This window comes from Tranquillimonas alkanivorans, from assembly GCF_900115595.1.
Taxonomy (GTDB): Bacteria; Pseudomonadota; Alphaproteobacteria; order Rhodobacterales; family Rhodobacteraceae; genus Tranquillimonas; species Tranquillimonas alkanivorans.
The window spans coordinates 1-57371 of record NZ_FOXA01000005.1 but is presented as its reverse complement, the minus strand read 5'-3'; the positions used below and the strand labels follow the sequence as shown (position 1 = coordinate 57371).

At 65.6% G+C, this 57371-nt stretch carries 49 protein-coding genes and 3 tRNA genes (1 of these 52 running past the window's edge); 29 read left to right on the top strand and 23 right to left on the bottom strand.

Annotated features, from left to right (window positions below; translation table 11 throughout):
• Window positions 1-21, top strand: partial view of a hypothetical protein gene (locus BM162_RS07990; protein WP_093420184.1) — the 3' portion only. It extends 366 nt beyond the left edge of the window; only the last 21 of its 387 coding nucleotides appear in the window; the start codon falls outside the window, past its left edge; its stop codon occupies window positions 19-21.
• A gap of 51 nt (window positions 22-72) precedes the next feature.
• Here the strand turns inward: BM162_RS07990 and BM162_RS07985 are convergent, their stop codons facing one another.
• The gene (locus BM162_RS07985) at window positions 73-891 is read right to left on the bottom strand and encodes a response regulator (protein ID WP_439332823.1); all 819 of its coding nucleotides are present in this window, start codon (window positions 889-891) and stop codon (window positions 73-75) included.
• 5 nt (window positions 892-896) lie between these two features.
• On the opposite strand from BM162_RS07985, the gene BM162_RS23220 reads away from it, so the two are divergent.
• Genes BM162_RS23220 through BM162_RS07965 form a run of 5 tightly spaced genes read left to right on the top strand, consistent with a single transcriptional unit; the run spans window position 897 to window position 5150 of the window.
• On the top strand, window positions 897-1160 hold the full coding sequence (locus BM162_RS23220) for a NepR family anti-sigma factor (protein ID WP_245759204.1): 264 nt from the start codon (window positions 897-899) through the stop codon (window positions 1158-1160).
• Window positions 1150-1707 carry an RNA polymerase sigma factor gene (locus BM162_RS07980; RefSeq protein ID WP_093420181.1) on the top strand — a complete coding sequence of 186 codons (558 nt, stop codon included), beginning with the start codon at window positions 1150-1152 and terminating at the stop codon, window positions 1705-1707. Before BM162_RS23220 ends, BM162_RS07980 begins: the two co-directional genes overlap by 11 nt.
• The gene (locus BM162_RS07975) at window positions 1707-3434 is read left to right on the top strand and encodes a sensor histidine kinase (protein WP_093420180.1); all 1728 of its coding nucleotides are present in this window, start codon (window positions 1707-1709) and stop codon (window positions 3432-3434) included. Before BM162_RS07980 ends, BM162_RS07975 begins: the two co-directional genes overlap by 1 nt.
• 37 nt (window positions 3435-3471) lie before the next feature.
• Entirely contained in the window at window positions 3472-4440 is a 969-nt protein-coding gene (locus BM162_RS07970) for an amidoligase family protein (protein WP_093420178.1), read from the top strand.
• The gene (locus BM162_RS07965) at window positions 4437-5150 is read left to right on the top strand and encodes a gamma-glutamyl-gamma-aminobutyrate hydrolase family protein (protein ID WP_093420176.1); all 714 of its coding nucleotides are present in this window, start codon (window positions 4437-4439) and stop codon (window positions 5148-5150) included. Before BM162_RS07970 ends, BM162_RS07965 begins: the two co-directional genes overlap by 4 nt.
• Before the next feature lie 3 nt (window positions 5151-5153).
• On the opposite strand, the gene BM162_RS07960 is transcribed toward BM162_RS07965, so the two are convergent.
• The 4 genes from BM162_RS07960 to BM162_RS07945 all read right to left on the bottom strand — a co-directional run bounded on the left by BM162_RS07960 (window position 5154) and on the right by BM162_RS07945 (window position 13356).
• Window positions 5154-5810, bottom strand: coding sequence for a hypothetical protein (locus BM162_RS07960; protein ID WP_093420174.1), 657 nt, complete (start codon window positions 5808-5810; stop codon window positions 5154-5156).
• Window positions 5811-5860: 50 nt separating this feature from the next.
• A complete protein-coding gene (locus BM162_RS07955) occupies window positions 5861-10648 on the bottom strand; it encodes a translocation/assembly module TamB domain-containing protein (RefSeq protein WP_093420172.1) in 4788 nt (1595 codons plus the stop codon).
• A complete protein-coding gene (locus tag BM162_RS07950) occupies window positions 10645-12450 on the bottom strand; it encodes an autotransporter assembly complex protein TamA (RefSeq protein WP_093420170.1) in 1806 nt (601 codons plus the stop codon). The genes BM162_RS07955 and BM162_RS07950 overlap by 4 nt, the downstream gene beginning before the upstream one ends.
• 63 nt (window positions 12451-12513) lie before the next feature.
• Window positions 12514-13356, bottom strand: a complete 843-nt coding sequence (locus tag BM162_RS07945; RefSeq protein WP_245759203.1) for a formate/nitrite transporter family protein — start codon at window positions 13354-13356, stop codon at window positions 12514-12516.
• 95 nt (window positions 13357-13451) lie between these two features.
• On the opposite strand from BM162_RS07945, the gene BM162_RS07940 reads away from it, so the two are divergent.
• Entirely contained in the window at window positions 13452-13715 is a 264-nt protein-coding gene (locus tag BM162_RS07940; RefSeq protein WP_093420168.1) for a DUF7218 family protein, read from the top strand.
• Between the two features lie 9 nt (window positions 13716-13724).
• Here the strand turns inward: BM162_RS07940 and BM162_RS07935 are convergent, their stop codons facing one another.
• Complete coding sequence (locus BM162_RS07935) at window positions 13725-15065, bottom strand: mechanosensitive ion channel family protein (RefSeq protein ID WP_093420166.1); 1341 nt, start codon at window positions 15063-15065, stop codon at window positions 13725-13727.
• Between the two features lie 308 nt (window positions 15066-15373).
• Here BM162_RS07935 and leuC point away from each other — a divergent pair, with 308 nt between their 5' ends.
• From leuC to BM162_RS07890, 8 genes are all read left to right on the top strand, one after another.
• Window positions 15374-16777, top strand: coding sequence for a 3-isopropylmalate dehydratase large subunit (leuC, locus tag BM162_RS07925; protein ID WP_093420161.1), 1404 nt, complete (start codon window positions 15374-15376; stop codon window positions 16775-16777).
• A gap of 81 nt (window positions 16778-16858) precedes the next feature.
• The gene (leuD, locus tag BM162_RS07920; protein ID WP_093420158.1) at window positions 16859-17464 is read left to right on the top strand and encodes a 3-isopropylmalate dehydratase small subunit; all 606 of its coding nucleotides are present in this window, start codon (window positions 16859-16861) and stop codon (window positions 17462-17464) included.
• 278 nt (window positions 17465-17742) lie between these two features.
• The gene (locus BM162_RS23215; protein ID WP_143096120.1) at window positions 17743-18576 is read left to right on the top strand and encodes a hypothetical protein; all 834 of its coding nucleotides are present in this window, start codon (window positions 17743-17745) and stop codon (window positions 18574-18576) included.
• On the top strand, window positions 18474-19688 hold the full coding sequence (locus tag BM162_RS07910; RefSeq protein WP_342741155.1) for an endonuclease/exonuclease/phosphatase family protein: 1215 nt from the start codon (window positions 18474-18476) through the stop codon (window positions 19686-19688). The genes BM162_RS23215 and BM162_RS07910 overlap by 103 nt, the downstream gene beginning before the upstream one ends.
• An 81-nt stretch (window positions 19689-19769) precedes the next feature.
• A complete protein-coding gene (leuB, locus tag BM162_RS07905; RefSeq protein WP_093420153.1) occupies window positions 19770-20879 on the top strand; it encodes a 3-isopropylmalate dehydrogenase in 1110 nt (369 codons plus the stop codon).
• A 28-nt stretch (window positions 20880-20907) separates the two neighbouring features.
• On the top strand, window positions 20908-21924 hold the full coding sequence (locus BM162_RS07900) for a DMT family transporter (RefSeq protein WP_245759202.1): 1017 nt from the start codon (window positions 20908-20910) through the stop codon (window positions 21922-21924).
• 23 nt (window positions 21925-21947) lie between these two features.
• Window positions 21948-22024: transfer RNA gene (locus tag BM162_RS07895), tRNA-Pro, on the top strand.
• Between the two features lie 254 nt (window positions 22025-22278).
• On the top strand, window positions 22279-22845 hold the full coding sequence (locus BM162_RS07890) for a Panacea domain-containing protein (protein ID WP_093420151.1): 567 nt from the start codon (window positions 22279-22281) through the stop codon (window positions 22843-22845).
• A 478-nt stretch (window positions 22846-23323) separates the two neighbouring features.
• On the opposite strand, the gene BM162_RS07880 is transcribed toward BM162_RS07890, so the two are convergent.
• From BM162_RS07880 to BM162_RS07870, 3 genes are all read right to left on the bottom strand, one after another.
• Window positions 23324-24475, bottom strand: a complete 1152-nt coding sequence (locus BM162_RS07880; RefSeq protein ID WP_093420146.1) for an LPD23 domain-containing protein — start codon at window positions 24473-24475, stop codon at window positions 23324-23326.
• Window positions 24472-25017 carry a hypothetical protein gene (locus BM162_RS07875; RefSeq protein WP_093420143.1) on the bottom strand — a complete coding sequence of 182 codons (546 nt, stop codon included), beginning with the start codon at window positions 25015-25017 and terminating at the stop codon, window positions 24472-24474. The genes BM162_RS07880 and BM162_RS07875 overlap by 4 nt, the downstream gene beginning before the upstream one ends.
• A gap of 242 nt (window positions 25018-25259) precedes the next feature.
• Window positions 25260-25505, bottom strand: a complete 246-nt coding sequence (locus BM162_RS07870) for a hypothetical protein (RefSeq protein WP_093420141.1) — start codon at window positions 25503-25505, stop codon at window positions 25260-25262.
• 262 nt (window positions 25506-25767) lie between these two features.
• On the opposite strand from BM162_RS07870, the gene BM162_RS07865 reads away from it, so the two are divergent.
• Complete coding sequence (locus tag BM162_RS07865; RefSeq protein WP_093420138.1) at window positions 25768-26328, top strand: recombinase family protein; 561 nt, start codon at window positions 25768-25770, stop codon at window positions 26326-26328.
• Here the strand turns inward: BM162_RS07865 and BM162_RS07860 are convergent.
• From BM162_RS07860 to BM162_RS07825, 8 genes are all read right to left on the bottom strand, one after another.
• Entirely contained in the window at window positions 26312-26845 is a 534-nt protein-coding gene (locus tag BM162_RS07860; protein WP_093420136.1) for a hypothetical protein, read from the bottom strand. The genes BM162_RS07865 and BM162_RS07860 overlap by 17 nt on opposite strands.
• 81 nt (window positions 26846-26926) lie before the next feature.
• Window positions 26927-27238 carry a hypothetical protein gene (locus BM162_RS07855; protein ID WP_093420133.1) on the bottom strand — a complete coding sequence of 104 codons (312 nt, stop codon included), beginning with the start codon at window positions 27236-27238 and terminating at the stop codon, window positions 26927-26929.
• Window positions 27235-27804: a hypothetical protein gene (locus BM162_RS07850; RefSeq protein ID WP_218153080.1), complete on the bottom strand. Its 570-nt coding sequence runs from the start codon at window positions 27802-27804 to the stop codon at window positions 27235-27237. The genes BM162_RS07855 and BM162_RS07850 overlap by 4 nt, the downstream gene beginning before the upstream one ends.
• A gap of 283 nt (window positions 27805-28087) precedes the next feature.
• Window positions 28088-30328 (bottom strand): AAA family ATPase, encoded by a 2241-nt coding sequence (locus BM162_RS07845; protein WP_093420128.1) that lies wholly within the window; start codon window positions 30326-30328, stop codon window positions 28088-28090.
• A gap of 54 nt (window positions 30329-30382) precedes the next feature.
• The gene (locus BM162_RS07840; protein ID WP_093420126.1) at window positions 30383-30652 is read right to left on the bottom strand and encodes a hypothetical protein; all 270 of its coding nucleotides are present in this window, start codon (window positions 30650-30652) and stop codon (window positions 30383-30385) included.
• Window positions 30640-31236: a hypothetical protein gene (locus tag BM162_RS07835; protein ID WP_143096119.1), complete on the bottom strand. Its 597-nt coding sequence runs from the start codon at window positions 31234-31236 to the stop codon at window positions 30640-30642. The genes BM162_RS07840 and BM162_RS07835 overlap by 13 nt, the downstream gene beginning before the upstream one ends.
• 124 nt (window positions 31237-31360) lie before the next feature.
• Window positions 31361-31591 (bottom strand): helix-turn-helix transcriptional regulator, encoded by a 231-nt coding sequence (locus BM162_RS07830; protein WP_093420121.1) that lies wholly within the window; start codon window positions 31589-31591, stop codon window positions 31361-31363.
• Between the two features lie 186 nt (window positions 31592-31777).
• The gene (locus BM162_RS07825; RefSeq protein ID WP_093420118.1) at window positions 31778-33043 is read right to left on the bottom strand and encodes a tyrosine-type recombinase/integrase; all 1266 of its coding nucleotides are present in this window, start codon (window positions 33041-33043) and stop codon (window positions 31778-31780) included.
• 94 nt (window positions 33044-33137) lie between these two features.
• Here BM162_RS07825 and BM162_RS22740 point away from each other — a divergent pair.
• From BM162_RS22740 to BM162_RS07800, 6 genes are all read left to right on the top strand, one after another.
• Window positions 33138-33235, top strand: a tRNA-Pro gene (locus BM162_RS22740).
• 327 nt (window positions 33236-33562) lie between these two features.
• Window positions 33563-34561 (top strand): TRAP transporter substrate-binding protein, encoded by a 999-nt coding sequence (locus BM162_RS07820; RefSeq protein WP_093420116.1) that lies wholly within the window; start codon window positions 33563-33565, stop codon window positions 34559-34561.
• A 1-nt stretch (window position 34562) separates the two neighbouring features.
• Window positions 34563-35066 carry a TRAP transporter small permease gene (locus BM162_RS07815; protein WP_093420113.1) on the top strand — a complete coding sequence of 168 codons (504 nt, stop codon included), beginning with the start codon at window positions 34563-34565 and terminating at the stop codon, window positions 35064-35066.
• Window positions 35063-36310 (top strand): TRAP transporter large permease, encoded by a 1248-nt coding sequence (locus BM162_RS07810; RefSeq protein WP_093420111.1) that lies wholly within the window; start codon window positions 35063-35065, stop codon window positions 36308-36310. Before BM162_RS07815 ends, BM162_RS07810 begins: the two co-directional genes overlap by 4 nt.
• Before the next feature lie 372 nt (window positions 36311-36682).
• Window positions 36683-37084 (top strand): carboxymuconolactone decarboxylase family protein, encoded by a 402-nt coding sequence (locus BM162_RS07805; protein ID WP_093420108.1) that lies wholly within the window; start codon window positions 36683-36685, stop codon window positions 37082-37084.
• Between the two features lie 260 nt (window positions 37085-37344).
• Window positions 37345-37418, top strand: a tRNA-Cys gene (locus tag BM162_RS07800).
• 104 nt (window positions 37419-37522) lie between these two features.
• Here BM162_RS07800 and BM162_RS07795 read toward each other — a convergent pair.
• From BM162_RS07795 to BM162_RS07775, 4 genes are all read right to left on the bottom strand, one after another.
• Window positions 37523-38536, bottom strand: a complete 1014-nt coding sequence (locus BM162_RS07795; RefSeq protein ID WP_093420106.1) for a DUF4097 family beta strand repeat-containing protein — start codon at window positions 38534-38536, stop codon at window positions 37523-37525.
• Window positions 38537-38589: 53 nt separating this feature from the next.
• A complete protein-coding gene (locus tag BM162_RS07790) occupies window positions 38590-39504 on the bottom strand; it encodes an ankyrin repeat domain-containing protein (RefSeq protein WP_093420102.1) in 915 nt (304 codons plus the stop codon).
• Between the two features lie 206 nt (window positions 39505-39710).
• Complete coding sequence (locus BM162_RS07785; protein ID WP_177215095.1) at window positions 39711-40778, bottom strand: tyrosine-type recombinase/integrase; 1068 nt, start codon at window positions 40776-40778, stop codon at window positions 39711-39713.
• A gap of 492 nt (window positions 40779-41270) precedes the next feature.
• Complete coding sequence (locus BM162_RS07775) at window positions 41271-41702, bottom strand: substrate-binding domain-containing protein (protein WP_093420094.1); 432 nt, start codon at window positions 41700-41702, stop codon at window positions 41271-41273.
• Between BM162_RS07775 and BM162_RS07770 the strand changes: the two genes are divergently transcribed.
• Window positions 41701-42150 carry a hypothetical protein gene (locus tag BM162_RS07770; protein WP_093420092.1) on the top strand — a complete coding sequence of 150 codons (450 nt, stop codon included), beginning with the start codon at window positions 41701-41703 and terminating at the stop codon, window positions 42148-42150. The two genes, BM162_RS07775 and BM162_RS07770, sit on opposite strands and share 2 nt — an antisense overlap.
• 488 nt (window positions 42151-42638) lie before the next feature.
• Entirely contained in the window at window positions 42639-44330 is a 1692-nt protein-coding gene (locus BM162_RS07765) for a plasmid recombination protein (protein ID WP_093420089.1), read from the top strand.
• Window positions 44331-44334: 4 nt separating this feature from the next.
• Here BM162_RS07765 and BM162_RS07760 read toward each other — a convergent pair whose 3' ends face one another.
• The gene (locus BM162_RS07760) at window positions 44335-44976 is read right to left on the bottom strand and encodes a DNA-binding protein (RefSeq protein WP_093420087.1); all 642 of its coding nucleotides are present in this window, start codon (window positions 44974-44976) and stop codon (window positions 44335-44337) included.
• A 577-nt stretch (window positions 44977-45553) separates the two neighbouring features.
• On the opposite strand from BM162_RS07760, the gene BM162_RS07755 reads away from it, so the two are divergent.
• The 5 genes from BM162_RS07755 to BM162_RS07735 all read left to right on the top strand — a co-directional run bounded on the left by BM162_RS07755 (window position 45554) and on the right by BM162_RS07735 (window position 55630).
• Window positions 45554-46333: a hypothetical protein gene (locus BM162_RS07755; protein WP_143096118.1), complete on the top strand. Its 780-nt coding sequence runs from the start codon at window positions 45554-45556 to the stop codon at window positions 46331-46333.
• A gap of 688 nt (window positions 46334-47021) precedes the next feature.
• On the top strand, window positions 47022-48896 hold the full coding sequence (locus BM162_RS07750; RefSeq protein ID WP_093420083.1) for a UvrD-helicase domain-containing protein: 1875 nt from the start codon (window positions 47022-47024) through the stop codon (window positions 48894-48896).
• 5 nt (window positions 48897-48901) lie between these two features.
• Complete coding sequence (locus BM162_RS07745; RefSeq protein WP_093420080.1) at window positions 48902-52096, top strand: helicase-related protein; 3195 nt, start codon at window positions 48902-48904, stop codon at window positions 52094-52096.
• Entirely contained in the window at window positions 52086-53945 is a 1860-nt protein-coding gene (gene drmB / locus BM162_RS07740; protein WP_093420078.1) for a DUF1998 domain-containing protein, read from the top strand. The genes BM162_RS07745 and drmB overlap by 11 nt, the downstream gene beginning before the upstream one ends.
• The gene (locus BM162_RS07735) at window positions 53945-55630 is read left to right on the top strand and encodes a nuclease-related domain-containing DEAD/DEAH box helicase (RefSeq protein ID WP_093420075.1); all 1686 of its coding nucleotides are present in this window, start codon (window positions 53945-53947) and stop codon (window positions 55628-55630) included. Before drmB ends, BM162_RS07735 begins: the two co-directional genes overlap by 1 nt.
• An 11-nt stretch (window positions 55631-55641) precedes the next feature.
• Here the strand turns inward: BM162_RS07735 and BM162_RS07730 are convergent, their stop codons facing one another.
• Window positions 55642-57174, bottom strand: a complete 1533-nt coding sequence (locus tag BM162_RS07730) for a DNA cytosine methyltransferase (protein ID WP_093420599.1) — start codon at window positions 57172-57174, stop codon at window positions 55642-55644.
• Between the last annotated feature and the right edge of the window lie 197 nt (window positions 57175-57371).

The following is a 57371-nucleotide window of genomic DNA, read 5'->3' as shown; positions in this document are numbered from 1 at the left end:
GGACCGCAGCCCGCTGGCTAAGCGCCGCTTTGGCGGGCGCGGCCGTGGCCGCCGCCCGCAGGGCCGCCCGCCTCAGGCGGGGGACTTCAGCGTTTCGGTGCTGGCGAAGAACATCGCCTGACTGACGGCCGACCGCACCTGCTCTTCGCTGTAGGGCTTGGAGATCAGGAAGGCCGGCTCCGGCCGCTCACCGGTCAGCAGGCGCTCCGGGAAGGCCGTGATGAAGATCACCGGGATGTCCCCGAACTGCCGCAGCAGGTCGTTCACCGCATCGATGCCCGACGAGTTGTCGGCCAGCTGAATGTCGGCGAGGATCAGGTCGGGGCGCGAGGCGCTGCCCATTTCGACCGCCGCACTGCGCGTGCGGGCGACGCCGATGATCTCGTGCCCCATTTCGGAGACGATGGAGTGGATATCCATCGCGATGATCGCCTCGTCCTCGATGATCATCACGCGGCCGGCCATCGAACGCTGCATCTCGTCCACCGCGATATCGACCAGCTTCGACGCCTCGCTGGTGTCGATGTTCATGATCGTGGCGATGTCGTCGTAGCCGAAGCCCTCGACCGTGTGCAGCAACAGCGCCTCGCGCGTGTTCTTGGTCAGGTTGGCCATGTGATCCCGCGCCCGCGCCTCCAGCGGCGCCACGTCGGTGTCGTCCGACACGCCTGCCGGCGCGCCGGCGGTAGACCAGATCATGTGGAAGGCGCGGAATAGCGCCACCTTCGGCGTCGCGCTCGCGTCGAAGATACTGCGATCCTGCAGGATTGCCTCGAGCGTGGCTGCGGCGTAGTTGTCCCCGGTCGTCTGGTTGCCGGTCAGAGCCCTTGCATAGCGGCGCAGGTAAGGAAGTTCACTCGCGATCCGGGCCGACAGATCGGCACTCGTCATTTCCGATGGCATTGACGGTTATTCCCCAAAAGTCTCATGCTTTGCAGGAACCGAACGCTCACCCGGCGCGTTGGTTCCCGCTTTCGGTGGCAAAACAAGGGAAAGCATGCCGTCTTATGGGTAACAAGAATGATACGTCGAATGTCACAAGGCAGATCGACGAAAGTTTGCGTCATGTCTATCGCGAGATGGCGGAGGAGGACGTTCCCGACCGCTTCAAGCAGCTTCTGGAGCGTCTGAAGGAGCAGGAAAAACAGAATGCAAAGTGATAAGCATCCGCGGGACGAACTCGTGGAGCATCTTCCTGCGCTGCGTGCCTTCGCGATGAGTTTGACCCGCAACTCTGCCGCGGCCGACGATCTTGTGCAGGACACGATCGAAAAGGCCTGGAAGAACATCGAGTCTTTCCAGGCCGGCACGAACCTGCGCGCGTGGTTGTTCACCATCCAGCGCAATGCCTTCTACTCGTCCCGCCGCAAGGCGAAGCGCGAGGTCGCGGATGTCGACGGCGTAATGGCCGCGGCCTTGGCCGAACGGCCCGCCCATGACGGGCGGCTGGCGATGAAAGACTTCCGCACCGCGTTCGAACAGCTTCCCGACGAACAGCGCGAGGCGCTGATCCTGGTTGGGGCCGAGGGTTTTTCGTACGAGGACGCGGCAATGATGTGCGGTTGTGCGGTCGGCACCATCAAGAGCCGGGCCAATCGTGGTCGGCGGCGGCTGGCCGAGTTGCTGAGCCTGGGTGACGACGAGGATCCCACCATATCGGATACCACGAACGCATCCGTCATGGCCGGCAGCCCTTCGAGTCACTGATGGCATCGGGCCAGCGCGGCCTCGGCTGGTTCGACCGGCTTGGCGTTCGCCTCGTCCTCATGTTGGGCGTGGCGCTGCTGCCGCTCGGCCTGATCGCGATCTCGCAGACGTACCGCATGATCGAGGAGGTCAACGCGCGCACGCGCTCGGCCTTGATCGGTGAGACGCTGGACGCGGCGGCAAGCGAGCGGCAACTGATCGCCGGTACGCTGACGACCGCCCGCGCCTTGGCCACGTTGTCGGGCACCCTGACCGAGGACCTGGAACTGTGTTCGCAGATGATGCGTGCGCTGGTATCCGAGACGCCGGCGGTGGCCTTCGCAGGCGTCGCGGCCATGGATGGCGAGGTCATCTGCGGGTCGCAAGGGGTGGGCGAGACGCTGGCCGGCACAGAAGGGTTCGAGAGGTTCGCCGAAACCGGGAGTGAGTACGTCAATTCCGTCGCGAAGGGTCGCATCACCGGGCTGCCGGTGGTTGTCGTGCGCGAACCGATCCTCGAGAATGGCGAGGTCGTCGGTTTCCTTGCCATCTCGGTGCTGCACTCCGCGCTCGATGTCGAGGCGACCCTGTTTTCGCGCTCGCCGCCCCGCGACATCCTGACGTTCAACGCGCGCGGCGAAGTCCTGACCTCGGACGTCGGCCTCGATACTGCGACCGAGCGGCTGCCCGCCAACCGGGCGCTTGAACTTCTCGCGACGCCGGAGCCGAAGTTCTTCCGCGGCACCGATGCATCGGGCGAAGAGCGAATATACACGGTGGCGCCGCTTTTGCACGACAGCGCCTACATCATGGCGGTCTGGCCGCCCGAGCGTCCGGGTATCGCGCTGGCGAACGCGAGCACCGCCATCGCCTTCCCGCTGCTGATGTGGCTCGCCAGCCTCGGCGTGGCCTATTTCGCGGTGCACACGCTCGTCATCCGGTACATCCGCGACCTGCGCCGCCGCATCCGGGCATTCTCATCCACGCGCCGCCTGATGTCCGAGCCGAACTTCCGCGGGATGCCCTCCGAGATGCGCGAGGTGACCGAGGCGTTCCTGTCGATGACCGAGCAGATCGTGCGGGACGAAGCGGACCTGCAGAATTCGCTGCACGAGAAGGACGTGCTGCTGAAAGAGGTCTATCACCGGGTGAAGAACAACCTTCAGCTCATCGCGTCGATCACCAACATGCAGATCCGCAAGTCGAAGTCGCCCGAGACGCGCTTCATCCTGCGCCGGTTGCAGGACCGGGTCATGGGCCTCGCCGCGATCCACCGCAGCCTGTACCAGGCGACGGCGCTCAGCGAGGTCAGCGCCGACCGCCTGCTCAAGGACATCGCGGACCATCTGTCGGTCAGCGTGATCTCGTCGAGGTCCGACATCCAGTTCGACGTCGAGCTTGAGCCGGTGACGCTTTACCCCGACCAAGCGGTACCGCTGGCGCTTCTGCTGACCGAAGCCATGACCAACGCGATGAAGTACATTGGCCGCCCCGACGACGGCGGTCCATGGATCAAGCTTCAGTTTCGGAGGCTGACTGACGGCGTGGTGGAACTGCGGGTCAGCAACTCCACCGGCACTCCCCTGAAGGACGCGCACAACGAATCCACTGGGCTGGGCGGGCAGCTCATGGCCGCATTCACGATGCAGCTCGGCGCGACGCTGCAATCCGATACCTCGGACGGCGCCTACGTCGTCTCGGCCCGGTTCCAGCCCAGCGATTTCTCGCAAGCCGAGGACGCGGCGTGAGACCGAGCCGTCGTCGCCGCCGGGAGGATCCCGCCCCATGACGGAAATCGACCGGCTTCCCCAGGTCGCGACCGTCGACAGTACGCCCCGGCGCGTGGGCATCGAGGTCGAGTGCGGCGGACTGACGGAAGCGGAGGTGGCGCAGGTCGCCGCCGCGACACTAGGCGGAACACCACGGCGGGTGGCCGAGTACGACTTCAAGGTCGAGGGCACCGAGCTCGGCGAGCTTCAGGTCATGCTAGACACCGTCTACCGCGAGCAGAGCGGCTCGGCCCTGGCGCGCCTGGGGCTGGATCTTAGCCGCGCCGTCGTGCCCGTCGAATTCGTGACCGAGCCGATCCTGCCCCAGCAGATCCCGCAGATCGACCGCCTGTGCGCCGCGCTGCGCGACGCCGGCGCAACCGGCACCCGCGACGGCATCCTTCTGGGCTTCGGCGTGCACCTGAACGTCGCCGTGCGCGGCGAAACGGGCGGCGACATCATGCCAACGGTCCGCGCCTATGGCCTGCTCGAGGACTGGCTGAGGGTGGTGGCAGAGATCGACGTCTCGCGCCGGGCGTTGCCCTTCGTGCACACTTGGCCACACGCCTTCGTGGACCTTCTGGCCGAGGATGCAGCCGCCGGATGGAGCGTCCGAGACCTGATCGATGCCTATCTCACCCACACGCCGTCGCGGAACCGGGGGCTAGATCTTCTGCCGCTGCTGCGCCACCTTGACGAGCCGCGTGTGGTCGCCGGGCTGCGCGATGCCCACGCATTGAACCCACGCCCGGCCTTTCACTACCGCCTGCCGGACAGCCGCATCGACGATCCGGCATGGTCCGTCGCAGAGGAGTGGAACCGCTGGTGCATGATAGAGCGGACGGGCGACGACGCCGAGCTTCTTGCCGCTCTGGCCGCGGCTTGGCGCGCGCGCCGGGCCCGGCCGCGGCCCATGGGCCGAAGCTGGGCGGAAGAGGTCGACGCTCTATTGTCCGAGCGGATGAAGGAGCACCGCATCGCATGACGAAGCCGCTGATCGCTGTCACCACCTCGCGCCGGTCGGGGTGGCGCATCTTTCCCCTGGTGAACTTGAACCTGTGGTTGGCTGGCGCGCGCGGCGTGCGCTGGGTCGCCGGGAAGCCGTCGGACGTGCGCGGCGTGGACGGGATCATCATCGGCGGCGGCGACGATATCTCGCCCGACCTCTACGGCGGCGAGTTCATCACCAGCGCCCGGCTTGACCCCGACCGGGACGCGATGGAGCGGCGCCTGGTCGAGGAAGCCATCGCCGAGGGCAAGCCGGTGCTGGGCATCTGCCGCGGTGCGCAGATGCTGAACGTCGCGCTCGGCGGTACGCTGCACGAGAACGCGTACGGCGTGTACACCGCAAGCGACCGCTACTGGACGATCCTTCCGAAGAAGCGTGTCCGGATCTGCGAAGGCACCCGCCTGGCGCACCTGTCGGGCACCGAGACGATGAAGGTGAACGCCCTGCACAGTCAGGCGGTCGACCGGCTGGGGTCGGGCCTTTGCGTCGCGGCAAGGGACGGCGGCGGCATGATCCAAGCGATCGAGCGCGACGTGGAGCCCTTTGCGCTCGGCGTGCAGTGGCACCCCGAGCACCTGCCCTATGCCCGCCGCCAGCGCGCGATCTTTCGCGCCCTCGTTGCCGCGGCACGCGCGCAGCGCGAACACCGCGGGCAACTTCACTCGGTCGACATGGCCGCCGAGTGAGGCTTAGGCGTAATCGGCGACGGTCCCGTTGAAGACGGCGCGGTTCTGCTCGTCCACCCGGCGCAGCTTCGCCGCGGGGACCGAGACGATGGCGCCGCTCTCACGCTCGACCAGAAGGTTCAGCAGGGTGCGTGGCGGGTCGTCGAACTCAACATCGTGCACGCGGCCGAGGTAGCCGTCGTCCTGCGTCCGCGCCTCGCGGCCCAGCCAGTCCTCGGTCTGCTCGAGCTGGTGCATGCGCCCCTGCTCGTCCCGCAGCGCCTCCTCGGGCAGGCCTTCCGGGTTCTCGCGCTCGGCGTCGTGGCTTTCGGCCGCCAGCTGCGCCTGCATCAAAAGCGGCGAGTAGGTGCCCCCGAACGGCCCAACGATCAGCGGCGGCCAGGCGGTGAAGGCCATGGCGGGATCGACGTGATCCCAGTGCGGCGCGCCTTCCAGCTCGTCCTTCGCCAGCCGCACGTTCCACGTCTTGGCCGACGGGTCGACCTGGCCCATCCGCTCGGCCTCGACCAGCACTTCGTTCCGCTGAAGCCAGCCACCGATGTCGAGCGCCACGTAGCGTAGCTTTTGCGTCGCCGGTTCGTGGAACAGCGCCGTCACCGGGAACGTGTCGCCGTCGGCCTTGCCGCCATAGCTCAGAAGATCGCTCAGCTTGTGTGTCATGTCATCCCTCCGGCAGGATCAACCCGGCGCCCGCCGGCGCGGTTCCTGCCTCAGTAGTCCCTCTCATAGAAGATACCGAGGCTGGTCTCGCCACTGTTGGCTGCACCGCCCTTGACCGTGACCTCGGGCGTGATGTCGAGGTTGAGGTTGATCTCGGCCTCGCCCTCGGCGTCCACGGTCACGTCGGTATAGATGTTCTCCGAGATATAGGCGCCGGCCCGCAGCGCGGCGTTGCCCTCTTCGTCCGTCGTCACGTCCAGGTCGTCCAAGCCGAACTCGTTTCGGATCTGGCTCACCAACCCGTCGCCCCCGCGCCCGGACAGTGTCGCCACGGCCGAGGCGAGTTGCGCCGCCTGGAGCGGGGAGATGTCGGTGATCGACCGCCCGAAGAGCAGCCGCGCCAAAACCTCGTCCTGCGGCAGTTCCGGCTGCGACCGGAAATCGATGTCGGGAGAGTTCACCGGCCCCTCGAGCACGATGAATACGTCTACGTCTTCGGCCTCGGTACTTGCGACCAGCCGCACGAAGGGCGTGAAGTCGCCCTCGAGCGTCACGCGTCCCTCGTCGAGCACGAAGCGCTGGCCAAGGATATCCAGCCGGCCGCGGATCAGCTCGAACTGGCCCGACGGAATGACGTTGTTCGTCGTCCCGCTGAGCCTGAGGCTGCCGCCCAACTCGGCATCCAGTCCGCGACCGCGGATGAAGATGCGGTTCTCGGCCACGACGTTCAGGTCCAGGCGGAAGGCCCGACCGCCCCCTCCGCCGGCCCCGTTCGCGGTGGAGCGGCCGTTTTTGTCCAGAAGCCCCGCCCGTTGCAGGGTCTGCCGCACGGCCGGCGGCGTGTTCACGTGCTGGATGTCGAAGTCGGGCCCCGACACGCCCAGCCCGCCGGACGGGATGCGCAGCTCGGTCTCGCCCAGCCGCAGCGTGCCCGAAATCAGGGCGCCGCCGGTCAGCGGCCCGTCGACGTTCACGGTGCCCGAAACGCTGGTGGTGTAGAGCCCGGGCTGGCGCACGTCGAGGCTGGACAGCTCGATGGCGAGGTCCGCCGGAAAGGCGCCCGACAGAGCCACTTGCCCCGCCGCCGAGAGGGTGCCACCGCTCTGCTTCTGCGCGGTAACGTTGAGGGTGGCGCTGCCGTTCGACAGGCGCACGGTGGCGTCGATGTCGTTCAACACCGCGTCGAGTTCGGGCAGCACGGCGCGTGCGCCGTCGGTCGCGACGGTGCCCGAAACCGACGACAATGCCGGGGGGCCCTCGACCGACAGGTCGAAGGTGAGCCGTCCGTCGATGGAGCGGGGCTCGATCACGCGGTTGGCAAGCCCCAGGGGCGCGCCGCCCTGCACGTCGAGGTTCAGCCGCTGCGTCTGCGGGTTCACCGTGCCGTCGACGGCGAGAGTCGTGCCGCCCGGCCCGCCAAGGTCCAGATCCAGCGCCACCGCCGCACCCGGCGCTTCGGAGACGTTGCCCGACAGCGTCACGGGCCCGGTGAAGCCCGGCGCGTAGGGCGCGATGTCGGCCAGCCGGGCCGAGACGTCGAGACTGGTGCTTTCGGCGCCGTAAAGCCCCTCGGCCGCCGCCGTCAGCGCCGGCGTGTCCAGCGCGAACTCCTCCACCTGGATCGGCGCGCCCGCACTGTCCTTCCGGACGGCTAGGTCGATGGTCGTCGTCGCGCCCAGCAGCCGGTCGACATCGGCCTGCCCGATGGACAGCCCGGTGGCATTCACGTCCACCGAGACATCATACGTGTCGAGGCTCGTGCGCGCCTGTCCCGCGATCTCGGCTTGGATCGCACCCGAAAGCAGGCGGTTAGCCAATTGGCTGAAGCGCGACAGCTCGTCCGCCCGCAGCGACGCCTGCCCCGCGATCAGCGGCGCGCCCGAGGGGATGTCGCTGACATCCACATCCGCCTGAAGCGCGACGTCCGGTCCGCTGGCATCCAGCACCACCTGCCAAGTGCCGTCCTCTTCCTGCGCACGCAGGTCGATCTCGGCCGGCCCGTCAAGCTGCGGCAGGATCGCACCCGTCTGCGGCACGTCGATATCGGCGACGATGCGTCCGGCTCCGGGAGCATAGGTGCCTTCGCCGCTGGCGGTGATCTGTGGATTCGAGACGCGGAAGCGGTCCACCTCGATCCGCTCGCCCGAGCGCGCGGCGGCGATGGCAATCTCGGTCGTCCCCTCCAGCAGCCGGTCGGCCTCGGGCTGGCCGACGCCGATGTCGCTGGTCGTGCCGTTGAGCACCACGTCGAGATTCTGCAGGTCGGCGGTGACGAAGCCCTCGGCCTGCAGGTCCACCGCACCCGACAGTTCGCGGTTGGCGAGGGCGCTGAAGCGTGACAGATCGTCGGCCTCGACCGCGACTTCACCCTCGACCCGTGGCGCCTCGGTCTCGAGGCCGGTGATATCCATCAAGCCGTTCACATCGGCGCCCAGACCCTCGGCGTCGAACGCCACGCGCCAACCTTCTTCGACCTCCTCAACCTGCGCGTCGCCCGCGACGGGGCCGCTGAGACCCTGCACGACCAGCCCGGTCTCGGCCAACCGGAACTCGGCCGAACCGGTGCTGACGCCGGGCGCATAAAGTCCCTGCCCCGACAGGGTCAGCTGCGGATTTTCCACCGAAAGGCTGTTCACCCGCACGCCCGCGCCTTCGCGTTCGACGCTGCCGGAAAGCTCCGTCCCGCCGGCCAGCAGGCGGTTCGCGATATCCACGCCAACTTCGAGCGACTGCGATGCGCCGTCGAAAGTTACGTCGTAGTCGCTCAGGTCGGTACGGGCCGAGCCCTGCGCCGTCAGCGACACTGCCCCCGAAAGGGGACGCCCGGCGATTTCCGAGAAGAGCGAAAGGTCCTGCGCCGTCACCGCTGCCTCGGCCCGCACAAGCGGCGCGGGCGCATCCAGCTCCGTCACCCGGCCTTCGGCCGAAACCGCCGCCTGCGCGCCCTCGGCTTCCAAGTCGAACTGCCACGCGCCGTCCTGAAGCTGCGCCGTCACATCCAGAACCGCCGGCCCCTCGATGCGCGGATCCACGCGCGAGGCGTCGGGGATGCGCACATCAAGATCGACCGAGCCGGCCTCGGAGCTCAGGTCGGCGGAGCCGCTGACCTGCACGCCTTCGGCGATCAACTCGAGCGCCTCGACCCGCGTGCCCGTCTCGTCCCGTGTGGCGTTCAACCCCAGCCGCGCGTCGCCGCCCAGAAGGCCGTCGAGCTGCGGCTGCCCGATCTCCAGGTCAGTCGTCGTGCCTTCCAGCGCGACGTCGAAGGTTCCGGCCAGCAGCCCGGCCTCGAGGTCCAGCGCCAGCTCGGCTGAGCCGTCTAGCGGACGTCCGGCGAGGCCGGAGAATGCCGAGAGATCCTGAGCCGACAGCGCCGCTTCGGCCGAGGCGGTGATGCCTTCGCCCGTGGGGTCGATGGTCGCCTCGCCCGCAAGACGATAGCTTTCCCCCTGCAGCGTCAGGCTGTCGAGCACGATCGCCTCGCCCGAGCGCCAGCGCAGCGCGGCATCGCCGGTCACGCTTTCGCCCAGCGCCGCCTGCGCGTCGCCCTGCTCGAGAGTCACGCCCTCGGCCGCGAAATCGAAGTCGGCCGTCACCACCTGCTGATCGTCCTCGGTCGCGATGCGGCCGGTGCCTGTCAGCGCCAGCTGGCCGAAATCGCCGGCTGGGGTTTCAAGCCCGTCTAGCACGATCTCGCCCGTCCAATCCTCGCCCTCGCTGGCATCGAATGACACGTCGAGCCCGGCGCGCTGCACGCGCAGATCGCTGCCCACCGGCAGCAAGACCGGCCCGCCCTCGGGCGAGGCGATCTCGCCTTCGACGTCGATGCGTTGCGGCAGGCGGTCGGCGCCGATGACGACCTCGCCGGCAAGGTTCAGCGACTGCGCGTCGATGCGGATGCGCGGGATCTCTATCCGCCCGTCGGCGAAGATGCTGCCTTCGGCCACCAGGCCGATGTCGTCGCCGAAGAAGGGGCGAAACTCGGGGCTGAAGACCGGGGCCAGATCGCCGCCCAATTCCGCCGAAAACTGCCGCACCTGCGCGTCGCCCTCGCCCTCCGTCTGCAGCGACACCGTGCCGTCCAGCCGCGGCTCGCCGCCGGTGGCCAGCGCAATCTCGGCAGCGTAGTCCGACAGCGGGCCGGTGCCCTCGACCGACAGCGCGACCGAGGGGCGGCCCGGCAGATCCAGCAGCTTGGCCGCGATGCCGTCCGGCCCCTCGTCAAGCGCGAGGTCCAGCGCCAGGACCTGAGTGTCGTTGGAGTACGCGCCCTCCAGCGTCAGAGCACCCTGCTGACCGTCGACCCGTTCGACGGCCAGCTGCGCCTCGCCCTCGCCTCCTGCCAGCTCGGCCGCGCCCGAAACCGAAACCGCCGCCTCTTCACCGAGGATGGGCTGGCCCAGCACGACGCGCTCCAGGTTCAGCAGGTCGACGTCGACCGACACCGGCAGATCGGGCAGCGAGAAGCCTTGCGCCTCGGCCGGCGGCAGGTCGGCCCCGGGCTGCGCGGCGGGCCGCCGTTCCACGATGACCTCGGCCGCCGACAGTTCCTGGACCTCCAGCGCCCCGCGCAGCAATGCACCGCGGTTCCAGTCGAGCACGGCGTCGCGCAGGGTCAGCCAGACCCCCTCGTCGTCGGAGATGGTCAGAAGTTCGAGCGAGGCGCGCGAGCTCAGCGCACCGCGGAAGCCCCGGATTTCAACCTCTCGGCCCGCCGAGGACAGGTTGTCCTCGATTAGCCGCTCGAGGAAGCCGCCGCCGTCGTCCTCGTCCTCCTGCGCCGCGGCGGGAAAGACAAGCGCCGTGGCCAGCGCGATGGAAGTCGCGATACGTCTCAAAATGCCTGTCCTATCCCGACATAGATGCCCACGCCGCTGCCGCCGCCGCTGACCGGGGCGGCGACGTCCAGCCGTATCGGGCCGATGGGGGTGAAGTAGCGCACGCCGAGCCCGGCGCCCGAATGGCTGTCGGCGTCGCTGAAGGGCGTCGCCTCGGGCCCCACCGTCGCCCAATCGGCGAAGGCGACGACGCCGAAGCGGTCGGTCACGCCCACGCGCGCCTCGGCCGAAAGACCCAGAAGGCTCGCGCCGCCCGACTCGACACCGTCGGGTAGCGTCACGCCCAGCGCCTGGTAATCCTGCCCCCGCACGGTGCCGCCGCCGCCCGAGTAGAAGCGGAAGTCGTTGGGCACGCCCTGCAAATCCGCGCCGAAGATCGACCCGCCGAAGGCGCGGCCGGCCAGCACGACGCGGTCATCCTCGCCCAACCCGCGATAGCCGCGGGCGTCGATGGTGAAACGCCCGCCGTTGTCCGCGTCGTTGAAGCCCAGAAACGGCTCGAGCTCGGCGTCGACGAAATAGCCCTCGGTCGGGTCGAGCGGGTCGTCCCGCCGTTCCAGCACCGCCCCGATGGGCAGGCTGAGCAGGCTGTAGTTGCGCGTACCGGCGTCGTCGGTGACACGGCTGAAGCGATAGGCGAGCCCGGCCTCGAGCGTCGTCTCCTCCGAGACGATGCGTTCGAGCGCGAAGCCGACGGTGCCGGACTGCGAGGTGAAGTCGGGCTCGTTGAGCTGTTCCAGCTCGGCCGCAACGCGCAGGTTGACGTCGGGTCCGAAGGTGGCGGGCCGGGTCAGCGCGACGCCGATGGTATAGTCCTCGCCGGTGTCCGAGGCGAGCTGCGCCAGTTCGCCATTGACCTGGAACCTCTCGGCCCCGCCCAGCAGGTTGCGGTGAAGCCAGAAGCCCGAAAGCGTCACCCCGTCGATCGACGAGATCTCGGCCCCGAAGCCGAAACGCCGCGGCTTCTGCTCGGTCACGATGGCGGTGAAGTCGAGCCGGTCGTCCGGGCCCGCGACCTCCGCGGCCTGAAGCGTGACCGAGCCGAAGGCGCCGGTGCGCCGCAGCCGTCCTGCCGCCTGTTCCAGCTCGTCGGGGTCATAGATCTGGCCGGTGGGCAGGCCCGCGATCTCGACGATGCGTTCGAGCCGGACGCGGCTGAACCCCTCGGGCCGCAGCTGCCCGAAGCGCAGGCGCCGCCCTGGATCGAGCCGCACCTGGGCCGACAGCCGCTCGACGGCGTGGTCGGCGACGATGCTTTGCTCGGCCACGTCCACCTGCGCGAAGCCCACCTGCCGCCACGCCGCCGCCGCCGCGTCGACCGCGTCCTCTATGGCGGGGGTGTAGGCCGGTTCGCCCGGCGCGAATTCCTCGGGCAGCTCGGTGCCCTGCACCAGCGGCGCCACGCTCGCGGTGCCGAAGCGGTAAAGCGTTCCCGGCTGCACCTCAACGGTGATGGTCGAGATGTCGGCGGGCGTGTTCAGTGGCGCGATGTCCGCGGCCTCCCTGCCGTCGAGCAGGATGTTTACGATGCCGCCGAAGCGGGCCTCGGCATAGAGCACGCCGACCAGCCGCCCGTAATCCGCCTGTGCGGCCGCCAGAAGCTCCTGCGGGTCGTCCACGCCCTCTTGCGCCGCCTCGGCCACCAGCGAAGAGCTAATCAGGTCCTCGCGCAGGTTCTCGTCCGCACCCGGCGTCCGGAACACGAGCCGTTCCAGCGCAACCGCCGGCGTCGCCAGCGGCGCGAGGATGAGGAGCGCGAGCCCGGCAACGATGCGCGCCCGCGCGGCGGAATGGATGGTCATGCGCCCTGAATCTCCCTTGCTCCCCATGAACCTTAACGGTCTGCGGACGCGGCTTCCACAGTCTCAGCCACTGGTCTCTACCTCGTTCTTCACCTGCGCCCAGGTGATCATGGTGAAGACCGCCGTGCCGCCGGCCACATTCCCCAACAGGACGGGCACGAAGAACCCGAAGGCCGCGTAAACGAGCCCAAGGTCGCCGGTCATGATCAGGTATGCCATCTCGACCGAACCGGCGACGATGTGCGTGAAGTCCCCCGCCGCGATCAGCCAGGTGAAGGTGAGGATGACGAAGAACGGATTGCGCGGCGTGGTCGGCAGCATCCACACGATCGCCGCCACCAGCACCCCCGCCGGCATGGCCTTGGCGAAGGCCACCAGCGGCGCGAAGCTCATGGCGTGCTCGGACAGTGCGTGAACTGACTCCATCATCTGAGGCTGGAACGCGCCGGAATAATACAGGAAGCCCGCGGCGACGAAGGCGCCGACCGTGTTCGCCGTCAGCACAACTGTCCACAGCCGCAGCACCAGCAGCACGTTGCGCCTGCACGGGTGGGCCATCAGCGGCAGAACCGTCGTGATGGTGTTCTCGGTGAACAGCTGCATTCGGCCCATGATCACCAGCAGGAAGCCGAAGGTATATCCCACGTTCTCGATCAGGAAGCGCCAGGTCACGGGCGGGATGTAGGTACGGAAGATCGCCTCGCCGATCACCGAGAAACTGATCAGGATCCCCGCCGCCAGACCCGAGAAGACTAGCGACTGCACCGGGCGCGTCATCTCGTCATGGCCGTCGCGGCGGATGACCTCGTAGATCAGGCGCGCGGAGAGGCGCGACGCGTCCTCGACCGAGTGCTCGGCCGCTTCCTCGCCGTCGGTATTCTGCCGTTCATTGGACGTGCTGCCCACGCTCGCTCACTCCGTTCCACGCGCCCTGCCCCGCGGAACCGCGCGCGGCGACAGAGGATTGACCTGCCGGGAACACGCTACGAGGGAGACATTCGATGACCAAGGATCATGGCGCGCAGATCAAGGACGACAAGACCTACGAGGAACTGCGCAAGCAGGGCGAATCGAAGGAAAAGGCCGCCCGCATCGCCAACGCCAAGGCGAACAAGGACATGAACCCGTCGAAGAAAGGCGGCGAGTCCGGCTCGTACGAGGACTGGAGCAAGGACGACCTGTACCATCGCGCCCAGGAGATCGGGATCGAGGGACGGTCGGACATGACCAAGGACGAGTTGATCAAGGCGCTGCGCAACCACTGAGGGCCGCGGTCAGCCCCGCACCTCGCGGGCCCCTGGACTCGTTTCCAGCCGCGACCCCTCCAGCACCTTGACCTCCCGCTGAGGGAACGGGATCGAGATTCCGTTTTCCTTGAACGCGTCCCAAAGCGCCAGATAGACGTTGCCGCGGATGTTGGTCAGACCGCCTGTGGGGTCGGTGATCCAGAACCGCAGGATATAGTCGACCGAAGAGTCCCCGAAGCCCACGATATGGCAGACCGGCGGCCGCGCGGCGATCACACGTTCGACCCGCGACGCCGCCTCGATCGCCACCTTCCGTACCTGGTGCGGATCGTTGGCGTAGGCGGTGCCGAAATAGATATCGAGCCGGACATAGTCGTTCGAATGCGACCAGTTCACCACCTGTCCGGTGATAAGGTCCTCGTTCGGGATCAGGTATTCCTTCCCGTCCCGCGTGGTGATCGAGACGTAGCGCGCCCCCAGCGCATTGATCCAGCCGAACGTCTCGCCCAGCGAGATCACGTCGCCGGGCTTGATCGACTTGTCGAGCAGGATGATCACGCCCGAGACGAGGTTCGACACCACCTTCTGCAAGCCGAAGCCCAAACCCACGCCGATGGCGCCCGACAACACGGCGAGACCCGTCAGGTCCACCCCCACCGCCCGCACGCCGATCAGGAAGGCTGCGCCGTAGGCCACGATCTGCAGGATCTTGACCACGAGCACCTGCATCGACGGCGACAGGCTGTCGTTGCGCCGCACCCGCGCCGCGCCGCTCTGCGCCACGAGGCGCGCGAAGAACAGCAACAGCCCAGTAACGATCAGCGCGTTCAGCAACATCAGCGCCGACAGCCGCACATCGCCCAGCTCGACCGCAAGGCTGTCGAGGAACGCCGCCGCGTCGCCCGTCAGCCCAAGGTAGTAGAGGATCACCCAGATCCACAGAAACCACCGCACGAGGCTGCGCAGCACCGGGTTGCGCACCAGGCGCGTCGCGAACACCACCAGCAGGAGTGCGGTGGCGATCGTGGCGACGAGTTCCATCAGGTAGCTGCGCGAGGGGAAGAAATAGATGGTGCGCATTGCGCCGTAGGTCGCCCAGGACAGCACGACGAAGAAGATGAGCTGCATGCGCTTGTTCAGGATTAGCAGCACGCGCAACCGCCAGCGCGGCCAGCCCTCGAGCGTATGCATCCAAGCCCGCATCCGCGGCTCGGCCCAGCGCTTCAGGCCCCATGATGCGGCCAGGACCACCGCCAGGATGGCGATCTGCTGCAGCCTCGACGGCAAGAGCAGGTTGCGCAGCGACGTTTCGGCCGCGGCCCACCACAGCCGAAGCTGATCGAGGTAAGTGGCGAAATCCCCTTCCATCTTTTCTCCCCTGCCCGCTGCCATCCTAGGGGCGGCATCCCGGTGGGCAAGCGCCGGTGCGCGCTCGGCTCGCCACGCCCCAACGGTTCGACCGGACATGACGCCGGCGCTGGTGCACCTCGTGCCCCTTGCGAGACTCGGCGTGCCCCTGTAATTCCGCCGTCATGGGACCGATTTTCGACATGGACGACCGCGCGCGCCTGCCCTGGCGCTTCTTCGGCGCGACGCTGACCGTCCTCGCGCGCCTATGAGCGCCGCCTTTTCGCGCACCCTTCCCAATTCCGAAAATTTACTGCCGGAGAGGACCGATGTCCCCCAAGACGCTCTATGACAAGATCTGGGATGCCCATGTCGTGCACGAGGCCGACGACGGCACCTGCCTTCTGTATATCGACCGCCACCTCGTCCACGAGGTGACCAGCCCGCAGGCCTTCGAAGGCCTGCGCATGGCAAAGCGACCGGTTCGCGCCCCCGAGAAAACCATCGCCGTGCCGGACCACAACGTGCCGACCGACCCGACGCGCCTGCAGGGCATCAAGGACGAACAGTCCCGCATTCAGGTCGAGGCGCTGCGCAAGAACGCCGCCGACTTCGGGATCGAGATGTATGACGTGGACGACGTCCGCCAGGGCATCGTCCACATCATCGGACCCGAGCAGGGCTGGACGCAGCCGGGCATGACCATCGTATGCGGCGACAGCCACACCGCCACCCACGGCGCCTTCGGCGCGCTCGCCCACGGCATCGGCACCTCCGAGGTCGAGCACGTTCTGGCCACGCAGACCCTCATCCAGAAGAAGTCGAAGAACATGCTGGTGAAGGTCGAGGGCGAACTGCCCCCCGGCGTCACCGCCAAGGACATCACGCTGACCATCATCGGCCGCACCGGCACCGCCGGCGGCAACGGCCACGTCATCGAGTACGCGGGCTCGGCCATCCGCGCCCTGTCGATGGAAGGACGGATGACCGTCTGCAACATGGCGATCGAGGGCGGCGCCCGCGCCGGCCTGATCGCCCCGGACGAAAAGACGTTCGAGTACATCAAGGGCCGCCCGCACGCGCCGAAGGCCGCGCAGTGGGAGATGGCGGTCGAATACTGGAAATCGCTCCGCTCGGACGAGGGCGCGCACTACGACAAGGTGATCGAGATCGACGCCTCGGAAATCGCGCCGGTCGTGACCTGGGGCACCTCGCCCGAGGACGTGCTGCCGATCACCGCCGCCGTGCCGAGCCCCGAGGACTTCCAGGGCGGCAAGGTCGCCGCGGCGAAGCGCTCTCTGGAATATATGGGACTGCAGCCGGGCCAGAAGCTCAGCGACATCGAGATCGATACGGTCTTCATCGGCTCGTGCACCAACGGCCGGATCGAGGACCTGCGAGAGGTCGCGAAGGTAATGGAGGGCCGCAAGGTCAAGGAGGGCCTCCGCGCGATGATCGTGCCGGGCTCGGGCCTCGTGCGCGCCCAGGCCGAGGAGGAGGGCATCGCCCAGAAACTCCAGGAGGCCGGGTTCGAGTGGCGCATGGCGGGCTGCTCGATGTGCCTGGGCATGAACCCCGATCAGCTGTCCGAGGGCGAGCGCTGCGCCTCGACCTCGAACCGCAACTTCGAAGGGCGGCAGGGCTACAAGGGCCGGACGCACCTGATGAGCCCCGCAATGGCGGCGGCGGCGGCCGTGACCGGCCGTCTGACCGACGTGCGCGACCTGGCCTGACCCCAGCGCTCGTCCGTCCCGGCCGGTCCGTCTTCGCAAGGAGGGACCGGCGGGACCGACGGGCCCGCAAGGAGACCTGAGATGGAAAAATTCGAAAAGCTGACCGGGATCGCCGCGCCGCTGCCGATGGTGAACGTCGACACCGACATGATCATCCCTAAGCAGTTCCTGAAGACGATCAAGCGTTCGGGCCTTGGCGTGAACCTGTTCGACGAAATGCGGTATGACCGGCAGGGCAACGAGATCCCGGATTTCGTGCTCAACCAGCCGGCCTATCGCGACGCCGAGATCCTGGTGGCGGGCGACAACTTCGGCTGCGGCTCGAGCCGCGAGCACGCGCCGTGGGCGATCAAGGATTTCGGCATCCGCTGCGTCATCGCGCCCAGCTTCGCTGACATCTTCTTCAACAACTGCTTCAAGAACGGAATTCTGCCCATCGCGCTTCCACAGGAGCAGGTGGACCTTCTGATGAAGGACGCCGAGAAGGGAGCCAACGCCCGGATGACCGTGGACCTGGAGAACCAGGAGATTACCACCTCTGACGGGCAGAAAATCCCGTTCGACGTAGACCCGTTCCGCAAACACTGCCTGATGAACGGCCTCGACGACATCGGGCTGACGCTAGAAAAGAACGCGGCGATCGACACGTTCGAGTCGCGGCTCAACCAGACGCGCCCCTGGATGTGACGCCGCGGCCCGCTTGTGGCCGCCGGCTAGCTGGGTACAAGATGATGGGCCGCCGGACTCCGGCGGCCTCTTCCCGGTCCGTCGATTGATGCAAAGCCGCACCAGTTGCACCACGAAATCGCCCAGAAGCTGTGCGATGATCAAAGCGTCGTTGAGGCATAAGCCGGACACGGACCAGAGTTGGGCAAGATTAAGGCAGGCCGCCACCAAGAGCGGTTGGCGTTGACGCGGCGAGTTCGGCGAGGGCCGGTGCCGCAGGGGATCGGGGACGACGAGCAGTGATTTCGCGGCTGGCAGGCGCGGTGGCGCGCGGACTTCTTGTAGTGTTGCTTGTAGCGACGCCGTCTCTGCTTGCGCCCGTGCTCGCGCCCGACAACGTGCAGGTCGTGATCCTGCTGGCGCTCGCCGCCGGTGCGCTGACGATTTCGGAATACACGACCTCGTCGCCCAGCTTGTTCGAGTTCCGCGCCGCCCCGCCCTTCAACCGTATCCGCTTCGGGATGCTGTTCGTTACGGTGTTCCTGCTCGCCCTGCTGGCGCGCGGAGGTGCCGACCCGTCGTCGGTGACGATGTTCATCCACGCCATCGGGTCCGTCGTGGGCGCGGCGCTGGATTTCCCCTATTCGCCCGTGCGGCTGGTCGTGCTCATGCTTCCGCAGGACGCGAGCGTGGCACAGGTTCTTCTGGTCCGCGCGGCGGCGGGTCTGTCCTGTCTGGTGGCGCTGGTTTCGCTGGCCGTGTTCCTGATCGCGGTGCGGCTCAAGGGCTGGCCGCTGCATGCCGGCGACTTCAACGTCTGGATCAACCTGCCGACGTTCGACCCGACCTCGGCCGGAGACGTGGTTGAACGGCTCGAGCGGGACAGCCGCGTTAACATCACCTTAGGCTTTATCCTGCCATTCCTGTTGCCGGCGACGATCAGGTCTGCCGCGTCGCTCTCGGGCGCAATGACGCTCGAGAACCCACAGACGATGGTATGGACGGTGGCGGCATGGGCTTTCCTCCCCGCATCTCTTTTCATGCGCGGCATGGCGATGAGCCGCATTGCCGCGCTGATCGAGCGGAAGCGCAAGGAAACCGACTCCGCCGAAAGCGGGCTCGTGCCGGCCTGATCCTTCTGCTCTGGCTGACGATCGCCGCGCCTGCCGGGGCCGACAGCCTTCGCCTCGCCTTCTTCAACACCGAACTGTCCCGCGACGGCCCCGGGCTTCTGCTGCGCGACATCCGCCGGGGCGACCCGCAGGCACAGGCCGTCGCCACCATCGTCGCACAGGTCGCGCCGGACGTGCTGGTGCTGTCCGGCATCGACTATGACCGCGGCGGCGCCGCCCTCGCGGCGCTGGCGGCAGAGATCGAGAAGGCCGGGCACACCCTGCCCCACCACTTCGCCCGCCGCCCGAACGCCGGACTGGCCACGCAGTTCGACCTGGACGGCGACGGCCGCTTCGGGACGGCGCGGGATGCGCAGGGTTACGGCCGCTTCGCCGGCGACGGCGGGCTCGCCATCCTGTCGCGCCTGCCGGTCGAGACTGGGCGGGTGCGGGAGTTCTCCGGCCTGCTCTGGACGGACCTGCCGGGGGCCGACCCGCCGCACCTCGACGGTGTGCCTTTCCCCGACGCCGAGACCTTCGCGGTGCAGCGGCTATCGTCGAACGCGCACTGGGACGTACCGCTGCGCCTGCCCGGCGGTCGCGTCCTGCACCTGCTCGTGTTCCACGCCACGCCGCCTGTCTTCGACGGGCCGGAGGACCGGAACGGCCGGCGCAACCATGACGAGGCCGCACTGTGGCTGCGATACCTCGACGGCCGCCTGCCCCAGCCGCCGCCGGAGGCTCCTCTGGTGGTGATGGGCGACGCGAACCTCGACCCGCAGGACGGCGAGGGCCGGCGGAGCGCGTTGCAAGCCCTCCTGTCGCACGCACGGCTCCAGGACCCGCGCCCACGCAGCGAGGGCGCGCGCGCCGCCGCGCAGACGGACGGGGGCGCCAACGCGGATCACCAGGGCCCGCCACGCCTGGACACGGTGGACTGGCCGGATGCGCCCGGCCCTGGCAACCTGCGGGTCGACTACGTCCTCCCCTCCCGCGACCTACGGGTGACCGGCAGTGGCGTCTTCTGGCCCCCGCTCGACGACCCGCTGAATGCCCTCCTGTTGCACGAAGGAGTCGCCGCTTCACGGCACCGGCTGGTCTGGGTCGACGTCACGCTTCCGCGCGGGCGCTGAGCCGGGCCACCGCGGCCGCGCTTGACCGCCCCCGGGCGGCGCGTTACGCCGCGTCCGACCGTTCTCAAGGAGCCCGCGACAATGCCCGACAACTCCCTCCTCATCCTGCCCGGCGACGGCATCGGCCCCGAAGTCATGGCCGAAGTGCGCAAGGTCATCGACTGGTTCGGCGACAAGCGCGGCATCGCCCTCGACGTGAGCGAGGACCTGGTGGGCGGCGCGGCCTACGACGCACACGGCACGCCCCTGACCGACGCCACGATGGCCAAGGCGCAAGAGGTCGACGCCGTGCTTCTGGGTGCCGTCGGCGGGCCGAAATACGACGAGCTCGACTTCTCGGTGAAGCCCGAGCGCGGCCTGCTGCGCCTGCGCAAGGAGATGGATCTTTACGCCAACATCCGACCCGCGCAGTGCTTCGACGCGCTCGCCGACTTCTCGTCACTCAAGCGCGAGATCGTCGCGGGACTCGACATCGTCATCGTGCGCGAACTGACCTCGGGCATCTATTTCGGCGAGCCACGCGGCATCATCGACGACAACGAAGGCGGCCGCATCGGCGTCAACACGCAGCGCTACACCACGAACGAGATCCGGCGTGTCGCGCGCTCGGCGTTCGAACTGGCCAAGCGCCGCGGCAACAAGGTCTGCTCGATGGAGAAGGCCAACGTCATGGAGTCAGGCATCCTCTGGCGCGAAGAGGTGCAGTGGGTTCACGACAACGAGTACCCGGAGGTCGAGCTGTCGCACATGTACGCCGATGCCGGCGCCATGCAGCTGTGCCGGAACCCCAAGCAGTTCGACGTGATCGTCACCGACAACCTGTTTGGTGACCTGTTGTCCGACGCGGCGGCCATGCTGACCGGATCGCTGGGCATGTTGCCGTCGGCGTCGCTCGGCGCGCCGATGGCCAACGGGCGCCCGAAGGCGATGTACGAGCCCGTGCACGGCTCGGCCCCTGACATTGCGGGTCAGGGCAAGGCCAATCCCTGCGCCTGCATCCTGAGCCTGGCTATGGCGCTGCGGTACTCCTTCGACCTCGGGGACGAGGCGACGCGGCTTGAAAAGGCAGTCGAGAAGGTGCTGGCCGACGGCGTGCGCACCGCCGACCTGATGCAGGCGGGCGAACGGGACCCGGCCACGACAGCCCAGATGGGCGACGCCGTGATTGCCGCTCTCGACGCCAGCCTCTGAGCTTGACCGCGGCAGCGTGGCGGCCTGAATGGAATCACGCAACCGGCTGGATTCCATGACCGACTCGAACCGCTCGAACGCGAAGGGGGCGCTGCTCGCGCTCGCCGCCTTCGCGATCTTCGCCACGCACGACGTGGTGGTGAAAACGCTCGGGGCGTTCTACGCCCCGTTCCAGATCATATTCTTCAGCGTTCTGCTGAGCTTCCCGCTCGCCACGATCATGCTGATGCACGACCGCGCTTCGGGCACGCTTCGCCCCGTGCATCCGTGGTGGGTGGCGCTGCGTACGCTTGCCACGGTCGTGACGGGGCTTTCGGCCTTCTACGCCTTCACCGTTCTGCCGCTGGCGCAGACCTATGCGATCCTGTTCACCTCGCCGCTTCTGATCACGGTCCTGTCCATCCCGATTCTGGGCGAGCGGGTGGGCATCCATCGCTGGCTCGCTGTCATTGCGGGACTGGCCGGCGTGCTGATCGTCCTGCGCCCCGGAGCCGAGCCGCTTAGTCTTGGGCATGCGGCGGCGGTCATGGCCGCACTTAGCTCGTCCACGGCCTCGGTCGTGGTGCGCAAGATCGGGCGCGAGGAACGCAGCGCGGTGCTGATGCTCTATCCCATGGTGACGAGCTTCGTTCTGATGGCCTGCGCCTTGCCCTTCGTCTATCGCCCAATGCCGATCCTGCACCTGGGCGGCGTCGCCGTGATCGCGCTTTTCGGCTTCGCCGCCGGCCTCGTCATCATCGCCGCCTATCGTGCCGGAGACGCCGCCGTCGTCGCACCCATGCAGTACTCCCAGATCATCTGGGCGGCGCTCTACGGCGCCGTGTTCTTTGGCGAGTCGCCCGACCCCGTGACCTGGCTCGGGGCGGCGGTCATCATCGCCAGCGGGCTCTACGTGGTGCTGCGCGAAAGCCTTTCAGGCCGCTCACGTACGACGCCCGTCCTGTCGACGAAGCAGCGTCCCGACACCGCCACAGCCCCTCGCGTCCCCGGCCTGACCGGATTGCCCGGACGTCGTGGAGAAAGGGTATTGCCAACCCCCCGGTGAATCGGTAGGAGGCACGCCACGGTCGGAGTGTAGCTCAGCCTGGTAGAGCACTGTCTTCGGGAGGCAGGGGTCGTAGGTTCGAATCCTGCCACTCCGACCAGATATTCCCCAATAGGGGCAGGGACTTAAAGGGCCGCCAGCTTGGCGGCCTGCGTCGTTTCAGGAAGGCAGGGCAGCACCGGGGCAACGCTGAGCAGGCCACTACGGCCCGCGTCGGGAGCGTGACGGAGCCCCCACAACCTTCATGTGCGCTGAACTGTTTCGTGATTTGTGAATTGAGTCACCGAATCTTAAGTGCCATACGTTCCGAAGGGAGGATAGCGCAGCCGGTCTCAGGCGCGTGCTAGGTGATTTATGAAGTTCAACGCCCGAAAAGCAGCACAGACAATCGCGTACCTCTGCCTCAAGCACGGCGGACGGCCTCTGAATGTGCTCAAGGTCGTGAAGCTGCTGTACATCGCTGACCGCGAGAGCGTTCGTCAACGTGGCTTTCCCATCCAGCAGGATCGTTACGTTTCAATGCCGCACGGCCCTGTGAACTCCATGGCCTATGCTTTCATCGACGGATTCTGTGACGACCCCGAAAGCGGGTGGTCAGATTTTGTAGGTCCGCGGCGCGGCTACGTCGTCGGTCTGCCGGATGGTGCCGTCGGTGAGCAGTTGGATTTGGACGAACTCAGTGCCGCCGAGCGCCGCATCCTGGACGAGGTATGGCAGCGCTTTGGGCACATGGGGCATTACCAGTTGCGCGACTGGACGCATGATCGCGCCAATGTCCCCGAATGGGAAGATCCCAACGGAAGCTCCCGTGATTTGCCGTTGGTGCGGATGATGGAAGCAGTTGGTCGCCAAGATGCGCGTGAGCGCTCGGAATATGCAGCCGACATGGCCGCGGTCGATGAGATGTTCGCATCGCTCTGATAGGCACCGCGAGTATCTGTTCACCGCATGTCAGTTACGAAGAACGGTACCTTCTTGATCATTTCTGGCCCGGCGCATGATCGGGACAGAAAGCACCTGTTCGTCGTCTGCACGAATCCCTGTGAAGAGGGGAACGTCCTTCTTGTTCCGATATGCTCGTGTAACGGACGTACAGATGACGTAACTTGCTTGCTCGAGGCGCATGAGCACCCGTTCCTACGACACAGGTCATTCGCGTCTTACCAGCACGCCCAGATCAGGGAAGTGCATAAAATTCAGACCGGGATCGAGCGCGGGATCATCGCCCCCCGCCAAGCAATGAACGGGCAGTCGGGGCTCAAGGTCCGGAACGGCGTGGCCAGATCGGAGAACACTGCCGAGCGCGTGAAGAGATATTTCCAGATGAACAAGCATCGCTGATTAGCGCCGGCTAACAGCACCTTCCGAAGCTTTCGGCTGTCGCCAGTCCAAAAGTGCCTCAATGCCGACCCAGTAGCTGCTTCTCTCGCGGCACGTCCTCAGTCGCCCACGGCGGCACCTCCCGCCGTTCTGCCGCCGTCATGTGCCGGCGGGCCTGCGTGTTCCGCGCCTCCACCTCTCCGGCAAGCCGGCGGTACGCTTCCTGGGCGGCCTTCCTCCGGAGATCCTCTTCGGCCGCGCCATCGCTCACGAAGTTGTCGAAGATGTGCCGCGCCATCGCCCGGTCCTCGAGCCCGGAGTTCTTGAAGAACTCCTCAAAGCCCATAGGCTGAGCTTCACCGCGCAGTTCCTCGAGTATCTCCCCCGCGACGGCGCTATTTCCGGCGTCCACAAGGTTCCCGCCCGCTTGGCGTCCTTCGATCTGCTGAACCGCGTGCTGCGCCTCGTGCAGCATCGTGGAACGCGGAGCGCGTGCACGGTCGCTGAGCCACAGCGTCGCGTCACCGTGTCCACCTTCGCCAAGAGCGCCCATGAAGACGCCTTGCGTGCCCGGATCTACCTCGTCTGTCATCGCCACGTCCACGCGTTGAAGCTGAGGATAAGCTGCATTCAGCTGCTCATGCTTCAGGGCGTCGGGCAGCGGCGCGGTCTCGCCAGGACGCAACCCCACGCGTGCCGCGCTGTCGTCGATCTCGAAGCGCCACTGGTCGTCAACTCCGCGCCCCCATCCGGTCGACCTCCAAATGTGGTCCCTGTCTACGCCGGCCTGTTCCATCTGTTCGGCGCGCGAGAGCGCGGAGCGATCCGCGTTCGCAGCGCCCGGCCCCGCGAAGATGTTGAGCTGCCCGCTCTTGTGCGTCCTGACACCGGCGTCCATTAAGTCCTCGATGCCTTGACGATAGCTGGCGACGCCGCCCGGCAGGAGCGTTGAGCCCAGCGCCGCGGCAAGCGTGGCCGCATCGCCCGCGGCATCCATCGGCCCGTCCCACCGCGTCAGGTTGCGGCTCGCTTGCTGTGCGTCCACAACGTCCTGCCCCGGCGAAAAGAGCGCGGCCATGCCTGCCGCCCGCTCCACCTGCGGCGCAAGCTGTGGACCGAGGAAGTAGCGCACCCCCTCAGTGATCCGGCGGTCCTGTTCGTCGAGCCATGCCCGGCGACGCTGCCCCGCCTCGGGCGAGAAAAAGCCGCCGAAGAGATCCTGCAGGTTCACGCTGGCACCTCGTAACGAAGCTTGTGGCGGGGGATGAGCACCGTCACGGGCGACCACTCTTCGCGCAGCGCGTCCACTACGGCCGCTCGCTCTGCGCCCTGCGCCTTCCGCCATTCCGCATCCAGGTAAGCGTTGTGCGCGACGTTCTGCAGCCACTGTGCGTTCACATGCGCCATTCTGAAGGCGCGGCGCTGATCGTCCGGCGTGCCTTCGCTTGCACAGCGGACGAGGAATTGAAGCCCGTCACAGGCCGCCGAAATGCGGTCGATCGGGCCCAGCGCCGGGAACTGCTGCAAAAGGCAGGCCTTCACACGCTCAAGCAAGCGGCGCGCCTCGTCCCCCACGGCAGGGGAGATGCGCCGGCCGGCGAGGTTCTCCCGCACCTCGAAGCACAGGAAGGCGAGGTCGTAGAGGCGGAGCGCCCACGGCATCGAACCGGGCGCGGAGGGGGTGTCGTCCAGGAACATGCCGGCGTGCATCTGCGCCGCGTCGAGCGCCTCGGGCTCAGAGCGGCGGGGGTCTCTTCGATGGATTGCGAACATGCGGTGGCCTCGCGTTCGGGTGACTTTACCGCATCGTGGCCGCGTACGGTGAACGGAAAAACAGCCGCGCGCGGCGGTTTCTCGTCAAGCGGTGGTTCCGAAAGTTCCAGCGGGCCGCGGTTATGTTCGCGGGCCGGGCACTGGCATTTGGCGATTGTTCGGACTGTACCCGGGGGGCGGTTCCCGCCGGCTAGGTGCCTGCGGCGGGGTCCGGCACCGTCCCGCCCAACGGCTCCCGTCGATTACCGGGGTGCCCTGATCCATCTCAGAGCGTCCACTGCCGCTTCGCGCACAACGGCCGTCGGTCCGCTCGCCGACAGATACTCGAGCGTATCCATCGCCCGCATGGCAACGGGAGGCGCGGCATGCAACGCCGCGGCCTCTATTCGCTCAATTGCAGACGCGATCACCTCGACGCCCTCTCTTCCTGTCAACGCGCGCGCCTCTGCTGCGCCATGCCAATAATCTGCCGCTTCCTTCGCGATCATCACTCGTCCCTTGGATGTGCAGCGGTCAACCTAAGCCGGCCGCAAGATGTATGTCACGGTGGAAGTTGAGCGACAAAAGGGACAGCGGCGCACCTGGATGCCGCTGCTTCACACCTCGCGGCGCCGAACTGCGTCTCGTTTGGGTACGCCCTGCCGAGACGAGACGATGAGACGCCGAGACTGTCTCAAATAAATGTCTTGCAAATACCTCCTGCGCCTCCTAGACCTAGTCTAGACCCAAATGAGACAGTGAGGGCGAGACATGCGGATCGGTTACAGACGGGTGAGCACCGAAGACCAGAACCTCGAGCGCCAGGAGCTGGCGGATTGCGAGAAGGTGTTCGAGGAGAAGGTGAGCGGCGCGAAGCGCGACCGGCCCGCGCTGGTGCAGATGATGGAATGGGCGCGCGAGGGTGACGAGGTTGTCGTTCACAGCCTCGATCGGCTCGGGCGCGATCTTCGCGACCTCCAAGGCATCGTGCAGGAACTGAATGACAAGGGCGTCTGTGTTGAGTTCCTGCAAGAGCGACTGCGCTTCTCGCCGGGCGCCGACGATCCGCTGTCGCGCCTTCAGCTCCAGATGATGGGCGCTTTCGCCGAGTTTGAACGCAACATCATCCGCAAGCGTCAGGCGGAAGGGATCGCCCGCGCAAAGGCGAAGGGCGTCTACAAGGGGCGCCGCGCGACGATCGACGCCGCGGAGGTTCAGCGGCTCCGCGCCGAGGGGCTCGGCGCCTCCGCGATCGCCTCACAGCTCGGCATCGGACGTGCGTCCGTATATCGTGTGCTGAACGGAAGCTATCAGGCTAGCGAAGCGAGATGACCCAGCTTTCAAAGCCCGTGAGGAGCGAGCCCAGCAGGGGAGCCGAATAGAGTCCAGCAGCCGAAACGATCGCCAAGAGCGCGAACTCGGCCAATAAACCTGCAGCCCCACGCCACAGGGCGCGGCGGCCGTGCTCCGATTCAAGCTCAGGATACCCGGCCGCAGTCGGTCCAGCTCGCCGCGCCTCCCTTAACATCGCATCACCCGCGGAAAATGACTGCTCAACCCGGGCTCTGAAGGCGCCTTCACGCTCAGCACTAGCAAAATGCATCAGGGCACCAGCTTGCCCGAGCGAAAGCACGCGGTCGTTTGAAAGCATATTGCTCAGACAGGTGAGCGAGAGGAAGACGAGGTTCAAAAACAGGTGCGCTAGGACCGTCAAGGCGAGCGCCCAAGCCGGCGGCAGAGTCGCCCAGAGCACGAAGACCACCACGCACAACAGCAGGTATGACTGCACCAGCGCGAGGAGCTTGTCTGAAAGTTCCGAATTGACGTAGCGGTCCGCTTCAACAGCCATTTTCTGATCCCTCAAGTAACTCGTCATATCGACACGGGCCGTTAGAGGGGCCCGCGTCGATGCTGGATCGGATCGGGCGCCTTAGTCAAAGAGTCCGTCGACGTCCTTCCCTGCCGCGGCCGCGCGCAGCTTCTCTTCCTGCTTCTTGATCGCGCGATCTAGCTGGGCGCTCGTCATCTCGTGCGGCTCAAGTTCTTCTTCGTCCTCCTGCTTCCCGAAGAGCCCGGACGCCCGGAACATGGCGTTGATCGTGGCGCTCTTCGCCTGGGCGGGCGCCTTCGGATCCTGCAAGAGGCGGATCCCGGCGTCGGTCGCGGCGTCTAGCCCCTCCGTCCGAATCCGGTGCATGTTCCGTGCGAGCGCCTGCGCGGCGGTGTCTTCGTCTCGTGTCATCGCTTCGTTCCTTCCGTCCGTCGTTCGGTCTCTTCTGCCCTCAGCCGCTCCGCCTTTGCCTCGAGCTCTGCAATCTGCGCCGCCAGCGCCGCCTGTTCGCCCGTAGGAGGGCCCTCGCGCTTGCGGTCCAACTCCTCCACAAGCTGCCGCGCCTCTCGCGCCCTGCGCGCTTGCTGACGCTGTGAGGGCGTTCCGGGTCGGACTGCGCGCCGGTGCTTCTCGTGCGCCTCGAGTTCTTCCGGCGTCATCGCTGCGCGTCGTTCTTCCGCCTTCCGGTCGCGCACCGCGAGCGCGAGCATCTTGCCCTTTAGCCGCGACGGCGCCGCGCCCTTCCTCGGCCACTGGCGACGATGCCATTCCTTCCCCTTCGGCGTGGCGCCGCCGTGGTAGCGGCACCGCTTGCCCGCCTCGGGCACAGGCTGTGTGCAGGGTTCGCCGTCAGTCCGGCGCTTGGCTCCACACCGCGGCGCGGCCGCGCGCTTCGCAAGGGAGTTTCTGAGCCCGCGGCGCCGCGCCTCCTCGGTTGGCAATCTGCCTGTGGAACGCCCGCGTTTCTCTGCGCTCATCGTACACACCTCCGCATAAGCTTACACACTTCGGGCGTCGCCGAAGGCGCCCTGTGGACCCCAAGGGCGCGCGCCTTGCCCCTTGGCGGCGCTCCCGTAGGGAGGGTAAGCCCGGTAAGCCTCAACCCCCTGAAAAATATGAGGATTTTCGACCCTTGCCGGTTACCGGGTGTTCGGTAAGGGTTAAGCAACGCCCGAAAAGCCGCTAAGCCACTGCGTGCGCTGCATTTTTTCCTTACCCTCGGCAAGCCGAGGTTAAGCTTCGGTAAGGCTTTTTGCGCGATCATGCCCCGTCCTCCTCGGCAACCTCTCGGTAAGCGAAACGCCACGGTGCGGTGCGAGCGGCACCGGCTTTCTCCGCCCAAACCCGGACAGTCTGTCCGAGCATATCGACCGTCACGCCCTTTCCGCTCAGCGCCTGAGTGAGCTGGTCCCGAACGTCGTCATCCTTCTTCGCGGGACGCAGCGCCCCGCCCGGCTGCGCGTGTGCCCTCGCGGCCGCCTTGATCTCGGACCATAGCGCCGCCTCCCTGCCGTCGAGCACGCCGAGCACGATCTGCGCGAGTGCCTGTGCATGCTTCTCCTCGGCCGCAGTCCGTTCGGCCTCTGCCATCCTGTGCGGCACGAGCGACGAGCGGTCGCCGGCGCCGTCCGCCCACTGCACCTTCGCCATTCGATACTTTTCCGCCCACCCGTCGGGCGCGTCCTTCTGCTTCTCGCAATGCAGCGTCGCCACGTCCGCGCCCTCGGCGCGCTCGAGCTTGAAGACGAAGTCACCCGCGCCCTTCAGCACCGAAGAGCCGCGCATGTCGCCTTGCTTGCCGCTGTGATGAACGCCCAGGACGATACATCCGAAGGCGTCCTGCAGCGCGTCACACGCCCGCACAAAGAGCGTCATTTCCTTCTGCAGGTTCTCGTCGGCGCCCGGCATGACGCGCGACACGGTGTCCACAACGATCAGGTCAACCGGGCCCGACACGTTCGCCTCCACAGTCCGCCGCAGGCGCGCCACGTCCTCCGGCTGCATGAAGCTGAGGCTTTGGCGGATAAGCTGGAACTGCGGGCGGCGGTCCTGCGGTAAGAGGCGGCTGCGCTGCCAGGCGTGGATCCGCGCCTTGAAGCCCGAAGAGCCCTCGCGAGCGATATAGACGACAGCCGCGCCGGGCCGCGTTCGGATCGCGTCGCCGTGCCAGGTCGGCAAGCCGTAGGCCATGTGCAGCGCCCAGTCCAAGGCGATGAAGCTCTTGCCGCAGCCCGGGGCCCCATAGAGGAAGCCCATGCCGCCTTCGGGAATGTGGCGGTCGATCGCGAAGACGGGATCGGGCAGTTCGAAAATCTCGTCGATCGACAGCGACTCAAAGACGTCGGCACCAGCGCCGCGCCCGAACATCTCCTGCAGTTTCCTGTCCTGCGTCAGCTCGGCCGGGTCGATCACCTCGAAGAAGTCGAGCGGATCAAGGTTCGGCTCATTCCGCGCCAGCACCTTGCCCACGGTGTGCCGGCAATAGTATTCGCCGCGGCCCCGCTCCTCTTCGTCCGACAGCCGATCCGGCGACACCGCGAAGACAACCTGCGCGACCTCTGTTGCATCCGTGATCCGATGCTCCCGCACCACATGCGCGGCGATCCTATAGTCGCTCGTCGAGCGGTCGCCGGCAGCCTCGCCGAGGATCTCCTCGCGCCGCTTGGCACATGCCCCGGCTACCTCGCGCAGCCGCTCCGGCAATGCGCCGGGCTCGCCCAGCGCCTCGAGCACCGCCGCATAGTCCAGGTCAGGGCCCAGCGCCTCCACACGCTCCGCCCGGGGCGCCGCCGGGGGCGCGATGTGGCGCAGCCCCTCGAGGGTGTGGCGGTCGCCGCTCATATCCAGGAGCCGCGCCGTTGCCTCTCGCCGGCCCCGTGCGCGTTTCTTCGCATCCGGCAGGTTGCGGGTGAACGGCAGCCGGAACAGGTGCTCCAGGCTCTGCACCGCGTCGGAGCCGAACCGCTGACCCAAGCCGCGCGCCTGCGCCTTCACAGCCTCGGCCGCCTCCGGCGTGTGCTTCATCGGCTTATCGAACAGCCACAGCATCTGAACGCCGCCGCCACTGTCCACGATCGCCGTCGGCGAGCCGAAGAAATTCGCCGCCTCCTTCTGCGCCATCTGCACCAGCCGCGCCCGCTCTTCCTCGAGCGAGCCCGGCCGCGGGTCCACGTCGACAGCGACGCCGCGAATGTGCGTCACGTCCGCCTCCGTCAGGCGCCCCGCCTTCCCGCGCCGTTCCTCTGCCGGTGCGGGCGTGTTGAGGGAATAGTAGAGGTTCGCCCGCCCTTCGCGTTCGGCGATCCACGCCTCCAATGCGCTGCGCTGCTCCGGCAGGTTGAATGTCGCGCCGTTCACGCCGCCGGCGTCCGGCACGATTTGCGCGACGGCGATAGGGCCCTCGCCCGCAACCGCTGAGAGGAACTCCGCGGCCTTCTCCGCGCTTGGCACAGCGTCGGCGGGATTTGCGTCAGAGGGAGTCTGGCTGTAGTCTTCGTGCATCTGGTACTTCCTTTGGCGCGTCTGCGGTGTGGCCCCGCGGCGCGCCTTTGCGTTTCAGGAGTTGTCGGCGACGAGCCGCAGCGGGGACCGGCGGCCAGCCGGAACGGCCGGCCCGTCAAGCGGGGCCGCCGAGTCCAGCAGTCGCACCAGGCTTTCCACCGTCACGACTGGCGGTCCGCCAGTCGGCAGGCGGACGGCGCGGAGCTCGCCCGCGACTATCGCGCCGCGCACCCAGCCCGGCGTACGCCCCGCGATCCGCGCAGCGTTGGCGGCGCTGACGTATTCGCAATCCCGCCAGCAGAGCGGCGCCCTCAGTGTCGACATGCCTTCGGCTCCTCTTTGTGCCGCGTTCGAGAGTCGGCGCGGGAGGAGAACGGTAAAAGCTGAGCCGAAGACGGATTTTCGTTGCCCCGCTCTTCGGCATCGAACTGCCGCACTGCGCGAAGCAGGAAGAGCGTGCCCTCAGTCCCCAATCGCTGCCATGACGCCTCGGCCTCCACAGGCAGCCACGCCGGGTACAGCGCCTCCGGATCGTTCAGGACAAGGCCCAGGCGACGCGCTCCGATCTTGAAGCCGCGCCGCATGTGGTCTCCGCGGAAGCCGGGCCCCAAGGAGCGGGCGGTGAGCTCGAAGAGACGGTTTTCCGAGGCATCCGGCTCCCGCTCGCGCTCGATGAGGTACTGAAACGCGATGATCGTTCCGACGAAGGGATCGATCGTCGGGGCGCCTCGCCGCCGCGGCGCCGGCTCCTCTGCGGAACGCATGAAGTCGCTGAGCTTCCGCAACTCAACCTCCACGAACGAGTCCACAAGCTCCGTGTGGCACTCCGGCAGGGTGTGTTCGCTGAGCCCCCGCGCCCGATACTCTGCGGCGATGCGGTTGCGCAGCACCTGCTCGGCTGCATGCATCAGCATCGGCGGCGGGCAGTCTTGGCCGCTCTTGCTCGGGAGGCCGCCGAGGTGCTCCAGAAGGCGGAAGAGGCGCGACTTGCGCGGGACATGACGCAGCGGACTCGGCGTGTTGTTCCTCGCCTCACCCATTGTCGCCACCGATCCACGCTTGCACGTCGCGGACGCGGAACCGCGGCTTTCCTTCGATCCGCGTGATGCGGGGGCCGCGGCCTTCGCGCGCCCAAGTCTTGAGCGTGACCTCAGAGAAGCCGATTACCTGAGCAACCTGCTTGCGCGTTAGCAGAGAAGAGGGAGGCAGCGCCTCCAGGTCGAGGGAATGGGGTTGGTGAGCGTGGGGCATAAGCACCTCCATCTGCCGCGCTGCTCTTGCAGCGCGCTGGCCAGAAAGGGTGCCCGCGCATCATCGCTTCGCGCTTTCGCCACCCGGCGAGGGGTGGCAGGCGTCTTGAAAGAGGATAAACACGATTCGCGGCGGGTCGCAAGATATCGATTCTACGAGGGGCGTTCGTACTAGATGTTGCTCTCGCTCGACCGCCTGTCAGTCGAAGACGCTCCCGCGCTCGTCGACCTCGCGCCGCACATGCTCCGCCCATGCGCCGAAAGCCTGCCGGAGCGCCGTCTCGCAGTCGTCGCGATTATACCTCGCCTCCAAGTCCTCCCGAGCGTGGCCCAGCGCGAGCTCGGCGATCTCTCGATCGACGCCCAGCCGTGAAAGCCCGGTGCGGAACGTCCGCCGAAGGTCGTGCAGCGTGAAGTCGACGCCGCAGGCTTTCACAAAGCCGGGCGTGCGCGGCGTGGTGCCGCCCTTCGTCCGATGGTCGTGCGGATCCATGATCTTGCTCCACCCGCTCATCGGGCCGCCCGTCCGCGGCGATGGGAAGACGTAGGATCCCCTCGCGTCCAGGTCACAGGCGGCGAACAGGTCTTCGAGCGGTCCCGCAATGAAGACAGTGTGCCCGCGCGCCTGTTTCGTGAATGTCGCCGGCAGGTCGATCCGCGCGCGCTCGCGGTCGGCCATGCTCCACAGGAGCTTCGCCGCCTCATTCCGCCGGCAGCCTGTGAGGATCAGGAAACGGACGAGACGGCCGAAGGAAGTCTCGTCGCCCGCCGTCCGCCACACCGCCGCAAGCTCAGCGTCGGAGAGGGCCCGGCCGCGCTGCCTCTTGGCCACCCGTTCCGCCCGCGTGTCGCGTCGGCGCCGATAGCCGGCGAGCGGGTTGCTGTCGATCACGCGCGCCTCGAAGGCGCACCAGTTCAGGAAGGTGTTGCACCGCGTGCGGAACGTGGACGCCGCGCTGCCCCTGCCCTCCTTGTCGAGCTTCTCGATCAGCTCGGCGAGCTCCCAGCCCTTCACTTCGGCCAAGTCGCGCGCCGCAAGAGGCGCTAGGCGCCGGCGCAGGAGGCTCAGGACGTCCGTGCGGGTGACGTACTGGCGCCGCTCGAGATGCGCGTCGTACCGGTCGAGGAGGGCCGCAACCGTGGCGTCCGCGCGGCGCTTCTCCTGCTTCCGCTCCTCCACAGGGTCTTCGCCGGCGGCGACCTTGCCCAGCGCAGCGCGCGCCAGGCGCCGCGCCTCTTTCACACCGTCGACGGTCGAGGGCGTTCCGAGCTTCAGCCGCTTGGCGTTTGCCGCGCGCCCGGCCCCGTGCGGCCGGTAAGACAGAATGAACGTCTTGCTCTTCCCGCGGAGCCGCAGCCCGAAGCCGGAAACGTCCGTATCCCACAGCACCGCCTCTGTCTTTCCGTCAGGCAGGACAGCCGCCCGCACCTGTGCATCTGTCAGCCTCGTCTTGGTCGCGCTCATTCGCCTTCTCCGGGGCAGCACATGGGCAGCACCGTGTGCGCTACCCTCTGAACCCTCTTCAGACGGAACAAGCCGCTTAAGTCAAGAAAAACAGGGAGATGTGGCGAGCGCCGATACCTGATGAACCTCAACGATACCTGCGAGCACTGTCTTCGGTAGGCAGGGGTCGTAGGTTCGAATCCTGCCACTCCGACCATCAAATCCAGACAATTATGCGGATGCAAAACAGCGGGCCAAGGCTCGCTGAACTTCTCGCGACGGCATTCATTGCATTGAGCTGCATAAGTCGGCCATTGTACTCGCCGCGAAGGCCCGCCAGACGGATCGACCGATCCCCGACACAATCGGATTCGGATCAGACGCGAGTCCGTTCGCCGGGATGTCACGCCCTCTATTTCTTCGCCTCATCCGGATTGCCCACCCTCTCTGCCTCCACCTTCTCCGACTGAGGAGATCCGGTTGACGCCGCTCCCGCGATCGAAGATTGGTGCCCGGGCGCAATTTATGGGAGATCCGCCGATGCTCAGACGTTCGTTTCTTGCCGGCACCGCCGCCGTGACATTCGCGGCCGGAACTGCTCTGGCCGCACCCGAGGACTTCGCCGAGATGGAGCCGGTGACGCTGCGCCTGGCGCACGTGGTGAACGAGCAGGACGGCTTCCACGTGGCCGCCGAGAAGTTCAAGGAGCTCGTCGAGGAGCGCACCGGCGGGAAGGTGAACATCGAGATCCATCCCAGTGCCACGCTCGGCGACGAGCGCACGCTGCTCGAGGGCATGCAGATCGGCAGCATCGACATGGGCGTCATCACCAACGGCCCTGTGTCGAACTTCCTCGAGGATATGGCCGTGTTCGAACTGCCCTTCCTCTTCCCCTCGCGCGAGGCCGCCTACAAGGCGCTCGACGGCGAGGTCGGGCAGGAACTGCTCGACCGCCTGCAGGAGGTGAATCTCAAGGGCCTCGCCTATGCCGAGCGCGGCTTCCGCAACCTGACCAACAGCGTAAAGCCGGTCGAGAGCCCGGCCGACCTCGAGGGCATGCGCATCCGCGTCATGGAAAACCCGGTCTATATCGACACGTTCCGCGCGCTCGGCGCCAACGCGATCCCGATGGCCTGGACCGAGGCGCTTACTGCGATGCAGCAGAGCACGATCGACGGGCAGGAAAACCCGGTAGGCGTGGTGCACTCGTTCAAGCTGGACGAGACGCAGGACTACATGACGATGACCCGCCACACCTACGCGCCCGCCATCTTCGTCGCCGGCATGCCCGCCTGGAGCAAGCTGCCGGAAGCCGCGCATGACGTCCTTGTCGAGGCCGCGCGTGAGGCCGCCTCCCATGAGCGCGCCTTCAACGAAGAGATGGAAGCCGAGCAGCTCGAAGAGCTGCGCGCCCGCGGCATGGAGATCGACACCGATCCCGACCTCGCGGCGTTCAAGGCGCAGGTCGCTCCCGTTTACGAGGAATATGGCCAGAAGTTCGGCGATTACCTCGACCGCATCCAGGCGCAGGCCGAGTGAGATGACAGGACTCGCGGGATCGGTCGAGCGGCTGGTGCGAGCGGTGCTTCGCCCGGTCGTCTTCGGAGGCATCGTCGCGCTGGTCGCGGTTATCTCCCTGCAGATCGTCTCGCGGGTCTTCTTTACGGCCGTCAGCTGGACCGAGGAGGTGGCGCGCTTCCTTCTCGTCTGGCTGACGTTCCTTGGCGCCGCGCTGGCGCTGGCCGAGCACCGGCACATCGCGGTGACAGTCCTGACCGAGCGGCTGCCCGAAAGGCTGCGCCGGGGCGTGGTTCTTCTGGGACTCGTCGCCACGATCGCCTTCTTCGTCGCCCTCGCCTGGATCGGGCTGGACTACATGGTGATGCAGAGCTTCCAGCGCTCGGCTTCGCTGCGCATCCCGATGATCTATGTCTACGGCGTCATCCCGGTCTGCAGCGGCCTGATGGCGCTCCTTTGCCTCACCGATCTTGTGGCGGCCCTGCGAGGCGAAGCGCGCACAGGCCTTGAGGCCGATCCGGAATGAGCCTGCTTCTCTTCGGCGTCTTCGCCGTCCTTCTCCTGATCGGCGTGCCGGTGGCCGTGGCAATCGGCGCGGGCACCATGGCGGCCGTCTGGGCCAGCGGCGTTCCGCTTCTGGTCATGCCGCAGCAGATGTTCGCCGGCATCAACAGCTTTGCGCTCGTCGCCGTGCCGATGTTCATCCTCGCCGGCGACATCATGGCGGCGGGCAAGATTAGCACGCGGCTCGTGGCCCTGGCGGACGCGCTGATCGGATTCCTCAAGGGCGGGCTGTCAGTCGTCTCGATCCTCGCTGCAATGTTCTTCGCCGCAATTTCCGGCTCGGGTGCGGCGACGACGGCCGCCGTCAGCGCAACGCTCGTGCCGGAACTCAAGGCCAAGGGCTACGACCCCGCCTCCGCCGCCAGTCTGATCGCCGCCGGCGGCACGATCGGCGTGGTCATCCCGCCCTCGGTGCCGATGATCCTCTACGCGGTGATCGCGCAGGAATCGGTCGCAAAGCTTTTCCTGAACGGCTTCATCCCTGGCGTGCTGATGGGCGTTGCGCTGATCGCAATCGCTCTGGTGCAGGGGCACCGCCGTGCCTACCCCTCCGGCAGCGCCTTCTCGTTCGTCACGATCTGGCGCACCTTCCGCGCCGCCTTCTGGGGCCTGATGACGCCGGTCATCATCCTCGGCGGCATCTTTTCGGGGATCTTCACTCCGAGCGAGGCAGCGGTGGTCGCGGTTGACTACGCGATCCTCGTCTCGCTCTTCATCCACCGCGACCTCGGGCTGAAGGACATCTACCGGCTTTGCATCCGGGCCGGCGTCACGACCGCCGTGATCATGTTCGTGATCTCGGCCTCGGCGGCGCTGAGCTGGGCACTTTCGAATTGGCAGGTGCCGGCACAGATCGCCAACGGCGTGCTCGCCTTGTCGCAAGAGCCGGCGGTGATCCTGGCGATGATCCTGGTCGTGGTACTGGTCACGGGCGTGTTCATCGAAACGGCCTCCGCCCTGATCATCCTGACGCCGATCCTGCTGCCACTGGTGACGCAGCTTGGCGTCGACGCGGTGCATTTCGGGATTATCCTTGTCGTGGGCCTGTCGATCGGGATGATAACGCCGCCTGTGGCGATCAACCTATATGTGGCCTCCTCCGTCACTAACATCGGGCTCGAGCGTATCGCGACCGCGGTCTTTCCGTATCTGGCAGCGCTCGTGCTGGTGCTCGGGCTCGTGACCTACGTGCCGCTCTTCCTGTGAGGCGAAACGGGTGTGGGAGAGGTCAGAACGATACTCTGAGAACGGCTCCAGCCAAGCAAAAGTCGTAGGTTCGATCCTGCCACTCCGACCAATAATAGCACAGGTCTGTGAAGTCACAGCAACCTACGATTACGTGCTGGACCTCGTGGGGCGCTGACGTAGCGGCTGACCTCTCGCGTCTCCACCCAGCGCAGACAGGGTCGCCGCTCCTGGGAAGTCGACAGGAGATTGGCAAGAGAACCGAAAGCTTCGGCTCCTCCGATCTTACGCTGCGAGCATCGGGATGAAACGCAGCCAGGGGTACCGGAACGTCTCGGGATCGCGTGCGACTCGTGCTAAGATCAACGCATTCGCAAAAAAGGAGGGTTTGTCATGAAGACCCACCTGTGTTTCCTCGCGATCGCATGTGCGGCATTATCCGCAACTCCAGCAGCCTCCCAGGATGCGCCCAACTTCTTCGCCGAGACTTATCCATCGTCGTCGCTGGACCAAGCGATGCAGTGGTATGGCTCGCTCTCGGGCCCGGACTCGCCACTTGACGCCAAGACCCGCGAACTCGTTGCCCTAGGGGTTTCGGCGCAGATCCCGTGCGACTATTGCGTCTACGCCCACGCCTCCGGCGCACGGAACGCCGGCGCCACTGAAGAGGAGATTCGCGCCGCCGTCGCAACGGCGGGCGCCGTCAGGAACTGGAGCACGGTCCTTAACGGCATGAGCTACGACCTGGACGCCTTCAAGCAAGAATACGACTCGATGTCGGCAGCCTCCAACTAAGGCCGCCCTGCCTTTCGGGGACTCACATCCCTCCCGAAGGAGCCGAGGGCCTCTTGGCGAGATGTCCTGGAGGCCCTCGGCGGACGCAACCACACGCCACGTCCAGCCCGTCCGCGTTCTCGGAACCGAGGAGGCGCGCCGGCACCAGGTCCAGCTGTCGAGTCGGAAGCGCTACACAAGCGAACCCGATGGCTCCGGATCACAGATCCCGCTTCATTGGCTTGCACACTCCGCGGTGCTGCCGTATGTGAGCGACAGGTGGCGAGTTGGCGGAGTGGTTACGCAGCGGATTGCAAATCCGTGTACACCGGTTCGATTCCGGTACTCGCCTCCACCTTCTTTTCAAGGGCTTCAGGCCGGTTCGCCTTTCCCCGGAAGGACAGCGGTTTACAGCCGGTTTACAGAAGGCAGCCGCTATCGCCCCGCAGATCGCCCTAATCAGGGCATGTCGACCGGCGGCGAAACCGAAGCCTGAGGCTCCGCGCAGCCGTCGGGCAGGCGCATGCACGCGCAGATCTGCCGTACCTCGTTCGCGACCTCGGGATCGATCTCGCGTCCGGCGCGGTCGGCGTAGGCCTCGCACTGCTCGATCGTCATCTCCTCGGGCAGGGACGGCCGGCCGACGACACGCGCACAGATGTCGCTGGCGCGCCGCTCGAAGTCGCTCCGCTTCACGCCGGCCCTACGCGCCAGCTCCGTCGTATCCCGGAGCGTCGTGCAGGCATCGTAGACCTCCAGGCCGGTCACCACGACGATCGTGACGGCTCCCAGTACCGGCACCGACTCCATCGGCATCGACGCGATGTTGCGGGCGGCGACCTTCGCGGTTCGCTCGGAGATGTCCTCGGCCAGCGTCCCGGCCCCGCGCCTCAGGTCCTTCAGGGTCCCTGCCTGTTTCGCGACCATGTCGTTGGCCTCGCCGAGGTTGCTCTCAAGGTCCGCGATGCGCGTCGTCTGCTTTTCGATCGTGATGTCTGCGTCCGCGACCTGGCCTTTCAGTTCCGCCACCGTGGCGGAGAGGGAGGCGTTTGCGGTCTTCAAGCGCCCATTTACATCCTTCAGCTTCCCGTTCTCGGTCTTCAGCGTCCTGTTCTCGGCTTTCAGGTTCCCGTTCTGGGTCTCCAGCTTCCCGTTCTCGGCTTTCAGGTTCCCGTTCTGGCTCTCCAGCTCCCCGTTCTCCGCTCTCAGATTCCCGTTCTGGCTCTCCAGCTTCCCGTTCTCGGCTTTCAGGTTCCCGTTCTGGGTCTCCAGCTTCCCGTTCTCCGCTCTCAGATTCCCGTTCTTGGTCGTGAGATCGCGGTTCTCCTTCCTCAGCACCCGCATCTCGTCGACGAGGTCGACGACCCCCGAGGTGATCCCGAGGCTGCCGAGCAGGCCAGCCATCGTGCCGACGACCGCGGTCGAGGCGAAGGAGACGACCTGAAGCGCGAGCACGGCGGCGACGACGAGCACGAAGGCACTCCTGCGGGCCGCGGCTACGAGATCGCGAATGGCGCGCAATGCCCTCACTCCGCCTTCAGGCACTCTTCGTGCAGGGCCCAGTAGCTGTCGTCGCGCGCCAGCCTGTCGTTGTCGTCCCACATCATGAGGGCGGCACGGCCCTTTTCGTCAGCGTAACAGGGGGTCTCCGAGGCCTTGAGGAGCAGGTGCACCGCCGCAGGCTCCGTGCTGTAGCGGGTGCCGAGGATCAGCGGTGTCACGCCCTCGTCGTCATCGGGCGTGTCGGGCGAAAGCCCGCGCTCCAGCAGCAGGGATATCACCTGGATGACGTCTTCGGGTTGGCGCGCCGCGGCGTGAAGAGCCGTCTCGCCATCGAAATCCGAGGCATCATGCGTCGCCCCGGCTTGAAGCAGCAGACGGACAGCCTCAGTCGCCCCGATGGACGCGGCGAGGTGCAATGGCCGGTTCCCGGCTTCGTCTTCCGCGTCGGGATCGGCTCCAGCCACGATCAGGGCGGCGGCGATGTCTATGCCGTCGGACCGGCCGGCGGCGAGATGGAGCGGACGGGTCGCGCACAGCCGGCGCGGCCACTCGCACGTGTCGCCCGGAAGGGCTGCCTCGACGTCTGCGCCCCAGGCAAGGAGCGTCACCGGCACGGCCGCGTCCACCGCACTCTCGGCAGCGACGTGCAGGGGCGTCCTTCCCTTCTCGTCGGTCAGGTCCGGGTCGGCGCCACGCTCCAGCAACATCCGCAGGATCGCAGGAGAGCGCCCGTGTTCCACCGCAAGGTGCAGAGGCGTCTCGCCGTGGGATGTCCGGCCGTTCACGGCAATCTCGCCAGCCAGGCATTCGGCCACATCGGAGCTGGCCGCGGACTGCCAGAAGGTGCCGTCGAGCCAGTTCGTGCAGGCCTCCTGTCCGGCCAGCGCGGCCTGTCCCATGCCGATGGCGACGACCGACAGTGCTATCTTCAGAAGCATACCCGCCTGTACCCGCTTCCCTGCCTCGTCCTCCCGGCGCCGATGTCCCTCGTTCCGGTCGAACCGTTCAACCTGAAGACTAACCGGCCCTTCCCGGGCTGTCGAACACGAGAGGAAGAGATTCTTCGCTGTCCGTGGCAGCTGCCAAACAGGGAAAGCGGCTTCGGCAGGCTCGGCCGTCGGGCGGCGGAGTCTGCCGAACCCGTTTACGGCCGACGCCGCCTGTCGGCCTGCTCCCAGTCACGGAGCAGGTCACGCACCCGGTCGGATTCCTCCGGCACCAGCGCCACGTATTTCTGAATGACGTTCGCCGCATGGCGCACACCCCAGCCCATGCAGACCGCGATCTGGTTCAGAGAGCATCCGGCCCGCAACAGCCTCGTGGCCGCAGTCTCGCGCAGGTCATACGGGCGAAGCTCCTTGCGAACGCTGCCAGGCTTCTTCTCGTTTGCACGCGCCTTCAGATCGCGAACGATACCGGACACACGGTGCTCCTTCAGTCGCTTTCCCCGTAGCGATACGACGAGATACTCCTGGTCCGGCGGGGTGGTGTCGATGAGACGCGCGAGGTCGTCCGTCACCGGGATGTTGAACGGCTTCCCGGTCTTCGTGCGGCGCCATTGGATCCGGCGACCGCCGGGCGTCTCCTCGACGTGGTGCCTCGTGATGATGCCGACATCCTGGGGCGAGAGGCCGCCTTGAGCGGCCCAGATGATCCGCTTTTCACGCTCGTTCGCGACCTCGAGCAGGGCCTGGATCTCTTCGGGGCGCCACACGATGTCGGCGCGCTCCGCCTTGTAGTGCTTCTTCTGTCCGATGTGATGATGCACCAGGATGCACTTCTCCTGGTTCTTCGCCCAATTCAGGAACAGCGTGACGACCGCGGTCGCGTAGTCGTACTCACGCAGCGAGTGTGCCCACTTCTGCTTCCAGTCACGGATCTCGGCAACAGATTCAATGTCTTCGAACAGCCTGATGCTGTCTTCGCCAAACTCGGCTTCGAAGGGGTCGAGGAACTTGTCGTAGTCCTTCCGTGTTCGGATATCTTTGCTCGTATAGTCCGGCGACGCGCGGTAGCGTCGGATGACCTCCGCCGTGGTCAGGGCGCCCTTGGACGCGGCCGGGCTGCGTCGAGCGCCCAGCTTCTCCCAGTAGGCGTTCCAGTACTCCGGCGTGCCTGCTGCGAACGGTTCCCAGCTGTCCCAGAACTTCGGCCCGCCCCGGAAGGCATAGTGATATTCGCAGATGGTCCCGTTCGCGAGTTTCTTCTTCACGCGATGGAGTCCTTTGACCTCAACCCTGGGCACGGCGCGCCCTCCTCTGTTCCATGGGGGTGCGGACCGGCGCGTCGGCTTCGGGCTCCGCGGATTGCATTTGAATGGCGTCCAGACGCCGACGGACGTGAACGGGGTCGTAGACGTCGCGCCGACCCGGCACCGGCCTAATGCCGGCTTGGGCGCACCACGCCCGGAAGCTCGAGGTCACGCCCTCGAAACGGAGGAGCGCTGCGAGTTCTTCGCCGGACATCAGGCGAATGCCCGAAAACGCCGGGTGTGCTGCATGCGTCAGGAAATCCGCGGGGGTGGCCATTCTGCTCATTTTTTTCCTCAGCTTCTTGAGCCGAGGAACTGCGTCTGACTTGGAAACCACGAACGCAGATTCCTTCCGAATTTCCACTAACCTGTTGGAATACTGGAAAACAAACTTTCGACCGAGCGCTCCGTAAGACCGCCTCGTGACTCTGCGGTCCGCGCTCTCCGTCCCTGTCAACGGGCGCGAGCAGCGGCAACCGTCTTCATCAGCGCCGCGGCGGCAACGAGATCCTCGACGCGCTCGGATGCGTCCAGCGCTTCACCGACCATGATGACGGCCTCGCGCAAGTGCTCGTCGTCCGGGTACCGGCTCTCGAGTAGACGAGCTCCGATGCGGCGGAACTGCTCGGCCGCCTCGCGGAACGCCGGAACGAAGATCGCCCTGCGCGCAATGCTGTCCCGCAGGATGCGGAGCAGATCGGGAATCTCGACGGCAAGGTCTTCAGGGATGTCGTCCAGAAGCGGACGTGCCCGCCGTGCCGCGGCAAGCCCGTCCGCCGCGATTGCGAGGGTCCGCTGGTCGTGCGGCAGGGCGTCGCTGTCGAAGTAGTGCAGAACCGCGCGGTGGTTCGCCTTCGGCATGTTGTTGAAGGACGGTTTTGACATGGTGTTCTCTCCGGGCATCCAGCGAGCGGCACCGGCCGCTCTTGTCACCTGGTGCCGTCAAGACACCGCCGACGGGCGGCGGTGTAGCCGTTCACGCGGCGGGGCGGCTTCCCTGCATTGCCGGGCGCCTGAGACGCGCCTCAGCCCCAGCGCACTCGTCCATGGCGGCTCGGAGGCGATCGACGAGCAGGCAGACCTCTTCCGCCTCCGCGCTTCCAGGATCGAGAGCGGCGAAATACCCGCCTTCGACGCGATCGTGGTCGTGCACGTGCTCCAGTGCCAGCAGAGCGACGAGAGCATGCAGCCGACGACGGGTGCCGCCGCTGAGCCAGCTCTCCTGTCGGAGCCGCTGCACGGCTTGCATGGCCAGGGCGACCCCATCCGGGCCGCCGAGAAGACGCGCGGCCTTTATCAGCGTGTCTTCGTGCTCCTCGATGAAGTGACGTAGAGGAGCCGTAGGCCCGGTCGCGAGGTGCCAGTTTCGGTTAGCGAGTGCCTTCATTCTTCCCTCCGGTCTGCGCCCGATCCTGGGCGTCAAGCCGTGATGTTCTGATCCGGAGGTTCGTCGCGCCGTCCTGTCCGCCGCGGCTTCGCAACGAGACGCGGCGGGCAGGATGGCGCGACCCGCTGCTTCCCAGCCATGCCCACTGCACGCCGCGACGGTTGCGGCCGTCGCGGTTCTGATCGGGGAGAGGTCGAGGAGAGGGGACGCCCCTCTCCTCGCCGCGCGGCGCGCGAGCGGGAGGGGTCCGGGGAGAGTGCGGAACGCGCTCCCCGGCGGGTTTCAGGGCTGGCCCTGGCGAACGGCAAGTGCACCGGAGCCGCAGGCGGAGTGGCACTTGCTTAGTGAGTACGTCTTCGCCGACCCGAGGTCGGCCGAAGGGAGCGAATTCCCGCTCGAGGCGCGATCTCCTCCTCATCCCAAAGGAGGTGGAGATGTCGCGAGAGCACCCGGTCGTTCTGCGTTTCCAGTCGCTTTTCCCGGCCGCCCTCGGGCGGATGGCGATGCATGCCCGCCGCACCGGCGGGCCTCTGGATCATGTCGAGCGTGACTTCGCGGCGCGAAACCGGACCCTCGTGGGGCCGGATTTCGCCCGTGAGGTCCGCGCGGAGATCCGTGCGATGAAGCGGCGCAACCGCGACGAGGAAGTCGAGGCTCTGCTCCGGCAGAAGCGCAAGGCGCAGGCGAAGCGGCGCCGGGAAGCGGGCCTGCAGGATCCCTGGAAAGCGTCGGAAGGGGGTCCGCTGCGCGAAGCCATTCTCACGGCCAACAAGGAATTCTTCCACGCCACCCACGATACACCGGGGGACGACGTCGTCGTGACGTATGGTGTCGGGAAAAACGGCGAGACGGTGCGGAACCGGCTCTGCGGGAAAAAGATACGGGAATTCGAGAAGCGCGGCCGCCGCTTCTTCGAGGAGCATTTTCCCGGCGCCGTGCGCCATCTCCGTCTCGACCTGGACGAGCAGACCCCGCACTTTCACGCACTGCTGCTACAGCGGACCGAGAAGACCTCGGCGCGGCGCGGGAAACAGGACCTCATACAGCCGTCGAGCAACCCTCTCCTCGCCAACTATGAGCGCGCGCAGGATGCGGCCGGCGCGTGGTTCGCCGACGTCGGCCTCGCGCGTGGTGCACGGTCAGCCAAGGCACGTCGCGAGGCCCGTGAGGCTGACATCCCGGAGTCCGCCCGGCGCCGTCATGTGAGTCCGCGCGAGAGACGGGAGGCCCGTCTGGCCAGGCAACTGGCGGCCGAGAAGACCGTGGCACATCAGCAGGCGGAGGCCTTCCTCGAGTGGGTCATGGCGAACAGCGCGCGCGAATTCGCCGAACTGACCGAGCGGCGTGCAGCGGAACGGGAGCGGCAAGCAGAAAACCTCTTCAAGGAGGCCCGGGCGCTTTCGCGATCGGCGGCGGATCGGCACGCCACGACAGAAGCCTTGGGACGAGCTTTCGAGGTCGGGGTGTCTGCAATCGAGGGAAAAGTGCTGGCGCACCGTCCCGGGAAAAATGAGCGAGAGCCGGAGGGCCTGAAGTTCGGCGCGGCCGCGCCGAGGGAAAAGGCGTCCAGAGAGGAGCTGGCGGCCGCGGTGCGGCCGGCCATGGCGCCGCTCGTCCGGATCGCGAGGCAGATCGCCTCTCTCGAGGCGCGTGAGCAGGAGGCCGACCGCGCACTGGCCGAAGCCGCCCGCCGCGCCCGGGTCATCGCGGCACACCTGCCCGACCCGAGCCTGCCCGAGGCCGCCCGCCTGCTCGCGGTCGCAGCGGGGGCGGAGGTCGACTACTCGGAGGAGTCGTTTCCGGGTGCCTGGGCGGTCCCCGCTGACGCTGATCCAGCGGAGACCCAGAAGGCACTCGACGGGTTCGACAACAGAACCCTCCTCGAGCGACATTCGGCGTGCCTCGACGCCGTCCTCCTGTGCGAGGAGCACCCGGACCTGCGTGTAGACTTCGACCGGGGACGGCGGGTCCTCGAAGTCGGGGCGAAGCAGCGCGGGCTCGACATCGACACGGGCCAGCATGACCCGTCGGCGGCAATCGACCCTGAACGGGCGAAGCTCCACCTGGATTCCGAGCTTCGCCCGCAAAGGAAGACCCGCCGGCTAAGCCGCCAGCGGGTCCGGTGATCATTCACGCCAGCGGAAGGTTCTCGGTTGCATGGGCGTCCGCACGATTGCCCGGGCGTCCGGATCCGTTGGTGGAAGCTTCGTCGGGCGCAGCCTGCCGGTGCAGTGCACGGAGACGCCACATGACCTCGGCCTGCCCACGGCGACGCTGCTTGAGCGCCTCGAACTCGCGCTTGACCGCCGCCAGTTCCTGAAGAGCCTCCTCGTGTCCGCTCTTCTCTTTTTCCGCGATTTCGAGCGCCGTGTCGCGCTCGTCCTCCAGTTTCACGAGGGCCTCCGTCAGCTGCACGTTTTCGTCGCGCAGATCCTGCTCCTTCGCCGCGTGGGCGTGACGTGCTTCGGCGGCGGCTGCGTCCGAGCTGCGGTACGCGAGTTGCCAGAGACGGTTCGCCATATCGGCGACTTCTTCAGGCATCTCGGGCACCTGGGTGGCCAGAGCCTCTTCCTGCCGGAGCCGCTCCATGACGAGGGCGAAGGCGGGGCCGAAGTCGCGCCACGACCCCTTCACCTTCTCGTGAACCTCTGTGGTCGTCGCCTCAGTCTTCTTGAGGCCCTTTTCCGCCTTTTCAGCGCGGATGGTTTTGACCGCCTCGGCGATCTTGGCGTGGTAGCGCGGGTCGAGCGCCTTGGGTGTCGGTTTAGCCATGTGATCTACCCTTCATTGGTAGTGGTAGGTAGCGGTAGGTGGTCTACCAACCGCTACCGCTTCGTCATGAAGCGGCACCAAGGGACTTCGGGCTGTCCGTCTTGCCCCGGAAAAGAAAATCGTCGATTCTCGGCATGACGTAAGGGCATCGCACCGGTCCGTCTCCGTCAGCCGTAGGGGGCACGGTCCCGGCAGGTGTCACGTTTGCAAGGGAACCCTTCTTCGGACCTGCCCGCCCTTCGCAGTTTGCGGTCATCGCCCTGTCCGCCGTTCCGGGGGGTTCCAACGAACTTCTCCAGACGTTCCGCAAAGTACTGCATTGGCTGCGGCCCCTGAAAACAATGACTTGGCTCTGTTCGCGAGGACGTGGACGGAAAGCTGGGTGAAAAGAACGGAGTCTCGTCCCGCGCATCCGGACTCGAGACGACTTCAGACGGAGAACAGCGCGGTCTTCACGGAATGTCGGCCGCTTTCCACGGCAGCGAAGGCGGGTCTGACGGTAGGCAGCGGGATTTTGGCGGAGGAAGGCGCGGGTCCAGTTCCAGTGCACCATCACAACAACACTTGGACCGCTCACATGCACGGCTACCGCTTCCGCCTTCCTCTCGACGTCCTACTTAGGCTCGAAGGCCTCGAGCTCACGGCGCATCAGCTGCGCACGTTCCTCGGCGCATACTGGTTCATGTCGATCGCCACGAATGACCAGCCCGAGCTCGTGCTCGCCAACTCGGCGCGGCCGAAGACGATTCGGGCCGCGGAACTGCGCGCCGAAATCGGCACGCCCGGATGCAACGACAGCCGGTGGCTACGAAACTCCCTGCGAGGCCTGCGCAGTGCAGGCCTGTTCACCATGCTCGAGCTACCAGACAACGGGCGCCGCTTCACCTTCCAGCTGCACCGGAAGGTGGGAGAGGACTCCCTCAAGCCGAAGGTGTTCGCGCCGCTCTACACGGGGCACATCCAGCGATGCCGCACGTCCTGCGACATTCTCTTCTACTGCCGCGCCGCCATGGTTGCGGGACGAAACTGGCCGAAGTTCGACCTGCCGGGCATCGGTGACCAGGCGCCCGCCCGGCCTTGGAGCCTCTGTCGGGATGGTTGGCTGAGAGCGGCAATGCGCGTGAGCGAGATGCTCGATCACTCTTACCTGCTCGGCCCGGTGACCGGAGCCTTTGACGTCCGGCCGAGCCGGGTGGAGGTAAAGGTTCAGCATGACAAGACGAGCTGGAGCCCCGGGAAGCTCTACAAGTTCCCCGTCGGGACACGGCCCTACGCCGTGAAGAATGGGCAGCGCAGCGGCACGCTCGACGCGGACGAGCTGAAGCGACGGATCGGGCATACGGAGATTACCTTGTGACCTCGGGCAGGGGCCACACAATCCAACGCATGTGGCCCCTGAAATGACCGTGGGGCCGAAATGGGTAACCTGTTGCGCTTCGCCATGCGAAGCATCTCCAAAAAGCGTAATTGACCGCGTTCGTTCGCTTGTACGAGCAGGTGACCTGTTCCCGACGGTTCATGCGCCTAAATACGTGCTCAGCGGTACCCAGCCAGCTCGAAGTGGGTTTTCTGAAGAGCCTTCGACATGAGCTCCTTCTCTTCGGACAAGTCGAGCAAGAGCCGTGTTGCCACCACACCCGTTTTCGCTTTGCGCACCGTCGCCCCCTTGACTGCCATGACGACGACCCAGAGAGTGCGTCTTCAGAGCTATTATGCGCATCGGAGGGCTGGGAGGCCAAGGTCGACAATGAGAGGTCCGAAATTCGCCGAAGGCTTGAGCAGCACCTCGCGTTCAGAGTTCCGGCTGTTCTGGGAGAAACATGTGAACGGCAGCGCTCGAACGAAGTAATCCGGGATTTCGGCAAACCGAGCAACTAACTTGAGCCGCCATATCGGGTTTTCATCCGCAAAGATGGCCTTAGACAAGAGCGCTCGGACCTGTGTCGGCGGTTCGGCCTCCAAGGCACTTGGCACAGTGGGCATTCGCGCTGCCGGCAGGCATGCCACCGTGGCTCCGGGGAAATTGACGAGTAGGTATATTTCCAATGAACATTGCCAAGCATCCGAGCTTTGAGGCGGATTGGGATGCAGACCAGCTTCGAGTAATTGAGGCCGAAGCGGACGCAAGGCTCGTCGTCGAAGCGGGACCCGGAACGGGCAAAACGGCCGTCGCCTGCGCGCGCCTCGCCTACCTGATCAGTGACGAGGACGTCGAGCCGAGCAATACTTGGATGATCAGCTTCACAAGGACCGCCGTCGCGGAAATCCGCGCTCGGCTGCATTCCTACGTCGGCGACGCCTCTTTCGCCATCAGGATAGCCACGATCGACTCTCATGCATGGTCGATCCACTCGGGGCACGACGCGAATGCGAGGCTGACCGGGTCCTACGAAGAAAATATTGCCCGGGTAATCGATCTCCTCAAGTCGGACAAGGATGTGGCCGATGAACTGTCACAGATCGAGCATGTCGTAATCGACGAGGCACAGGACCTCGTAGGGCAGCGGGCAGATCTGATCGAGGAACTGGTGAAGAGATTGCCGTCTGACTGCGGTGTCACAGTCTTCGCTGACGAGGCCCAAGCCATCTATGGATTCTCAGACGACAGTGTCGGACACCGCAAGGGTGGCGCTGCCAAACCCGGGAAGGCGCTTCTCGAAAGGCTACGCGCAGAAAGTTCCTTGGGCTTCGAGACGCTGATCCTGAAGGAGATCTATCGCACGTCCTCTCCGGGACTGCGAAAGATTTTCTCCGATCTGCGGAAGGATGTACTCGACAAGAACAGGCATTGCGACGGCTTTCACGCCGAGACGGCCGAGAAAATCCGGAAGTTTGCAGACAAGAAGGGCTTGAAGTGGACCCAGATGAAGGTCGCCGACTTCACAAGAGACGACCTTCTGCTCTTCAGAACCCGCGGCGAGGTGCTGATGGCGGCACAGTTCTGCGACCTTCCTCATCGGCTGCGATTGTCAGGATACGGAGCGACGCTCCCGGCGTGGCTCGCAATCTGCTTCTGGGATTTCGTCGAATCCTACCTGGGCGAGGGACATTTCCTCGATCTCTGGGCTACGCGCATCGAAAACAAGGCTGCCCCGCACTACGGGCCGGCCGAAGCATGGCAGCACCTCTTGCGCGTTGCAGGGCGCAGGGATGGCTCGGTCGATATGCAGAAGCTGAGGAGGAGGCTGGGCCAAGCCCGTCCTCCGGTGGAACTGACCCTCCCCGAGTTTGGCCTTCAGGGACCGATCGTCGGAACCATTCACGCCAGCAAGGGCCGTGAGGCCAGCAACGTCGTATTGCTGCTTCCGAACGGCGCAGATTTCGAGACCGCCGAGGACGAGGCAGAGGAAGCGAGAGTGCTCTTTGTCGGCGCCACACGCGCTCGCACATCCCTCATCGTCGGCGAGGGCAACGCTTTCCGAGCGTCGACCCTCGCATCGGGACGGGTTCATCGATCCGTGAGGAACGGCAAATCCACGATGGTCGAAGTTGGTCGCGACGGGGACATCACCGCTCCCGGACTTGTCGGCCGCAGCGAATTCAGAGCGGCCGATGCGAAAGCCGGCCAGTCCTTTCTCGCAAAGGCTGCAGATGTGATTACCACTTACAAGCTGGAAGCGGATCCGGACCTCGATTGGCGCTACAGGATCCGGGTTGGCGACGAAGGGCCTTGTGTCGGAGTCATGTCACGCAATCTGACATTCGACCTGTGGAAAATACTCGAGAACAGGAAGCAGAGGCGCAGTCACAAGCCGCCGAGCTACGTGAACCATGTCCGGGGTCAGGGCAGCGCGACGATCGTCCTGGGTCCCGATGACAGCGACCTCGAGACACTCAACGAGCCTTGGGCCACCTCTGGCTTCGTGCTTGCGCCGAGAATTGCGGCCTTTCCTCCATTCTTCTTCTTTCGTCGGAAATAGCTCTCATGCAGGACAGATCAGAGGACAGAGACATCGTTGCCCTCAGGCTTGCCGAGGACCTTGTCGGTCCCCGGGCCGAAGACGAGGAACTTCCTGCGCGGCCGTCCGATGTCTACCTGACCGGCATCCTGTGGCCCCAGCGCACCGCCATGTCGGGGGAGGATGACGATCGTCTTGGCACAGCTGGAGCGGGCAGCGCGGAGGAGAGCGATGGCGAAAGCGAAGCCGTCCGAACCGGATCGGTCCAGAAGCCCTCAGTTGCTGGCATATCCTTCAGCGCAAGCGCGGACGGTATCGCGAAGGTGCGCGTCGTCTGCAGCTTCGGGACCTATCGGGCCGAGAAACGCGATGATGGCGATGTATGGGTTCGGCAACCTCATGGGGCCGAAATTGCGGCCCTCGAGTTGTCGCCGGGTCCGACGCGCGAGCTACGGCTTGCCGAACACGGCGAAGGCCTTCCCGACGTTTCCCTCAGTGTCAGATGCATCAGGGTTGCGGATGCGGTCCTGGCAACACTCTCCCTGGTCAACTCGGTGGTTCCGGAGCAGGATCGAAACGACATCGAGGCGGCATCCCTCTTTCAGACCTCGCTCAGTATCGAGCCCTGCGAGGGTACTCTGCTGGTCCCGAAACCGCCAAGGCGTTCAGCCCCGGCAAAACCGACGAATGCCGGCGCAACGGGTACGGTCACCGACGAGGAAAGCGGAGCCCTTCTCTACAGGAACGTGGCGGAGTTTGCCGTCGGCCACGTCTGTTCGGCCGAGTGGGAAGAAGCGGAGGCTTCGGCCGGCGCACCCGCCCGTGCTCGCTGGGTTGCCACGACGTGGCTGCCCTCGGCCATTGTCGAGGGGGTGGATCCCAATGGTCATCCTTATTTCGCCGACTTGGGAAAGGAGGGCGGGACCTTCGACCCCCTTCTGGCCGAGGCGCTTGCCTATGCCGACCCGACAACCCTTCAGAACGGACTTCGGACCTTCTGCGACGCCTACGCACGGTGGATCGATACGCAGCGGAAGCGGCTGGAAGACGTGGGGGATGTTGCCCCTGCATTGAAGCATGTTGCCGAGGCGCATCTCATGCAGTGCGACAAGGCTCTGAGTCGCATGCGAGCCTCCGTCGATGAACTCGGCGCGAACCCGCGGCTGCGGAGAGCCTTCCAGCTGGCAAACTTCGCCATGCACCTGCAGCACTCATGGGACAAGTCGAAGAGCCGTCACGGCCCTCTTCGCTGGCGCCCGTTCCAGCTGGGCTTTCTGCTTCTGAGCGCTCCATCGTCGGTGATCCGGGATCACGGGCACCGAGGGGTCATGGACCTGCTCTGGTTCCCGACGGGTGGTGGCAAGACTGAGGCCTATCTGGCGCTGATCGCGTGCGTTGCAGTCTACCGCCGTCTCTCCGACCATGCGGAGGATCACAGCGGCGTATGCGCCCTGATGCGTTACACGCTTCGCCTTCTTACGACCCAACAGTTTGCGCGTTCCGCCGCAATGATCGTGGCACTTGAGGCCATCCGCTCTGGTCGAGTACCGGCTCCCGAGGGACTGCCGCTTCAGGGCGAGGAGCCTTTTTCGATCGGCCTGTGGGTTGGCGGTGACGCTACCCCTAACAAGCGGGCCGCCGCGTACGCTTCCATCGTTCAGCGTTCGCAGGAAGTGGCTTCGCCTAAGCAACTTGCACGTTGTCCTGCCTGCGAGTCGAAGCTGAACTGGTCGATAACAAGCCCGACATCGCCCGTAGAGGCATCGTGCGGGAACCCCGAATGCGCGATGTACGGGATGCTCCCCGTCCATACCGTAGACGAGGATGTCTACGACAATCGACCGACGCTGATCATTGGAACGGCAGACAAGTTCGCGCAGGTGGTCCGTGAAAAGCGAACCAACAGCCTGTTCGCCGTCTCGGAAGGTTCCCCTCCGGACCTGATCATCCAGGACGAGCTGCATCTCATTTCGGGTCCGCTCGGGACAATTGCAGGCATCTACGAGTCAGCATTCGACCTGATGTTCGCCGCGCGCGGACATCGCGCCAAGGTCATCGGCTCGACGGCTACGATCCGCAGGGCGCCGGAACAGGTTCTGGCCCTCTTCGATCGCGAGGCGTTCCAGTTTCCACCACCCGCCATCGACCATGACGACTCGGGGTTTGCCGTACGCGACCGCCGCCCCAGCGCCAAAGGCCGGCGATACCTCGGAGTCACGACAGCGGGCCGATCCGCGAAGTTTACACTGCAGGCGGTGGCGGGCTCCCTGCTTCAGACCGCCTTCGAAGCGTTCAGTGACGATGTCCGCCGGGACGCGTACTGGACACTCGTCGGTTACTTCAACTCCCTTCGGGAATTGGGCGGTGCCCTTGTGCTAATGCAGGATGACGTCACCGACAGTATCGCACTCTATGCGAACGCTCGATCGGAAGGAAAGCGTCCTCTCAGCAATGTCGAAGAGCTCACCTCTCGCCGGACCCAAGAGGAGATCCGCGAGATGCTCGACCTTCTCGATATCAAGGTTGGTGCTCCCGGCGCGGTCGATGCTGTGCTGGCAACGAACATGGTGAGTGTTGGTGTCGATATCTCCCGGCTGGGTCTGATGCTGGTCAACGGGCAGCCAAAGACGATCGCAGAGTATATCCAGTCGACAAGCCGCGTCGGGCGCGGTGACGTGAGCGGTCTCGTCGTATCGGTCCTCAACAACGCCAAGGCAAGGGACCGTTCGCATTTCGAGACGTTCTGCAGCTGGCATCGCACCCTGTACAGGGATGTGGAGGCGACCAGCGTCACACCGTTCGCATCGCGGGCTCGCGACAGGGCGCTGCATGCTGCGCTTGTGGCGGCGGTACGCCATCTGGCTACCGACATGCTCGACTCCCCTCGAATGGAAGACGAGGCGGAAGACGAGGCAATGGATCTGATCGACCTCATAGTCGAGCGCGCAAAACGGATCGATCCGGAAGAGACGGCCGTGCGGGAGGAGCTCGAACGCCGTCTCGACACATGGCGAGCGAGAACGCCGACGGTCTACTGGAGCGACTACAAGGGGGGGAAATCCCTCCTGCAGAGTGCCGAGCGCGCTGCCGCTCGTCGAGCTGCCGGCCGCGATTCCGGCGCCGCCTGGCCCACTCTCAACTCCATGCGGACAGTCGAGGCCGGAACTCCCTTCAGGATGGCTCCAGTACTGAGGGCAAAGGACGATACGCATGAAGAATGAATTGCAGGAGCTGCGGCGAAGCGCGGTCGTTTCTACATTTGGTCCAGGTTCCGTCGTGGATTTCAGAGCAGGCGGAGGAGCGGTCTCTGGCATTGCCGCGGGGCTCGAGGAATGGGATCGCTCGTTCCCCCCGGCCGGGCTGGCGCACCCGCAGGTCATCCGCGAGACGCGCCTCCAGAAGAAGCTCGGCGTCAAGGGCTTCAGAGCGCCCCCTGTGACCTTGGAGCGGGGAAAGGATGACGATCCGGATACCCGCCGTCTTGTTGCCGTGCGCTTCCCGAGGTGGCTGCAGTGCCCCAGCTGCGATGTCATCAAGCCTGAGCGCCGATGGAAGAACGACCCCGGGAAGGCCTACCGCTACTGCCCGACGTGCACCGAAAAGGCACATGGCGACAGCAAGGTTTTCGTCATTCCCGTCCGCTTTGTCATGGCATGCAAGCATGGCCACGTTGACGAGTTTCCTTGGGACTGGTGGGTCGCACACAAGCCGGATTGCTCGGTCGCGAAAAGGGAAAACACGGATCGCCACCCGGGACTTGTCCTGCGGTCCGAGAAGCCGGGCCTCGCAGGGCTGATCCTCAGCTGCCCGAAGTGCCGTGCACGCCGATCGATGGATGGCGTGTTCTCCAAGAAGACGTGGGAACGCGGCCCCAAATGCCGCGGCCACCGACCATGGCTGGCCGATGGCGATGAGAACTGCGGAAAGGAGCAGTACGCCGTTCAGCGAGGGGCCTCGAACCTGTATTTCGCCGTGACGGAGTCTGCGTTGAGCATTCCGCCGTGGTCGGACCGCCTTCAGGAAGTGCTGGGTGACTGGTGGAGCTCCCTGACGAACCTCGACGACCTGTCGAAACTCGAGGAATATATCGGCTTCCTTGCCAAGGGCGATCTTGAGAGCGTTCTAAAGGAACTCGAGATGTCGCCCGCCGAACTGGCGGAAGCGATCCGCGCCCGCCTCACGTCTTACGGACAGCTGCGGACCGATGACCTGAGACCTGCAGAGTATCGGCAATTCGTCACGGAGCCCGGTCGCAGTCGCACGCGCGACATCGACTTCGAGACACGCCGGGAGGTCGTCGGCGCGGAGATTGCTCCATGGATTTCCCGGGTGGTGAGAGCCGTACGACTGAGGGAAGTCAGAGCCATCAAGGGCTTCACCCGCATCAACCCGCCGGGAGATCCCGACTCGCCGGAGGTGGCGCGTCTCTCAAAGGAGCCGCTTGAATGGCTGCCAGCCATCGAGGTCCGCGGCGAAGGCATCTTTCTTGCTCTGAACGAGGAGCGCCTGTCGAAGTGGGAAACGCGAGAAGACGTCGTGGCGCGCGTTTCCGAGTGCGAGGCGCGGCACCAGGCCGACTGGAAGGAACGATACGGAGAAGACGCGAAGCCACCCGAGGCTATCACCCCACGCTACATGCTCTGCCACACCCTCGCGCATACTCTCATGCGTCAGCTTACGCTCGAATGTGGCTACTCCTCTGCGTCACTTCAGGAAAGGATCTATGCCGGGACTGGCGAGGAGCCGATGGCCGGACTTTTGATCTATACCGCGACCCCCGACTCGGATGGGACGCTTGGAGGGCTCGAACGGCAAGGAAAAGCGACGCGCATTGCAGGCATCCTCCAACGTGCAATCGATGCGATCGAATGGTGTTCCTCGGACCCGCTCTGCATCACCGACATGATGGGAGCCGAGAAAAGCTACTCCCATTCAGTATGCCACGCCTGCTGTCTTGCCCCGGAGACATCGTGTGAAGCGTTCAACAGCTTCCTCGACCGTGCGCTCATCACCGGCGACGGGACGGGCTCGGGTCTCGGCTACTTCGAAAAGATGCTTCGGAGAAGCTGATGGCCGTGCTCTGGCCCAAAAGACTTCCTCGTTCGGTCCTGGACGATCCGAGGCGAAAGGCAGAGGTCCGTGTCTACGATCGCCTCGCCGAGGTACTCGACGAGAGCTTCCATGTCTTCTACTCGAGCCCTTGGCTGGGCACCGACAGGCTCGGAAACGAGAAGGATGGCGAATGCGATTTCCTGATCGCACATCCCGAGCACGGCATCCTCGCAATCGAGGTCAAGGGCGGCAGGGAAATCTCGTTCGACCCGAGGGACAGCCAATGGCGCAGCACGGATCATGGCGGGTTCGTCCACAAGATCAAGGATCCTGTTGCACAGGCGCGCAGCGCAAAACATGAGATCCTGAAACGGCTGAATGATTCACCGAGGTGGCCAAGCCGCTTTGTTCATGCTGCTCACGGGGTGATCTTCCCGAGCGCCGGCTCGCCTCCCGGCAATCTCGGCGCAGACCGGCCGACCCGGATTTTCTGCTATTCAAGGCAGTTTCACGATGGGCTTGGCGCGTGGATTGCCGAGCGGCTCAAGGCCGGCCAGCGCCCTGCAAACTGCGAACCGCTGGGTCGTGACGGCATTGCTGCGCTGGAACGCCTTCTCGCGCATCCGTTTACGCTGAGCTTCCGGATTGGGGCCGCGCTGGCTGAAGCCGATACGGAGTTTCGCGTCCTTGAGCCGTCCCAGTACCAGATCCTCGACATGATCGCTGATATCCCGCGGGCACTTGTTCGGGGTGGTGCAGGTACCGGCAAGACGGTTGTAGCGATCGAGGAAGCGCTCAGATCCGCGGCGGCCGGGCAAAAGACCCTCCTGACCTGTCACAGTCGTCCGCTGGCAAGCAACCTCGAACGAAAGCTGAAGAACGTCGAGAACCTCACCGTTTCCGGATTTCACGCCCTGTGCGGGCAGAGCTCACGGCAGGCAGGCATCTCGGCGCCCTCCGGGATCAGCAAAAGGGAACTCTACGAGAGTGCGCTGCCGAATGCTCTCTATCGCGCGATGGAGGCTCAGCCTGCGCTCCGATGGAACACCGTCATCGTCGACGAAGGTCAGGATTTCCGCGACGACTGGTGGATCGCACTGGATGCCTGCCTTTTGCCCGATGGACGTATCCGCGTATTCATGGACAGCAATCAACGGGTCTACGAGAGCGCTGGAGATGGCGTTCGCGATCTGAGCGTGGTTCCGGTTCGCCTTTCCCGCAACCTTAGGAATACGAAGAATATCCACAAGGCTGCATCGGTCCACTATTCGGGACCAGACATCGTCGCGGACGGGCCCGATGGCCTGGAAGTGTCTTGGGTCAGCGCAGAGAGTCCGGATGCGAAGGTCGAGGCGGGGTACCGGGAGCTTCGAAGGCTCGTTCTCAACGAGGAAGTAGCCCCCGGTGACATAGCTGTGCTCGTCAACGGCCCTGTCGCCAAGGCGAGCTTCCTCGAGAGAAGCAGCGGGACCAGCATTCCGCTTACCGATGCCGAAATCATGGCACTCGAGGACGTGGTCGTGGACACTGTACGCCGATTTAAGGGGCTCGAACGATCCGCAATAGTGCTGATCGTCAGCGGCGACGAGATGGACCAACGCGAACTTGCTTATGTCGCTTTCTCAAGGGCGCGGGCATATCTGTGCGTAGTGTCATCGCCAATGGAGGCGAAGTGGTTGTCGGAGGGGTTGTCAGGTGCTTGAGCATCCTGCCCTCAAGCCAGCTCCCTCAGGATCAGCCCTGCAATGTGGCGTGCCAGAAACGGCGGCACGGCGTTCCCGACTTGGACGTACTGCTGGGTCCGGTTGCCCATGAACAGGTAGTCGTCGGGGAATGTCTGAAGTCGCGCAGCTTCGCGCACCGTCAGGCTGCGGCACTGCAGAGGATCCGGATGGATGAAGTAGTGACCATCCTTCGAGATGTGACTCGTGACAGTGGTTGAGGCCTCATTGGCCAGCTGGACCCGGAACCGGTCATTGAACACCCCGCTGTGCCAGTTGCGATGATCCGGGCTTAGCGCCAGTGGAAAATCGGCGGCCTTCGGGCTGTAGCCGCGGACGGCCCCGAACACGGAAGCAAAGAGATAGCGGCCGAGATCCGAAGTCATGTGTCCCCGCGTCTCGTGCTGGGCGACTGCGCAAAGCTCCGGACGCTCAAGCCATTGCAGCAGTTCGTCTCTTGAACTGCCATAGGTCTCAGGAAGACGGGTGTCCTTCCGACAATCCGGAGCCTCCCTCGTCAAGCGCCCTGCTACTGAAGAGAATGCTTTGCGCAGCGGTTCATCGTCCCTCCCGACGTAAATGCTCGCCAGCAGTTTCGCAGCATCGACAACCTCCTGTCGCCAGTCTTCGGCGTTGTCCGCCCCGCGACTGATGCCGCTCCGCAAGTAGGGCATGTTGGAAATGGCGTCACTGACCGTTCGCGTCGGTCCGGGGGCCACGATGCCGGCCTCGGCCGTCTTTCCTGCCAGGTCAGCCCTGATCCCGACGATGATTACCCGGTGACGGCGCTGCGGAACCCCCAACTCTTCGGCGCGTACGACGAAGTCGGAAGGCCGCGTCGCTTCACGCAGGCTGGCCTTCCCATCTTCCACCCGAACTGACCGCAGTTCGTACTGGTGGCCGCGGCTTTTTCCGAGAGATGTGAGGTCATCCATCAGCATCTCGAACACGAGCCGGCTCTCGACCGTCGAGGAGAGCATGCCCTTAACGTTTTCCATCACGAAAGCGGCTGGGCGAAGCCTGTCGAGAACTCTGATGTACTCCCGAAACAGATAGTGTCGCTCATCTTCCTCGGGGATGTAGCCGATCTTACCTCTCGAGCGCGCACGTCCCACGAGGGAGTAGGCTTGACATGGCGGCCCTCCGATCAAGATCGTATCATCGCACTTGGTCTTGAGGTTTTCGATGGCGGCATCGATGACGGTTGCGGCGGCTTCGGTGCCGAGCTCAAGAGCGCGAGCCTCATCGACGGCGAGCTGCCACGCAGAAGCATCGACTTCCCGCCAGTCCGGTTGGGGCAACTTACCCGCGTGAAAATCGACGTACTGTCGAGGCAAGCCTCCATGATGCGCCCGATACTCGCGCACAAAGGCACGTAGCGTCAGGGTTCGGTGTGCAGCGGCCTCCTTCTCGACCGAGATACCGATCCGGAACGGCGCATGGCCGTCCTCCACCAGGGACGCAAATCCCTCGCCAAGTCCGCCCGGTCCGGCGAACAGGTCAACAACGCCGAAAGTAGGAGGCAAGCTTGGCACCCTGACGAATTTCATTCAGGCGATGTATACCAGGTCCAGTGACGAAGACCAGGATGCATATGACAGACATTGTGGATCAGAAGACCCGCTCCCTGTCAACGGCGGAGCAAAATCCGGCCACCGGGCGGCGCAAAAGTCGGCCACTTCGGATTTGGGCGTGACGTGTGCCAGTGGGCTGCGGCCGGGCA

Excerpts from the sequence above, each read along its gene's own strand:
- BM162_RS07775 (WP_093420094.1), bottom strand. The coding sequence starts at position 41,702 with ATGTCAAAACCGTCCTTCAACAACATGCCGAAGGCGAACCACCGCGCG.
- BM162_RS07850 (WP_218153080.1), bottom strand. The coding sequence starts at position 27,804 with ATGAGCGCAGAGAAACGCGGGCGTTCCACAGGCAGATTGCCAACCGAG.
- leuC (WP_093420161.1), top strand. The coding sequence starts at position 15,374 with ATGTCCCCCAAGACGCTCTATGACAAGATCTGGGATGCCCATGTCGTG.
- BM162_RS07735 (WP_093420075.1), top strand. The coding sequence starts at position 53,945 with ATGGCCGTGCTCTGGCCCAAAAGACTTCCTCGTTCGGTCCTGGACGAT.
- BM162_RS07755 (WP_143096118.1), top strand. The coding sequence starts at position 45,554 with ATGCACGGCTACCGCTTCCGCCTTCCTCTCGACGTCCTACTTAGGCTC.
- BM162_RS07745 (WP_093420080.1), top strand. The coding sequence starts at position 48,902 with ATGCAGGACAGATCAGAGGACAGAGACATCGTTGCCCTCAGGCTTGCC.
- BM162_RS23220 (WP_245759204.1), top strand. The coding sequence starts at position 897 with ATGGCATTGACGGTTATTCCCCAAAAGTCTCATGCTTTGCAGGAACCG.
- leuD (WP_093420158.1), top strand. The coding sequence starts at position 16,859 with ATGGAAAAATTCGAAAAGCTGACCGGGATCGCCGCGCCGCTGCCGATG.
- BM162_RS07810 (WP_093420111.1), top strand. The coding sequence starts at position 35,063 with ATGAGCCTGCTTCTCTTCGGCGTCTTCGCCGTCCTTCTCCTGATCGGC.
- BM162_RS07950 (WP_093420170.1), bottom strand. The coding sequence starts at position 12,450 with ATGACCATCCATTCCGCCGCGCGGGCGCGCATCGTTGCCGGGCTCGCG.
- BM162_RS07960 (WP_093420174.1), bottom strand. The coding sequence starts at position 5,810 with ATGACACACAAGCTGAGCGATCTTCTGAGCTATGGCGGCAAGGCCGAC.
- BM162_RS07970 (WP_093420178.1), top strand. The coding sequence starts at position 3,472 with ATGACGGAAATCGACCGGCTTCCCCAGGTCGCGACCGTCGACAGTACG.
- BM162_RS07980 (WP_093420181.1), top strand. The coding sequence starts at position 1,150 with ATGCAAAGTGATAAGCATCCGCGGGACGAACTCGTGGAGCATCTTCCT.
- BM162_RS07875 (WP_093420143.1), bottom strand. The coding sequence starts at position 25,017 with ATGTTCGCAATCCATCGAAGAGACCCCCGCCGCTCTGAGCCCGAGGCG.
- BM162_RS07760 (WP_093420087.1), bottom strand. The coding sequence starts at position 44,976 with ATGGCTAAACCGACACCCAAGGCGCTCGACCCGCGCTACCACGCCAAG.
- BM162_RS07935 (WP_093420166.1), bottom strand. The coding sequence starts at position 15,065 with ATGGAAGGGGATTTCGCCACTTACCTCGATCAGCTTCGGCTGTGGTGG.
- BM162_RS07820 (WP_093420116.1), top strand. The coding sequence starts at position 33,563 with ATGCTCAGACGTTCGTTTCTTGCCGGCACCGCCGCCGTGACATTCGCG.
- leuB (WP_093420153.1), top strand. The coding sequence starts at position 19,770 with ATGCCCGACAACTCCCTCCTCATCCTGCCCGGCGACGGCATCGGCCCC.
- BM162_RS07835 (WP_143096119.1), bottom strand. The coding sequence starts at position 31,236 with ATGCATGCAGCCGAGCAGGTGCTGCGCAACCGCATCGCCGCAGAGTAT.
- BM162_RS07830 (WP_093420121.1), bottom strand. The coding sequence starts at position 31,591 with ATGGAGGTGCTTATGCCCCACGCTCACCAACCCCATTCCCTCGACCTG.
- drmB (WP_093420078.1), top strand. The coding sequence starts at position 52,086 with ATGAAGAATGAATTGCAGGAGCTGCGGCGAAGCGCGGTCGTTTCTACA.
- BM162_RS07765 (WP_093420089.1), top strand. The coding sequence starts at position 42,639 with ATGTCGCGAGAGCACCCGGTCGTTCTGCGTTTCCAGTCGCTTTTCCCG.
- BM162_RS07770 (WP_093420092.1), top strand. The coding sequence starts at position 41,701 with ATGGTGTTCTCTCCGGGCATCCAGCGAGCGGCACCGGCCGCTCTTGTC.
- BM162_RS07790 (WP_093420102.1), bottom strand. The coding sequence starts at position 39,504 with ATGCTTCTGAAGATAGCACTGTCGGTCGTCGCCATCGGCATGGGACAG.
- BM162_RS07825 (WP_093420118.1), bottom strand. The coding sequence starts at position 33,043 with ATGAGCGCGACCAAGACGAGGCTGACAGATGCACAGGTGCGGGCGGCT.
- BM162_RS07805 (WP_093420108.1), top strand. The coding sequence starts at position 36,683 with ATGAAGACCCACCTGTGTTTCCTCGCGATCGCATGTGCGGCATTATCC.
- BM162_RS07750 (WP_093420083.1), top strand. The coding sequence starts at position 47,022 with ATGAACATTGCCAAGCATCCGAGCTTTGAGGCGGATTGGGATGCAGAC.
- BM162_RS07845 (WP_093420128.1), bottom strand. The coding sequence starts at position 30,328 with ATGCACGAAGACTACAGCCAGACTCCCTCTGACGCAAATCCCGCCGAC.
- BM162_RS07840 (WP_093420126.1), bottom strand. The coding sequence starts at position 30,652 with ATGTCGACACTGAGGGCGCCGCTCTGCTGGCGGGATTGCGAATACGTC.
- BM162_RS07890 (WP_093420151.1), top strand. The coding sequence starts at position 22,279 with ATGAAGTTCAACGCCCGAAAAGCAGCACAGACAATCGCGTACCTCTGC.
- BM162_RS07975 (WP_093420180.1), top strand. The coding sequence starts at position 1,707 with ATGGCATCGGGCCAGCGCGGCCTCGGCTGGTTCGACCGGCTTGGCGTT.
- BM162_RS07865 (WP_093420138.1), top strand. The coding sequence starts at position 25,768 with ATGCGGATCGGTTACAGACGGGTGAGCACCGAAGACCAGAACCTCGAG.
- BM162_RS07870 (WP_093420141.1), bottom strand. The coding sequence starts at position 25,505 with ATGATCGCGAAGGAAGCGGCAGATTATTGGCATGGCGCAGCAGAGGCG.
- BM162_RS07900 (WP_245759202.1), top strand. The coding sequence starts at position 20,908 with ATGGAATCACGCAACCGGCTGGATTCCATGACCGACTCGAACCGCTCG.
- BM162_RS07965 (WP_093420176.1), top strand. The coding sequence starts at position 4,437 with ATGACGAAGCCGCTGATCGCTGTCACCACCTCGCGCCGGTCGGGGTGG.
- BM162_RS07860 (WP_093420136.1), bottom strand. The coding sequence starts at position 26,845 with ATGGCTGTTGAAGCGGACCGCTACGTCAATTCGGAACTTTCAGACAAG.
- BM162_RS07985 (WP_439332823.1), bottom strand. The coding sequence starts at position 891 with ATGACGAGTGCCGATCTGTCGGCCCGGATCGCGAGTGAACTTCCTTAC.
- BM162_RS07815 (WP_093420113.1), top strand. The coding sequence starts at position 34,563 with ATGACAGGACTCGCGGGATCGGTCGAGCGGCTGGTGCGAGCGGTGCTT.
- BM162_RS07855 (WP_093420133.1), bottom strand. The coding sequence starts at position 27,238 with ATGACACGAGACGAAGACACCGCCGCGCAGGCGCTCGCACGGAACATG.
- BM162_RS07940 (WP_093420168.1), top strand. The coding sequence starts at position 13,452 with ATGACCAAGGATCATGGCGCGCAGATCAAGGACGACAAGACCTACGAG.